This is a genomic window from Streptomyces sp. H39-C1 (genome assembly GCF_027158125.1).
GTDB classification, from domain to species: domain Bacteria; phylum Actinomycetota; class Actinomycetes; order Streptomycetales; family Streptomycetaceae; genus Actinacidiphila; species Actinacidiphila fildesensis.
This window is the reverse complement of record NZ_JAPVLS010000077.1, coordinates 1-47,710: the sequence shown is the minus strand read 5'-3', so window position 1 is coordinate 47,710 and position 47,710 is coordinate 1. Positions and strand designations below refer to the sequence as shown.

Below are 47,710 nucleotides of genomic sequence, written 5' to 3'. Positions count from 1 at the left end.
CGCCAGGTCGTCCGTTGCCCATGTCGGTACAGGAGGGGACGTCGGCGGTGTTGGCGGCGACTTCGCCGAAGGCGGTGACGACCTGGGCCCGGGAGTAGGTGCCCTTCCACAAGGAGCCGGGGAAGTACCCGAAGGGCTGGTTGTCGTAGTACACGTACCAGTTGCCGCTGTAGTTGATGATGCTGAAGTTGGCCGAAGTGCCGGAGCGGACGGTCATGCCGGCCCTGATGCTGCTGGAAGTGGGCACGAAGCCGCAGCCGTTGTAGCAGGACGTCTGGTTGTTCACCCAGTGGTAGACGAACAGGTGAGGCTGGTAGTCGCCGTTGGTGACCGGGTCGACCATCCAGCCGATCTCGACGACGGCGCTGCGGTCGTCGGTGCGCAGGGCCAATTCCTGCAGCGAGTGGCCGGCGGTGACCTGGGGGGTGGCCTGGGTCATGGTGACGGAGGCGCCGGTGGCGCTGACCTCCTGCTGGCCCGAGACGTAGCTGAAGCACGAGCCGTACCAGCAGGTGGAAGCATTCGCGCTCTGGGCGGGGAGCAGGAGTGCCATTGCCAGCACCAGTGCCACACCGAGCGCGGTGAGTATCTTTCTCCGAGACATCGTCCGACCTTTCTGTGGGGGGCTGCCCGGGGCCTGATGTCCCGGGAGATGGGGGGGGAGTGGGTGGCCGGACCCGGTGTCAGCCGTCGCCTCGGGCGGCGGTGAGCAGCATGTCCAGCACGACGGTGCCGCTTGCGGCCAGACCGTCGTGCTCGTGGTCGCCCGTGACGACGGTGCGGGTGCTGCCGATGGCTGCCGCGGTGCGCAGCGAATCGCCCGCGTCGACGTACAGGTCGTCCTGGTAGACGACTGCGCAGGTGGGCACCTGATTGGCGGCCAGCAGCGCCTTGTCGTACAGCGGTGTCCACGACGTGTCCTCGGCCAGCAGTTGGGCCGTGTCGCGCAGCGGCCGCAGCGCGGGGTCGATGCGGAAGTGCCAGGGGTGGATGGTTTCGCCGGTGAACAGCAGCCGGGCGTGCGGGTCTTCGAGAGCGGCGCCGGCGTCGAACTGCGGGAACTCCGCGCGGACGCGTTCGGCCGCCCACGCGGTCGGCTGTCCGTCCTGGGCGTAGGCGGCCTCGTGCAGCACCGCGTACAGCGGTCGGGTCGCGAAGGACAGCAGGGACTGCACCTGGTGCTGGAAGGCGTCGGACAGTTCGGGGCCCCGGGTTCCGGACAGGAAGGCGCCTTCGAGGAGGTAGTGCAGGCGGGCCGCGCCGTCGATGGTTCCCAGCAGGATGCCCAGACTCTGGAATGCCTCGGCGGTCAGCAGCAGGCCGCCGGGCAGCACGACCTCGTGCTCCCTGAGGTGCCGGGCGATGCTACGGGCCCGTTCCTCGTCCTCGGGATAGCGGGCGTAGTAAGCGACGTTCTTGCGTTCCATGCGGGGGTAGGCCGCGCGATAGACGGTTTCGGCATCCGAGTCCAGCCCGGGCAGGCCGCCGACGATGAACGCCTCACGCAGTCCTTCGGGCGCCAGGCAGAGATAGGTGACCGCACAGAATCCGCCGAAGCTCTGCCCGAGCACGCTCCACGGCCTTCCGCCGGTCAGTTGGCGGCGGATCATCTCGGCGTCGCGGACGATGGAGTCGGCCCGGAAGAAGGGCAGATGCTCCGCCTGGTGACGGGCAGTGCCGCGCAGCGGGAGGGTCTGCCGGTTCAGGGGAGCGGAGCGTCCGGTACCGCGCTGGTCCATCAGGAGCACGCGGTAGTCGCGGGCGGCGCGGGCGAGCCAGCCGCCGGCCGTCTGGGTGTCCAGCGGCCGCGGGGCGGCGCAGCCGGGGCCGCCTTCGAGGTAGAGCAGCCAAGGCCGCCCATCCGAGTCGGCCCCCGGGGCGGTGACTTCGCGGGCGAAGACCTCGATGTGCTCGCCGTCGGGACGGTGGTGATCCAGTGGCACCGTGAAGACGTGCTCGGTCAGCCGAAGCCCGGCCTGCCGGTAGGCGGGCGGCTGCTCGGTCGTGGGTTTCTCGGCGGGCGGTCGGTGCGCGGTCATCGAAGCCTCATGGATATCGGGGGCAGGCGGCTGGGTCAGGCGGTGGTGCGGAAGCGGGGGACCGCGGCGAGAAGGCTGCGCGTGTACGGGTGCTGGGGAGTCTCGAAGATCTCCTCGCGGGTGCCGGTCTCGACGATCCGGCCGGCTCGCATGACGGCGATGCGGTCGCAGAAGTGCCGCACGACGGCCAGGTCGTGGGAGACGAACAGGTAGGAGATGCCGAGTTCGTCACGGAGATCGGACAGCAGGTTGAGCACCTGGGCCTGCACCGAGACGTCCAGGGCGGACACCGGTTCGTCGGCGATCAGGAGTTCCGGCCCCAGGGCCAGCGCGCGGGCGATGCCGATGCGCTGGCGCTGCCCGCCGGAGAATTCGTGCGGATAGCGATCCAGGTGCAGGCGTTCGAGTCCGACCTGTTCCAGCAGTTCGGCGGCCCGCTCGCGGCGTGCGTCGGCATCCAGGCCGGTGTGGACGCGCAGCGGTGCTGTGATGATCTGCGCGACGCTGCGCCGGGGGTTGAGGGAGGCGTAGGGGTCCTGGAAAATGATCTGGACGCGCTGGGCAAGCTCCGTGCGGACCGGTCCTGAGGCCGCCGTCACATCGGTGCCGCGGAACGCGACCGTGCCGGCGGTGGGCCGTATCAGGCCCATGACGACCTGCGCGGTGGTGCTCTTTCCACAGCCCGACTCGCCGACCAGGCCGAAGCTTTCGCCGGCGCCGATGGTGAAGCTCACGTCGTGCACGGCGTACGACCGGGGTGTCCTGTGCCACCGCAGCAGCGAACGAGGGGCGTAGTCGACGGTCAGTTCCTGGACGGACAGGATGTCGGCCCCGGTTGCGGCGGGCGCGGCAGCCCGGTTGCTGAGTGACACCGGTGTGGGGGCCGGCGGGGCAGGTGGCGTGGTCGCGGCGGACACCGTCGCCAGCCGAATGCCGGGCGGGGTGTCCATGGTGGGCACGGCGGCCACCAGCGCGCGGGTGTAGGGGTGCTGGGGGGCGGCCAGGAGCGCGTCGGTGGGACCTTCCTCGACCTTCTCGCCCCGGTACATCACCAGTGTGCGGTCCGTGGTCTCCGCGACCACGCCGAAGTCGTGGGTGATGAGGACCAGGGACAGGGACAGGTCGCGTCGCAGGTCGTTGAGGAGCGCCAGCACCTGTGCCTGGAGGGTGACGTCCAAGGCGGTGGTGGGCTCATCGGCGATGACGATCTCGGGCTCGTTCATCAGGGCCATGGCGATGCAGACGCGTTGACGCATGCCGCCGGAGAACTGGTGCGGGTACTGGCGGGATCTGCGGTCGGGCTCGGGGATGCCGACCCGGTCGAGCATGTCCACGGCTCGGGTCCTGGTCCGGGTCCGGCCGGCCCGCGGGTGGTGGAGCCGGTACATCTCCTCCAGTTGGGCACCGACGCGGTGGAAGGGACTGAGGGCGGCCAGCGCGTCCTGGAAGATCATGGCGATGCGGTTTCCGCGCACGTGGCGCATCACCGTCTCGGGCGCGTCGACCAGTTCCTCCCCGGCCAGTAGCGCACTGCCCGAAATGTGGGTGGTCGCCCGGGGCTGCAGTCCCATGAGGGCGAGCAGCGCCGCGGTCTTGCCCGAACCCGACTCTCCGACGATGCCCAGGGCCTCGCCGCGCTGAAGGTCGAAGGACAGATCCCGCACTGCGTGCACTCGGTTGCCGCGCGCCGCGAAGGTGACGTCCAGGCCGCGGACACGCAGTGCGGGTGGCGCCGCGACGGCCGGCGGAGCCTGAAGCGATGGCAGAGACATGGCGAACTCCCTGGTGGGCGCACGGAAGGAAGCGGAACGGCGGCGGGCATGGGCTGGGGCGGTGGGACGGCCCGGCTGGGAATCACGACAGGCGGATACGCGGGTCGAGCAGCGCGATCAGGCAGTCGGTGAGGGCGACGAAGACCACCACGAACAGCGCGGCGAGCAGTACCGTGCCGACGACGGTCGGCAGGTCGTTCTGGGTGATGGCGGTCAGGGCGAGCTTGCCGACTCCGTTGAGGCCGAAGACCGTCTCGGCGATCACCGACCCGCCCAGCAGCCAGCCGATCTCCAGGCCGATGAGCTGGACCAGCGGTGCCGCGCTGCCACGCGCGGTGTACTTCAGATGGGCCTGCCACCAGCCCATCCCCTTGCTGCGGGCGGTGCGGATGTACTCCTCGCCCATCGTGTCGAGCATCTGGGTGCGGGCGAGGCGGGCGTAGACCGCGGCACTGACCCAGCCAAGCATCAGCCAGGGAACCAGCATCCCGCGGAACCAGCCGGCGGGATCGTGCCAGGGCGAGGTGTAGCCGGGCTGCGGCAGCAGATGCGCCTGGTAGACCAGGTAGTACTGGACGGCGTAGCCGATGAAGATGAGCTGGACGCTGGCGCCGACCAAGGTGAAGGTGTTCAGAGCCCGGTCCAGCCAACTGCGCGGGAAGAGCGCCGAAAGGAACCCGGTGCCGCCACCGATGACGGCGAGCACGAGGACCGCGCCGAGCGTGAGGGACAGCGTGACCGGGAACGCCTGGCCGATCGCGGTCACCACGGGCTCGTGCAGGAAGTAGGAGTACCCCAGGCACGGTGCCGGGCAGGCCACCGGGGTGCCGTTGATGTCCTGCAGGGTGCGGCCGGCGACCAGCCCGCTGAGGTAGTGCCAGTACTGCGCCGGCACCGCCTGGTCCAGGCCCATTCCGTGCCGGATCGAGGCCACGGCGGCGGCGTCGCACTTGGCGCCGCAGGCGCTGCGTGCGGCGTCCTGCGGGCCGGCGTAGAACAGCGCGAACGTCACGGCACTGATGGCCACGAGGACCGCGAGGACTTGGGCGGTGCGCCGCACTGCGAAGGCGAGCATCTGTCGACTCCGTTCAGGCCACGTGGGCGCCGTTGAGGGGATTGCCGTTCGCCGCCCGGGGCAGCCGCAGGTTCACCCCGTGGATCTGGTAGCCCTGCGAGTACAGGTAGGGGATGACCGGGACGCCGGCCATGATCTTCTTCTCCAGGGCGATGTACGCGGCGGCCTTGGCGGAGGAATCGCTCAGGGCCGCGATGCGGTCGAACTCCGCGGTGTCGGCGGAGCTGTCGAACCGGGAGGAGTCGTACCAGGGGCCCTGCCGGGCGTCGAAGACGTTGGGCAGTACCGTCGACGGGGAGGGCCAGTCCGCTCCCCAGCCGGTCAGGAACATGTCGTACGGTGCGCCCTTGGCACCGATGGTGTCGTAGTACGTCGTCGCGTCGAGCGGTTTGGCCACGACATGGATACCGATCTTGGCGTAGGCCGAGGCCAGCACCTGCACCTGCTGCTGTCCGGCCCCGTCCCCGCTGCGGTAGGCATACACCAAGGTGCTGAGTTTCTGCGCCGAGCGGGCCAGGTACTTCTGGGCGGTGGCCACGTCACCGCGCGCCGGAGCGTGGAAGGTGTCGTAGTCGCGGTAGCCCAGCAGATCAGGGGTGGTGACGGTGGTGCCGTACTGACCTGCGAACGCACCGCCCTGCAGCTGCCTGAGTTGCTCCTTGGGGAAGGCGTACAGCAGGGCCGTGCGCAGATTCACGTCGGTGATGCGGGCTGTGTTGATGGCGAACCAGTAGCCGAAGATCCCCTGCGGCTGGTAGGCGATCGACCCACGGTCCGCGCGGTTGTTGACCGTGTCGTTCAGAGAGGGTGCGATGGCGTTGCTGAGGCTCATGGTGGTGGGGCCGTTGCCGGCGGTGGACAGCATCTGCTGGTCGATGTTGACCAGTTCCTTGCCGAAACCGAACTCGTAGGCGTCGGCGTACTGGTAGCGGATCGGGTCGGTGTCGGCCTTCCAGTGCGGGTTGGGGACGAGCTTCATCGACACGTTCTGGGTGTGCGCGGCGATCTGGTAGGGCCCGCAGGAGTACGGACTGAGGTCGTAGGCGCTGCCGGTGTCCTTGTCCTTGCGGACCGGGCTGGCGGTTCCCAGCGCGGCGGCGAACGGCACGTCGGACTGCGGCTTGGGGAAGTGGAACACGATGGTGGATGCGTCCGGGGTGACGATGGCGGGCATGTCCCCCGTGGCGGGCCCGGCGTACTTCTTCTGGGCGTCGGTGATCGTGCTGGTGCCGGTCAGCCACTCCTGCCAGTACACCGGGCCGTTCTCGAAACCCTTCTGGAAGGAGCGCTCGATGCCGTACCTGACCTGCTGGGCGGTGACGGCTCGGCCGTCCTGCCAGGTCGCACCGGACTTGAGGTGGAACGTCCAGGTCCTGCCCTCGTCCGATGCCTCACCGGTGTTCGTGGCCAGGTCACCGACCAGGACCCGCTGCCCGTTGATCACGGTATAGCCGGTGAGCTGCCGGTCCACCATGTTCAGTACGTCATAGCCCTGGGAGACGTACACCTTCTGTGGGTCGAGGTGGTCGTAGTCGGCGGTGTCCAACACGGTGACGGTCCCGCCCCGTCCCGCACCGGAGATGACCGGCGCCGGGCCATGGCTCTCGGCCTCGGTACCCATCCGCACCGCACTCTGGCCGGCTTTGATGGCGGGCGCTTTGCCGTGCTGGGTACCGGTGTTGCCGCCGGCGGAGCTGCAGGCCGAGAGCACGGCGAGGGAGGTGGAAGCGGCGATCGCTGCGCACAGGGCGCGGGACATGGTTCTCATCGCGGGAGTTCCTTGGAGGGTTCGGTTCACGCGGACTTGGGGTCGAGTGCGTCACGGACGCTGTCGCCGAGCAGGTTGAAGGCCAGAACGAAGATCAACATTGCTCCGCCGGGGAAGAGCATGTAGGTGGGGTCGGAGTAGAAGACCTGCCCGGCGTGGCCGATCATTCGGCCCCAGTCCGGGACGGGCTCGTTGATGCCCTGTCCCAGGAAGGACAGGGCCGCCTCGAAAGCGACGTAGGCGGGGACCGCGACGGTGATGTGCACGATCACCGGGCCCCACAGGTTGGGCAGCAGTTCGGTGAGCACGATCCGACGCCGGCTCATCCCCAGCGCCCGCGCGGCCTTGACGAACTCCCGTTCACGCAGGGACCGCACCACCGACCGCAGCACCATCGCCTGGGTGATCCACCCGAACAGCGACAGCACCAGGATCACTGAGGTGAACTGCATCCAGGCCGGCTCGTTCTGGTCCGGTGCGACCAGCCGGGAATTGATCACCGGGGTGAGGGCGATCAGCAGCAGCAGTGAGGGGAAGGCGAGCATCACGTTCGCGACGAACTCGAAGCCCTTCTCCACCACCCCGCCCAGATAGCCCACCGCGATACCGACCACCGCGCCGATGAGGCTGGTGATCAGCACGCAGGACACCGCGATCAGCAGTGAAGTGCGGATGCCGTACAGCAGTTGGGTGAACACGTCCCGCCCGAGCCCGGGTTCCAGGCCGAACCAGAAGCGAGCGCCGATCCCGCCGTTGGCGCCCGCGGGGTACCCGCTGTCGGTGAGCAGGCCGGCATCGTCCTGCCCGTAGTGCTCGGCGGGACTCTTGCCGTAGACCCACGCGATCACCGGGGCCAGCGCCCCGATCACGACCACGCCGAGGACCACACCCAGGCACACCATCCCGACGCGGTCCCTGCGGAACCGGGCCCAGGCCAGCCGGGCCGGGGACTGCCCCGGCCGCTCGTCGGCGTTGTCGGTCCCGTCAGGCGGAGCCGTCGCCGCCCGGGGTATTACGGCTTGCTGCGGATCGGACATGACGCCTCAATCACCAGGGTCAACACGGAAACTGCATGTAAGTGAGCGGATAATCTCACTTACATGTGGAGTTAAGTTAGGGCTCGTGGTCGGGGTCCGCAAGGCCTACCGACGGGTTGCTCGGCCTCGGTTGGGTCACGACGGTCCGGCCGGGCGCCGGAGCGATCCCGTGCCCGATGCGGCCACGGGGGAGGACTCGGGCGCGGCCGGGCCGGACCGGGAGGAGACGGAGTGTGCCCTCGGCCCGCTGGTCCAGTGGGTCCCGCTACCATGCAAATAGCCGTATTAATGGAGATATGTTCCCGGTCGCTGGGGACGCTCCGCGCACGCCAAGGGCTCCGGGGCAGTCACATCGCGTTCATGCGACCGAGAGCCGGTCGGCTCGTGGACGGCTCAAGCAGGTGCCCGTGCCGGGGGGCGTGATAGGACTTGTGCCGAGGGCGTCCGCCCGCGCGAAGCCAGGAAGGTGCGCATGCCCATCGGTGGTACGGACGACGGCGCGCCCGGCGACGCCAAGGGGATCGGGGAACGCGTTCAGTCCCTGCGGACCGGCCTGCGGCTCACTCAGCGCCAGTTGGCCGAACCCAAATACACTCCGGCGTACGTTTCCACCGTCGAAGCCGGAAAAGTCAGGGCGTCCGAGACAGCGCTGCGTTACTTCGCCGGCAAACTCGGGACCACTTATGAGCAGTTGGCGACCGGGGTCCCGGCCGAACTGCGGGCCGAACTGCGGGAGGGCCTCGCGCAGGCGAGCGGTCTGATGGACAGCGGCTCCAGCACGGATGCCGAATCGCTGCTGATCGGCCTCATCGAGCAGGCGCAAGCGCACCAACTCCACGACCTTGAATCACAGCTGCGGGTCTCACTCGGGCATTGCATGTTGCGGCGCGGCGCGCTGGCAGAGGGGCGCTCACAGTTCGAGCGGGCCGAAAGCCTGATGGCGGACGAGCCGCTTCCCTCGCGGGTCCGCGCGGTGCGCGGCCTGGCCACCGCCCACCAGTTGGAAGGCGACGTGCGCTACGCCTGCTACCTGCTGGAGAAGACCATCAACGAACTGAACGCCGAGGGCCTGCCGGACCCCGAGGCGTTGCTTCTGCTGTACGTCACCGTCATCACCCCGTACATGGACCTCGGGGCCTACGAGCGCGCCGCCAAGGCCGCCGGCCTTGCCCTCGACCTCGCTCCCCAGGTGAAAGACCCTGTCGCGATTGCCGGCCTCCACCGGTCCGTCGCCCGAACCCTGGCCGCCCAGGGACGCTACGAGGACGCGGAGAACTACCTGGTGAAAGCCCAGGAGCTCTACCAGCGGCGCGAAATCCGCTCGGAACTGGCGCTGTGCCACTGGATGCACGGCTATCTGCACACCCAGCACGGCCGCCTGGCCGAAGCGGAAGACGAACTGCGCACGGCGCGCGAGATGCTACGGGAGACCGGAGGAACGTTCTACGCCGTGCAGGTCGAGGTCGAACTCGCCGATGTCCGCCGCCGCCGCGGCCACGACACCGACGCCGAGCAACTCCTGCTCGACCTCCTCAAGGGGCTCGGACCAGGCCGGGGTGCCGTGCACGCGGCTGCCGCCCACCGGCTGCTCGGGCTGATCCACGAAGAACGAGGCGACACCGGGGGGGCCGAGCAGCAATACCTGGCCGCCATCCCCCTGCAGGAAGAAGCCGACGTCATCGGCGACCTGGCCGACACCTGCCGCCTCCTCGGAGATCTGCTCAACCGGCAGGGCCGCACCCAGGAAGCCATTGCCGTCTACCGCCGCGGCCTGACCCGTCTCGCCCGCCCGGGCACCGTGACCCTCGGTCCGGTTCCCGCCTTCCCGCCTCTGCGGACCCTCGGTGCCGACTCGATGTAAGCGGAGGCTCGTCCAGCGCATCGCCGACGCCTTCGCACTCACATCAACGACCTGCGCCACTCGGCGTCACCACCGAATGTGAGACAGAGCCGTTAAATTGACACACCCGTACGCCCTGCTGTGAGGGCCGCAGATGCGGGAGGGCAGGCGCTGCCACGCGCCTTGCTCGGCGGAGTGCCGGCGGTCGCGCGGCGCACTCCGCACGGAGCGCTGTGCGACGCGTCCGGCCAGGCCCGCCGACGGACTCCTGGCGCGCTGGTGCGCGGCGACCGGGGTGGTGAGGGGCTGCGCGAGCTCTCCTCTGTGCGTGCCCAATCTGATGAAATGAGCTTATTGAGGGCGTTAGGGGCAGGCGCTTCCGGGCACGCGAAGGGTGAAGCGAGTCGTATCGCCCCGGCATGCACCACTCATCAGCATGCACCCTTCGTCATACCCCAGGAGCTGTCCGTGTCTCCAGATCAGTTCTCTCCACGTCACCCCGCAGAGCAGTACCCGCAGCCGGAATTCGAGGAGCAGGATCAAACCCATCCGGGGCTGAGCGGAGCCATGGATCCGGAGCCTGACTACGGCGAGGACACCTATCGCGGCTCCGGCCGGTTGCAGGACAGAAAGGCTCTGATCACCGGAGGGGATTCCGGGATCGGTCGTGCCGTTGCGCTCGCCTTCGCTCGTGAGGGCGCGGACGTGGCAATCTCCTACTTGCCGAGCGAGGAGGAGGACGCACAGGAGACCGTCCGGCTGATCGAGCACGCGGGACGGCGGGCGCTTGCCGTGCCGGGCGACGTGCGGCAGGAGGACTACTGCGGCGCTGTAGTGCGCCGCGCGGTGGACCAGCTCGGTGGCCTGGACGTCCTGGTCAACAACGCGGCCTACCAGATGTCTCAGCCCGATGGCCTGTCAGCCATCGATACCGAGCAGTTCGACCGCGTCATGAAGACCAATCTCTACGCGATGTTCTGGCTGAGCAAAGCTGCCCTTCCCCATCTGGCTCCGGGGTCGTCCATTATCAACACCGCCTCCGTCCAGGCCTACCAGCCCAGCCCGCACTTGCTGGACTACGCCATGACCAAGGGTGCCATCGTCACCTTCACACAGGGTCTGGCTCAGCAACTCGCAACCGAGGGGATCCGGGTCAACGCGGTCGCCCCCGGTCCGGTGTGGACTCCTCTCATCCCCGCCACGATGTCCCCCCAGAAGGTCGCCGAGTTCGGCAAGCAATTGCCCCTTCAGCGGCCGGCGCAGCCGGCTGAGATGGCTCCCGCCTATGTCTTCCTCGCCTCTCAGGAAGCCGGCTACATCACCGGGGAGATTCTGAACGCCACCGGCGGCACCCCACTGCCCTGACGGGCAGCAGGTCGTTCTCGCCCGGTTGTGCCGGGTCCCGTGAGCGGTGTCGTGAGGCCCGTGACGGGGGTGATGTGTGGGAAGGGGAAGCCGGGGCACGCGGGATTTGTGTGGGTTGGCCCGCTGAAAGGTCGAACGGTGCTGAATTCAGGAAGAGAAGGCCGTGACGCCGGCTGGCGGTCTTCGGCTGTGGAATGGCGGAGCGGTACGGCCCCGGAAAGGTCGCGGCGCGGCTCGGACGGGCGGAGCCTGGCACAGGAGCCGTCCGGCGGTGGCGGTGGTGTGATGACCCGAGAGGCTGCGGTGAGCGTCACCAGCGAGTTGTCTCCGTGGGCGGGCAGGATCCTGCGATTGCCTGGCGTGTACAGCCCACAGGCCGACAGTTCGCTTTTGGCAGCTGCCATGGGGCGGGAGGGTGTCGGTGCGGGGATGGACGTCCTGGACGTGTGCACCGGCAGTGGGGCGTTGGCTCTGCATGCTGCTCGGCTGGGCGCCAGGGTGACGGCGGTGGACATCAGCCGTCGGGCCGTGGCATCGGCGCGGTTGAACGCATCGCTTGCCCGTCTGCCGGTCCGCGTCCTGCGCGGGGATCTGCTGTCGGTAGTGCCGGGCCGTTCGTTCGACGTGCTGGTCTCCAACCCGCCGTACGTACCCTCGGCCAGTGCGCAACTGCCGCGACGTGGTGCCCGCCGCGCATGGGACGCAGGTGTCGACGGGCGGGCCTTGGTGGACCGGATCTGTGAAGCCGCTCCTACCGCGCTGCGTCCGGGCGGCGTGTTGCTCATGGTCCATTCGGGGTTCAGCGGCCCGGAGGAAACGGTGAGCCGACTTGTCCGGGCAGGGCTGAGCGCTTCGGTCAGTGAGCGGGTGGCGATCCCCTTCGGACCGGTGATGCGCGGGCGACTGTCATGGCTCCGGGAGCGTGGTGTGGTGCCGGCCGGCACCGACAGGGAAGAACTGGTGATCATCCGTGCACACAAGGACTGAACAACCGCGCCGCGTGACCGTGGTGGACGGCGGCCCGATCCTCGTGGAGGGTCCCGTCGAAGTGATGACGGACGACGGGAAGCTGGTGGTCTCCGATCGGGTCGTCGTCGCGCTCTGCACCTGTCGGCGCAGCCGCATCCACCCCTGGTGTGACACCAGCCATCGCCGTCGGGAGCACATTCCCGCCGCGGCCGACACCGTCCGAGCCCCGGCGTGCGGAGCCGGAGCGACTTCCGGACGTGGAGTCGAAGGGACGGACGGAAGGCAGGACAAGGAGGGAGCACCGTGACCACTCGTCAGACGGAACACCTTGGCCGTATCACTTCGGAACCGAGCCTGCCTCCAGCACGCGGACCTCTCTCCGGCAGCGTTCTTGCCGCCCTGAGCGGCCGGCGTACGCCGTTGCCCTCCGAGGGCGAGATCCGTCAAGCCGATCCCTACGGCGATGATCTCCAGCTTCTTCTGTACGTCCTGTACGAACTGCATTACCGCGGTTTCGAGGCGGTCGACGAGGGCCTGGAATGGGACCCCGCTCTGCTGCGCGTGCGTGCAGCCGCCGAGGGCATCTTTCTGAGCGCCCTTCGCGCGCACACCTCAGGCGGCAGCGACGTGCGACAGACGGTGGACGCGCTGCTGGTGGAGCCGGTGGAGGACAACGGCCACAGCGTGAGCCACCACCTGCAACGCGAGGGGGAGCGCTGGCAGATTCGGGAGTATGCGGCTCTGCGCTCGCTCTACCACCTCAAGGAGGCGGACCCCCACCTGTGGGTGGTGCCGAGGCTGCGGGGGCGAGCGAAGGCGGCCATGGTGGCCATCGAGTTCGACGAGTTCGGTGCCGGCAGGGCGGAGAACATCCACGCGCAGCTGTTCGCCGACCTGATGGCCGACCTAGATCTCGACACCGCCTACGGGCGCTACCTCGAGGAGGGGCCCGCTCAAGCGCTGGCCACGGTCAACCTGATGTCCCTGTTCGGACTCCACCGATCCCTGCGAGGTGCGCTGGTCGGTCATTTCGCCGCAGTGGAAGTGACCTCGTCCCCGGGATCCCGCAGGATGGCGAAGGCGATGAGACGCGTCGGAGCAGGTGCCGCCGCGCAACGGTTCTACGACGAGCATGTGGAAGCCGACGCGGTCCATGAACAACTGGTCCGCCGCGATGTGATCGGCGGACTTCTCGAGGACGAGCCGTACCTCGCACCGGACATCGTTCTGGGTATCGAGGCCACCGGGCACCTGGAGTACCTCCTCGCCGACCATCTTCTGTCCGCCTGGCGGGACGGAAGTACCGCCCTGCGCACACCGCTCGGCGGAGCAACGCGGCCTGTGCCGGACGGAGCCCCGCCACCGGAAGTCGCGCCTCAGCACTGAGCCCGACCGGAAAGTGCGCCCGCCGGCAGGGCACCCATGATTCACCGTAGTGAACGAGGAGTTGGCCATGCTGCCACCCCGCCCACGCGACAGACCGTTGGTCATTCTGGCGAACTTCGCCTCCGACACAGCCATAGACCTTGAACAGAGCGCGATACTCCGGCAGTGGTCGCTCCAGGCTCCCCGTGAAATCTGGCTTGCGCGCCCAGGGGATGTGCTGCTCACCCCGGTCCCGCTGTCGCCGGCATTCATCCGCTACGCCTGCTCCGTGCTGGACATGCCGATCGACGCGATCAGCATCCTCACCGTTCCGGATGTCGCGGGGGCGGCGATGGCCGACACCGTGCGGTCCACCCGCGCGCTCACATCGCTGCGCGACCTCGTTGCACAGCGGCCCGGATACCGCCTCTTGCCCACTGCTCTGGACAGCGCGACGGTGGCACTCGCGGCGGAGCTCGACATCCCGATCTCGCCCTACGATCTCAGCACTCGGGCGGCGGGCCCGGACGCTGTTGCTGTCACCGCGCTCCTCAACACCAAAGCGGGTTTCCGGACCGCAGCACAGGATCTGGGGATGCGGCTGCCCGACGGACAGCTCTGCGATGGCTCGCGGCTCCCGGCCGTGGCCCGCGAACTCATCGGCGCCTACCAGGACATCGTCGTGAAACCGGACCGCTCCGCAGGTGGCCACGGTCTGCGGTTCATCAGTGGCAGAGATCTGCCCCTGGCCGCGGAACCCGCCGCCGGCCAATGGGTGGTCGAGGAATACCTCGCCCACTGCAGATCGGTCAGCGCCCAGTTCCATACCGGGGAACAAGAGCCCCGCATGCTGTTCAGTGGAGAGATGAGCACCCGCGACGGTGCCTTCACCGGCTACCGCTCACCACTGGCCGACGTGCCCGAATACACCGTGAAGAAGCTGGAGCGGTGGGGCCTCGATCTGGGCGACTACCTCGCCGCGCGAGGCTACCGAGGCCCCTACAGCATTGATGCCTTGGTCACCCGGCAGGGTGGGCTGTACGCCACCGAGGCGAACGTGCGGCGCACGGCGACCACGACCCCGCACGCCATGATCACCCGGCTGCTTCCGTCCTCCCCGACGCCCGCTTGGCTGATGGGGACTCGTCGCGCCGACCGCGTGTACACGTTCCCCGAGGCTGTAGATCTCCTGGCGGCAGCGGGCCTGGCCTACGATCCCGGCACCGGTGCAGGTGTGCTGCTGTACGCGGACGACCCCGCTGACGGTATGAGCTGGCGCTATGCGATCACTGCGCCAGACCCCGACTGTGTCCGCCAACTCGACCGTCAGTTCGCCCTGCTCTTCGCCCCATCCCGTGAGGACGGGGATCAGTGAGCCGATCCGGCTCAGGTCCCGAGCATGACGGAATGGGTCCTGGCCGGCCAGCGGTTTGGGCTCTGCGGCGGATCGCACTCCGGTGGACGTCCAGGTGGCACCTCCAGCCTCCGCTCCAGGAACCTCAACCGCAGGCTCGTCAGCTGCCATCGCTGTATCCCACGTCGGACCGGCTGACGACTGCCAGAAGGTCGACGTCGAGGTTCCCCTGGGACTGGTACCGGCACGGTCCCCATGTCGCTGCGCCACCCCGAATGGCGTCACCCAGGATGCCGGGCTCATCGACGGACGCGACGATCGGCGGGGACCGCCGGACAGAACCGAGCGGCTCCAACCACTCGCGATATCAGGAGGCAGACATGCCGCAAGGTTCCACCGCCAAGGGGAAACGGCAGAACGAGCGCATCAAGGCCGGCTCGACCAAGCGGGGCGTGAGCGCACCACGCACCAAGAAGGTCACCACCCGCGCGGTGAGCAAGGATCGCGCTCCGGTGAGTGCGGCGCGCACCATCGCTCGCACCTCGCACAAGAACACCCCCGCGGCGCGGCGCAGCGGCCTGAGCTCCCACACCGGGCCGGCCAGCCGCACTTACGACCAGCTGTACGCAGAAGCCCGGCGTCGCCGCATCGAGGGTCGTTCCTCCATGCGCAAGGCCGAACTCATAAAGGCCCTCGGCCGCTGATCGCAGCGTCGTCAGAGCACCGTCGCTCCTGACGGTCATCGCGGGCTGCTCTGAGGAGGTGGGCGGGTCCGGGCTTCGCCGCCCGGGCCCGCCCACCTCACCTCTCTATCAGCTCGTGATGATCCATAGGGGGATTCCGGGCGCCCGCCCCGCCGCTGGCCCGGGATTCGGCGGCGTTCACATCTCAGCGACGTCTCGGCGTGTGGTGCATGACTGGAGGCACGTTCTCATGTTGAAGGCCATCGCAGATGCCCTGCGAAGCATCGGTTCAGCCATCGCCACTGTGGTCTCGCTGCCCTTCCGCCTGATCGCCAGGCTTTTCGGCGGCGCCTCGGACAGCGCACACGGCCGCCATTGACGTCGCCTTCCGCAGATTCAGCCCCTGCGATCCGAGAGCGGCTGGGGTGGCCTGGTGACCCCAGGACCATCCGTCTCCCGGTCACCGCACCGGAGCTTCCTTTGGCGGACCCTTGTGAGGTGGTGGGCTGGGGCTGGTCGTAGCCTGCTGCTATGACTGAGGCCCCGATCCTGACTCCCTCCGAAGCCTTCGAGCTGCTGCTGGCCGGCAACCAGCGTTTTGTTGCCGGCGAGCTGCAACACCCCAACCAGGACGCCGCGCGCCGCGCTGAGACCGCGGCCGGCCAGCGTCCGTTCGCCGTGCTGTTCGGCTGCTCCGACTCCCGTCTGGCCGCAGAGATCATCTTCGATCGGGGCCTGGGTGACCTCTTCGTGGTCCGTACTGCCGGCCATGTGGCGGGGCCGGAGGTGTTGGGGAGCATCGAGTACGGGGTGAGTGTGCTGGACTGCCCGCTGGTCGTGGTGCTGGGCCACGACTCGTGCGGTGCGGTCGCGGCCACCCGTGCCGCCCTCGTCGACGGCCTGGGGACCACGGGGTATGTGCGTGACGTCATAGAGCGCGTCACGCCGAGCGTCCTGGCCGCCCGCGCCGCCGGGCTCACCGGGGACGACGACTTCATCGCCGAGCACGTACGGCAGACCGTGGATCTCCTCCTGGACCGCTCGCGGGTGCTCGCAGACGGTGTCGCCACCGGACGGACCGCCGTGGTGGGGCTGTCCTACCGGTTGGCCGACGGCAGTGCTCGACGCCTCGCAGCCCGCGGCCTGCCGACGGAAGCGATTGCCACGGGGCCAGGCGCCTGAACGAGCACCATCACCGGCACGTCGTGTGCGTCCGGCGGCCCCACAGCCGCCGGACGGCCCGGTCCCCGACGCCGACCCGGAAGCGGCCACACAGGACCGCTTGATCTGCGCGATCGGGGTAGGCGCGTGGTGTGCTGAGGATGCTGTGGGTCGCGTTGCTGGGTTGTCTTGCTGTCGCCGGTGCCGCTTTGGCGCTGGTGGCCTCGCCGTGGTGGTGGTTTGCCGGGGGACCGCTGACGGCTTTGCTGGTGCTTGCGGTGTGGGATCTGGTGCAGCGAAGGCATTCGGTGCTGCGGAACTATCCGGTGCTGGGTCATCTGCGGTTCGCCCTGGAGGGCATCCGCCCTGAGATGCAGCAGTACTTCGTGGAACGCAACGTCGACGGCAGGCCGTTCGACCGGGACACCCGCAGCATCGTCTACGAGCGTGCCAAGGGAACCGACGCCGAGGAGCCCTTCGGCACGGAGCAGGACCTGTACGCGACGGGAAGCGAGTTCCTGGTCCCATCGATGGCCCCGCACCCGGTGCGTACGGATGTGCCGCGGGTGCGGGTCGGCGGCCCGGGCTGCAAGCAGCCCTACGACATGGCGTTGCTGAACGTTTCCGCGATGAGTTTCGGCTCCCTGTCCTCGAACGCGATCCTCGCGTTGAACACCGGTGCCGCGTTGGGCGGTTTCGCCCACGACACCGGTGAGGGTGGCCTGTCGGAGTACCACCTGCGGCCGGGCGGGGACCTGGTCTGGGAGATCGGTACCGGGTATTTCGGCTGCCGTACCGATCAGGGCGGCTTCGACCCCGCGATGTTCGCCGACAAGGCCGCGCACGAGCAGGTCCGGTGCGTGTCTCTCAAGCTGAGTCAGGGGGCCAAGCCCGGAATCGGCGGGGTGCTGCCCGGCACCAAGGTCAACGCGGAGATAGCCCAGGTCCGAGGCGTCCCGCAAGGCAGGACCATCATCTCCCCGCCTTACCACCAGGTCTTCTCCACCCCGCGCGAACTGGTTGCCTTCGTGGCCCGGATGCGGGAGCTGTCCGGCGGCAAGCCGACCGGGTTCAAACTGTGCCTCGGCTCCCGAAGCCAGTTCCTGGCGGTGTGCAAGGCGATGCTGGACGAGGGCGTCACACCCGACTTCATCATCGTCGATGGTGCCGAGGGCGGGACCGGGGCCGCGCCCCTGGAGTTCGCCGACAATCTGGGCATGCCCCTGACGGACGGCCTGACCACGGTCCACCAGGCCCTGGTCGGTACGGGCCTGCGGGACCGGATCAAGATCGGGGCCAGTGGCAAGGTCGCCACCGGCAGTGACCTGGTCAAGCGTCTCCTTCAGGGGGCCGACTACACCAACGCCGCCCGGGCGATGATGTTCGCGGTGGGCTGCATCCAGGCCCAGCGGTGCCACACCAACACCTGCCCGACCGGGGTGACCACCCAGGACCCGCGCCGGGCACGCGCCCTGGACGTCGGCGACAAGTCCCGGCGGGTCCAGCGCTTCCAGGAAGCGACCGTCAAGAGCGCCCTGCAGATCATGGCGTCGATGGGCGTGGACGAACCCTCAGGCCTGGCCCCGCACATGCTGCGCCGCCGCATCGACTCCGTCATCGTCCGCTCGTACGCCGAGCTGTACCCGCCCCTGGCGCCGGGCGAGCTGATCCACCAGGCGCCGGAATTCTGGGCGGCGGACTGGAAGGCCGCGGACCCCGACCGCTTCACCGTCTGACCCGGCTGGCCCTGCCGGCCCGTTTCCCTGCTCGACCGCCTGACGAACCGGAGGATTATTCCGTGGCACGCACTGTGGCCCGTGTGATCATCGACGCCCTGCAGGAACTGGAGGTCGGTCACGTCTTCGGCGTGGTCGGCGACGCGTTGAACCCGCTGACCGACGCCATCCGCACCACCGATGGTCTGGAGTGGGTGGGGTGCCGCCATGAGGAGGCCGCCGCGTTCGCCGCGAGCGCGCAGTCCCAGCTTTCCGGGACTCTGGGTGTGTGCATGGGCACCGTCGGGCCGGGCGCGATCCACCTGCTCAACGGCCTTTACGACGCCGCGAAGAGCCGCACTCCCGTGCTGGCCATCGCCGGACAGGTACCGCTGGCCGAAATGGGCAGCGACTACTTCCAGGAGGTCGACAACGACCTGCTGTTCCGCGACGTCGCCGTCTACCGCGCCACCGTCACCTCACCCGACCAGATGCCCCGTCTCCTGGAGGCGGCTGTGCGCGCCGCGGTCGGCCACGGCGGGGTTGCGGTCCTGACAGTGCCCGGCGACCTGGGCGACCAGGAGCTGACGCAGGACCGTCCCGCCCGCTTCCCCCGCACCCGCCAGCTCACCCGCCCCGATGAGCCCGGCATCCTGCAGGCGGCCGAGATCATCAACGCCGCGTCCAAGGTGACCCTGCTGGTGGGACGCGGTGCCCGCGACGCCCGCGAGGAAGTCCTGGCACTGGCCGAGCACATTGGCGCGCCCATGGTGCTCACCCTCAAGGCCAAGGAGGGCTTCGAGGGCGACAACCCCTACCAGGTCGGCCAGACCGGCTTGATCGGCAATCCCGCCGCGGCCGGCGCACTCGACGAGTGCGACACCCTGCTCATGCTCGGCACCGACTTCCCCTACCGCGACTGGTACCCCACCGGCTGCCGCGTCGTCCAGATCGACACCCAGGAACAGAACCTCGGGCGGCGTGTACCCATCGACGCAGGACTGGCCGGCGACACCGGCGCCACCCTGCGCGCCCTGCTACCTCACCTGGACGCCAAGCCCGACCGCGCGCACCTCGATACCGCGCGCAAGCACTTCGCCACCTGGCACGATGGCCAGCAGCGCCTGGCCGAACCCGCGCACGACACCAAGCGCTGGACCGGACGGCTGCGCAGCGCACTGGACAACCCCGACCACGACATCCGGCCCGAAGCTCTGGCCGCCGCGGTCGACGCGTGCGCCGACGACGACGCGATCTTCACCTCCGACACCGGTATGGCCACCGTGTGGCTGTCCCGCTTCGTGACGATGCATGGTGACCGCCGTCTGATCGGGTCCTACAACCTCGGCTCCATGGCCAATGCCATGCCCCAGGCGCTGGGCGCACAGCTGTGGGCACCGGGCCGCCAGGTCGTCGCGTTCTGCGGCGACGGCGGACTGAGCATGCTGCTCGGCGACTTGATGACCATCAAGACGTATCAGTTGCCGGTGAAGCTGGTCGTCTTCGACAACCGCCGTCTGGGCATGGTCAAACTCGAACAGGAACAGGCCGGACTGGCCGAGTTCGGCACCGAGCTCGACAACCCCGATTTCGCCGCGGTCGCCACCGCCCTCGGCCTGACCGGCATCCGCGTCACCGACCCCGGCACCCTCACCGACAGCGTCCGCCGCGCCTTCGCCACCCCGGGGCCGGTCCTCCTCGACGTACTGACCAACCCGCAAGAAGTCGCCGTCCCCGGCAAGCCCACCGTCCAGCAGGGCTGGGGCTTCGCCATCGCCAAGGTCAAGGAACTCCTCCAGAGCCACGAGGGCTGACCACCAGGAGCACGGTAACGGGGTCCCTGCAGCCCTCTCTTCGGCCACCAGCAGACGCTTTCTGCAATGAACCCGGTGCGGCTTTCGTCCGTGCGCGACACGCGCCGAAATGCATCTCGGAACAGATGTTCGGCGTGCGGCGGGAATGGCTGGGGTGATACCGGGTATCCGCAGCTTCAGCACGCCAGGCAGCCACCACACTCCGGGAGTCAACTCATGGCCACTGCATCCGCAGCGATAGCCTCCCCGGCCACTCACGTTGCGACGGTGGCAGATCTGCCTTGGGTGGAGGATGCCGGGAAGGTCGCTCCGAAGGACGCCTGCACGTTCTCAAGCCGCTCATGGCGCAGCTGGGTGAGCGCGACCTGCGCATCCTGCAGATGCGTTTCGGCGACGAGATGACCCAGGCGCAGATCGGCGTCGAGCTCGGCATCTCTCAGATGCACGTCAGCAGACTCCTGACCAAGGTCCTGGACCGCTTGCGGCAAGGAATGCTCGCAGAGGCCACCACCTGATTCCGCTCCCGTAGCCGCGAGATCACGCAGGCCCGCCCCGCATCGCGCGAGGCGGGCCTTTCGCTGCACGTCTGGAAGGGTGCCGAGGGGGAAGTCGACCGGTTGGCCGTGATGTCTTCGCGGTGGGTGTGTGGCAGGCCGCCGGGATCGCTCTGCAGTGATGACGATGCCCCGCGGGTCGCAGAAAGCAGAGGGCAGATCATGTCGTCGATATCCGGGCCCGCGCAGGACCCGGTCGAGATACCACCAGCACAAGGCCTGTCGGGGCCGGCGGCGCTGAATGTGCGGGGCATGCGGCGCAGGTCCTGGTTCGTCGCCGGATTCACCTTCACCCTGGGGGCCTTCCTGGCGTGGCAGGTCGCGCAGGCGGTGCTCCGGGCCAGTCAGGTGCTGCTGCTGGTAGTGCTGGCGTTCTTGCTGGCGGTCAGCCTGGAACCCTTGGTCGGGTGGCTGGTGGCGCGGGGGCACCGGCGCGGGCGCGCGGTGCTGATCGTGTGCGCCGTGTTGCTCCTGATCGTGGCGGGCCTGCTCGCCGTGGTCGTCCCCCCGGTGGTCACCGAAGTGGAAGCGCTCATCCACGCGGTGCCGGGCTGGCTGCAGCAATTGCACGACCACCAGTCGACCCTGGGCCGCTTGGAGGACCGCTACCACCTCACGGACAAGGCCAAGACCCAGATCGGCTCCGGCGGCGGATCCAGCATCTTCGGCGGCCTGTTGGGCGCCGGCCTGTATGTCGTCAGCGCCCTCACCGCGACTGCCGTGGTCGTGACCCTGACGGTGTACTTCATGGCCGGCATGCCTGCCATCAAGCGCTTCTTCTACCAGTTGGTCCCTGGCAGCCGCCGCGCCCGCACCCAGGAGATCACCGAGGAGATCCTGGTGCGCATCGGCAGGTTCATGCTCGGCAACGTGGCCACGTCCGCGATTGCCGGAGTGGCCACGTTCGCGTGGTGCGCTCCGATGAGCGTCCCGTACGCGGCGGCACTGGGAGTGTTCACCGCGGTGATGGACATGATCCCGATGGTCGGCTCAACGATCGCGGGTGTGGTCGTGAGCCTGGTGGCGCTGTCGGTGTCCTGGCCGGTCGCGGTCGCCACCGCGGGTTTCTACATCGCCTTCCGCCTGCTGGAGGACTACCTGATCATGCCCCGGGCGATGCGCTACGCGGTCGACGTCCACCCCCTCGTCACCGTGGTCGCGGTCCTCGCGGGAGGAGCCCTGCTCGGGATCGTCGGAGCACTGGTCGCCGTCCCGGTCGCCGTGGCCATCAACCTGGTCCTGGACGAAGTCGTCTTCCCCGAACTCGACGCCGCCTGAGCGCAGCAGCCCCACCCTGCACGAGGTTGCCTCAACCGGTCACCCCCGCGGGGCCACAGACAGGCGGAGTACTTCGGTGATCCTGCCGTCCTGCTCGGCGCCGCCGGCGCCGCCGGCGCCGAGAGGGGCCGGCGGCCGGCCGACCCGATCGTCGGTCTCCTGATCACCGCCGCGATCCTCATGGTCCTCAAGGACGCCGCCCGGGAGGTCTTCCGCCGCCTGATGGACGCTGTCGCCCCCGCCCTGATCGAGACCGCCGCAAGCGCCCTGCGGGCCGTGGACGGCGTGCGCGACGTCGGGCAGCTGCGGATGCGGTGGATCGGCCACGCCCTGCGCGGCGAGGCCGACATCGTCGTCGACCCGCACCTGACCGTGGTGCAGGCACACACCCTGGCGGTCGCCGCCGAGCATGCCCTGATCCACGCCGTTCCCCGGCTGACCGCCGCCACCGTGCGCACTGACCACACCCCGGGCAGTGGCGACCCGCACGCTGTCCTGGCCCACCACGCGCGATAGCGCTCGACGGTCCCGGCTCTGGCGGCCGGAGTGTGATACCCCGACACTGAGTACCCGCCCGGGGTATGGTCAGAACGTGGCGCCCCTCGGTAGCGCCCATGGTCTGAGAAGGGAACCGGCAGTGGCAGGCATCGGACGGGCGCGCAGGCGGGGCATCGCCCGGCTGCTGACGCTGTGTGCGGTGCTGCTCGGCCTGTTCCTCATGCACGGCGCACCGGCCACCGCGGCCGAAGGCTGCCACGGAGCGATGACCGCCACCTCCCCGACACCGCACCGCCATGCCACCGCCGCGATGACGTCCACGGTTCCGGCAACTATGACGACGGTGACGACGCCTCCAGCGATGGCACATCCCGACGTACCGCAGGCGTCGAGCGGCGCGATGTGCGTCTCGACTCCCGCTCGGGACCGGAACCCGCTGCCGATGGGCGGGGCCCTGATGGCTGTCGTCGCGGTGCTGGTGGCCGGCTTCCTCTCGAACCGTCCGGTGTCCCTGGGCGGGTCGCGGCGGCGCGGACCCCCGCCACCGGGCGGGCGAAGTCTGCTCCTGACGGTGTGTATCGCGCGGACCTGACAGGACCGTGCCGGAATCCGGATCTTCGACCGGGCCCGGCGAGGTGGCCTGCTCACTCCCGCGCGCCCGCCCGGCGTGGTGCGCCCACTCGGAAAGACCACCGCAATGACTGCTTCCTCCCGTACCACCGCGCGCCGACGTGCCCTCGCGGCCGCCGGCACCGCAGCCGCCCTCGCGCTGACCCTGGCCGCCTGCGGGTCCTCCAACGACTCCTCGATGCCCGGCATGGACCACGGCGCCAAGCCCTCCGCGTCATCCTCAACGCAGGCCACACCCCCGATGAGCACCATGCCCGGCATGGGCACCAAGGCCGACGGCGACGGCCTGTCCGACACGAAGGACGGCTACCGCCTCACCAGCCAGGACACCACCCTCCCGGCAGGTCAGCAGGCCGCGTACCGGTTCACTGTCACCGGTCCGGACGGCAGGCCCGTCACCGACTTCGCCGTCGAGCAGACCAAACGGATGCACTTCTACGCCATCCGCTCGGACCTGACCGGCTTCCAGCACCTCCACCCGACGATGGCCGCTGACGGCACCTGGACGGCCGACCTGGCCACCCTCGCGCCCGGCACCTGGCACCTGTTCACCTCCTTCACCCCCAGCACCGGAACAGGCAAGGGCACAGCGTTCGTCCTCAGCCGCACCGCCACCGTCCCCGGGGCGGCGACGAAGACCTCGCTGCCGGCGGCAACCACCTCCGCCGAAGTCGACGGCTACACCATCACCGTCAAGGGCTCCCCGATGGCCGGCATGGAACACCCGCTGACCGTCAACATCACCCGGGGTGGCAAGCCCGTCACCGACCTCCAGCCCTACCTGGACACCTACGCACACCTCACCGCCTTCCACGAGGGCGACACCGCCTTCGCCCACCTCCACCCGACGACCAAGGTCAACGGCGACCACGGGGGACCGGAACTGTCCTTCCACGCCGAACTGCCCACGCCCGGCAACTGGCGGCTGTTCCTGCAGTTCCAGACCGGCGGAAAACTCCACACCGCCGCCCTGACCCTGAACGTCGGCTGAACCCTTGCGGGGCGCCGCCACACGGCGGCGCCCCGCGCTCACCCACCCGCTGCGCGACCGCGGAGGCGGAGCGTGTCGGTGGGCCCCAGGCCGTACTCCTGTCGGAAGGCTTCAGGAATGGTCCACGCCGTACTGCACGCACGGTCGATCGCCGGTTCGATGACCTGGGAGATCACCTGGGCTCTGATCCTGGGCTTCGCTCTGTCCGCCGTGGTCCAGGCGGTCGTCCGCAAATCCACCGTCGTCTCACTCCTCGGCGACGACCGCCCCCGCACCCTGGCCATCGCCGCCGGCCTCGGCGCCGCCTCCTCCTCGGGCTCCTACGCCGCCGCAGCAGGGGGGCCAGGGTGCCGAACTCGTGTGCGGGGGCGGCGATGCTCAGTACGGCGCCGGTCATGCCGGTGAGGGTGCGCAGCAGGCTGTGGACGCCTTTGAGCGAGGGGTGACGTCGTGGGCGGCGATCGAGTGTGCGTCCGTTGTCGGAGCCGAGGCGCCGGGCGATCTTCCATGGCTCCGAGAACACCCACTTCAGCAGCAGCGGCGCTCCCCGCGCGATTGTCAGACCCTGCGTCTAGCGTGGGAACGGAGTCGGGTCACGTCGTCCACGACACAGGAGTCGATCGATCATGGCTGAGTTCCCCGAAGGCGCACCCTGCTGGGTGGACGCGATGTTCTCCGATCTGGAGGGCGCGAAGAGCTTCTACGCCGACGTACTGGGCTGGACCTTCGCCGAGTCCAGCAGCGAGTACGGCAACTACACGCAGGCCTACTCCGACGGCAAGGCTGTCGCGGCCGTCGTGCCGCCGATGCCGGGGCAGGAGGGCCAGTCGCAGTGGTGTCTCTACCTGTCCTCGCCCGACGCGGCGGCTACCGCGGAGAAGATCAAGGCAGCGGGTGGTGAGCTGTTGATGGAGCCGATGCAGGTGGGCTCCTTCGGCACGATGGCTATCGCGAAGGAGCCGAGCGGCGCGGTGTTCGGTGTCTGGCAGCCGGGTGATCACAAGGGCTTCGAGAAGCTCGGCGAGCCGGGCTCGTACTGCTGGGCCGAGTTCTTCTCGCGCGACGTGGCCAAGGCGGACGCGTTCCTTCCGCGGGTCTTCCCGTACGGGACCCAGCAGATGGACCTCGGCGATTCCCCGGAGGCGGCGGGGATGGACTTCAAGGTCTTCAGCCTTGGCGGTCCGGAGAACCCGGTGCTGGGCCGGATGAACATGGGTAGTGATTTCCCGCCGGAGATCCCCTCCTATGTCCAGGTCTATTTTGGCGTCCCGGACTGCGATGAGGCGGTCGCGAAGACGACCAAGCGCGGCGGCAAGCTCCTCTTCGGGCCGATGGACAGCCCCTTCGGCCGCTTCGCGGCGGTGTCGGACCCGCAGGGCGCGGCGTTCGCCGTGATTGACATGTCGAAGACGGTCGGCGAGATGCCGAAGTTCGCCTGACGGGAGCCCGACCGTCCGAGGGGCGGGGTCGCCGCAGGGCCGGTTGCTCGTCGACCGCGACGGCACTCTAAGCGCCAGCGGATCAACGGCCTACTGGTCGGGGTGGCCCGCTCCGCAAGGGCTGAATACGGTGCGTCGCTGAGGAGCGCAGTGCTCAGCGTTCTTCGCGCTGGACGAGTCGGTAACGGTTGCCTGGAGTGGTGCCCTTTTTGGCGGTTGCATGCTGCTGTCGATGCGTGGTGGAGGCGTTGACGAGGGCGTTGACCAGCGGGTTGCGTGAGCGCAGCCGTCTGAGTACGGCGGTGGAGTAGCCCACGAGTGCTGTGGCGGCCGCCAGGGTGGAGCCGGAGGCGACTTGGCTGAGAACCAGGCGTAGTTCGGGCGCCGAGAATCCTGGTTCGTCGCCATGGCGGCCGTGCGCCTGCGCCATTGCCTGGACGCTGGCCATGGCGGCGTGGAAGGACGGATCCTGTTCGCGCCAGTCACTGAGCAGGGCCTCGGAGATGCCTGCCGCTGCGGCACACGCCGCCGGGGGCAGACCGAGTGCTGCCGCTCGGATGGCATCGGCCCGGCGGAGGGCATTTTCCTCGGAGAGCACCGCCGTCCCGTGGAGGACCGAGACGAGCGTGTGGTCGATCGTCTCGGGGGGCGTGACGAGGCCGGCCACGACGGAGCGGGCCCACCCGTCATGGTTGCTTGACTCACCCTGTGGGTATGCGGCCAATTTCCTCGGTCCCCCTGTGGTTCTGTCCGTGCGATAGGTGTCCGTCCGGTTCAGGCCGCCACGACGGTTGTACGATCGTCGGTTCGAGCGGTGAGGGAGGCGGAGGATCAGCGCACGAGCAGGATAGCGGTGGTGGCGCGGTCGGTGAGTACCAAGCCTGCGGCCCACAGTCTCGAAGTGCAGGGGGTGGCGAGGATTCATGCTGGGGGAAGGCCGACGACCCAGGGCGCAGCACAGGACGCCGACGGCGCAGGCGGCGGCCACCGGCCGGTCCACCGGGGCGTCTGCGGCCAGTACCCGCGCCGACCACCGTCCCTCCGCGGCCACCTAAGGAACCTGGCCGACCAGGGTGAAGCCCAGCATGGCCAGCGCCGTCACCCAGGCGCCGGCGGCGCTGACCGCGGCCGAGGCCAGCGACCACGCAGCGGAACGGGGCGGCAGTCTGCGTCCCGTCCAGGGCGCCGCCAGCGCCAGGATCGCGCCGAACAGCAGCGGCAGGCCGATCCACACGGTCTATGCCTCCGGGTGTCCGCGCAGTAGTTGCTCCAGCAACTTCTCGTCCTCGGCCGGTAGTTCGGAGACGAACCGGGCCAGGACCGCCGCCCGGTCGCCGCCATGCTCCAGCAGATCGCGCATCCCCGCGGCGGCGTGCCCGGCCTCGTCGCGTACGGGTGCGTACAGATAGCCGCGGCCGGCCTTCTCGTGGGTGACCAGTCCCTTGTCGTGCGGCCGGGACAGGATGGTCAGCACGGTCGTGTACGCGGGGTCGCCGGTTACCTGCTCGCGCACGACTCCCGCGGCCACCGGCTCCCCGACCGCCCACAGGGTAGCCAGGACCTCGCCCTCGAGCTCGCCCGGCGCACGCCGCCCCGCCGCCGCGTTTCTCCGGTCGCCCACGGTGTCCGCTCCTTCGCCTGACAGCGGACGAGCACTTGGGAGTCTCACATTTTGCGCGAGCGAACCCGGTTCGACGGGGGGTGGGGCACGTTCGACTACACCCTTGTAGACGGATGGCTGATCAACCTCTATGGTTAGCCGAGCCTTGCCTAAGCATGAGGGCAGGTTCCTTCGCGTCCGCCCGTTGCCATGGAGTAGGTATGTCCAGTTCCCAGATTGCCTTGCTCGGCGCGGTTGCGGGGTTCACGATCTACCTCGGGCTTCCGCTGGGCAGGTTGCGCAACGCCGCGCCGCGCTTGAGGGCTGGACTGAATGCCGTTGCGATCGGTGTCCTGGTGTTCCTCGTCTGGGACATCCTGACCCATGCATGGGAGCCCACGGACGCGGCGCTGAGCGACAAGCACTGGGGTACCGCGCTCGTCGGCGGAACAGTGCTGGCGGCCGGGCTGGCGATCGGACTCGCCGGATTGGTGCACTACGACCGCTGGGCGGCGGCACGGCGAGCCAGGTCCGGGCTCCCGCACGGACCCGGCGCCGCGGATACCGCCGAACTCGCCCCCGCCAAGCGGTCGCAGGCCGGTGAGCTCGCTTTGATGATCGCTACCGGTATCGGTCTGCACAACTTCGCCGAGGGGCTGGCGATCGGCAACTCCGCGGCGCAGGGCGAGATTTCCCTGGCGGTGCTGCTGGTCATCGGCTTTGGCCTGCACAACGCCACCGAAGGGTTCGGCATCGTCGCTCCCCTGGCGGCTGAGGGTGAACGCCCGACGTGGTCGACGTTGCTCTGGCTGGGTCTGATCGGCGGTGGGCCGACGTTCCTGGGCACCCTTCTTGGCCAGCACCTGGTCAATGACACGTTGTCGATCGCGTTCCTCGGCCTGGCCGCCGGATCCATCCTCTATGTCGTCATCGAACTTCTCGCGGTGGCCCGCCGTGCGGCGGCGTCGAAGGAACTGACGACGTGGTGCATTCTGCTCGGCCTGCTCCTCGGATTCGCGACCGACGCCGTGGTCACCGCCGCCGGGGTATGACCCTTCGCTAAGCATCCGGGCCCGGTAGCAGGAGGGTGAATGCCGTGGGGTCGGTGGCACTGACGGTGAGCCGTCCGCCCGCCGCCTCGGCCAGCTCCCGCGCGACCGCCAGGCCGATACCGCTGCCGAACCCGGTGGTGGTGCCCCGTTCGAAGGCGGCCCGCGGGGCGATGCGCAGAGTCCCTTCGTCCGTGACATCCACGGCGATCGCCCCGGTCGCTTCGCGCACGGTGATCAGCACGGTGCCCCGGCCGTGTCGCAGTGCGTTGTCGAGCAGGACGTCGAGGACCTGGTCGGTGGTGCGGCCGGGGAGACGAAGGGGGCCGGCCCCGGAGTGGACCGCGACATCCAGGCGCCGCCCCGCGTCGGCGAACGCGCCGTGCCAGCGGCGTTCAGCCCGCGCGCTGAGTTCGGCGGCGGTTTCATCGGGCGTGGGGACCAGCTCGCCGGAAGGCGCGCCGGCCAGGCGAAGGACTTCGTCAACGGTTCGCTGAAGATGCTGCGATCGTTCCAGGGCGTCCTCGAGTGCCTGCCGCAGGTCCGTGTCGGGGGACCGGGTCGCGTCCAGGGCGGTTTCGAGTCCGAGCTGCAGTCCTGCCAGTGGGTTGCGCAACTGGTGAGAGGCGTTGGCGCTGAAGTGCCGTTCGCGCTGCAAGAGCGTGGTCAGCCGCGCGACCATGGTGTCCTGGGCCGTGGCCAGCTGATCGATCTCCACAATGCCGCAGCGCCCCGCGCGCGCGGTGAGATCACCGTCGGCGACGGCCCGCGCCGTGGTGGACAAGGACTCCAGCGGTCGGCTGAGTGCCCGTGCCTGGCGCCGGGCGACAGCGATCGCGGCGCACAGGGCGAGAAGCACCACGCCCAGGAGCGCCAGCCAGGTCAGCAGGATGCGGTGCCATACCTCCGAGGTCGGGGTCGTGGCGCGGACGACGCCGATGACCTGTTCCGAGGTCGAGACAGGCACGGCGACGACCAGGTCACCTCCGGAACTCCCGCGCACCACCACTCCACGGGCCGCGCGCCGCGTCACGTCATCGGCCTGCGCGGAACCCGAGCCCGAGCGCAGCCGCATCGTGAGGTCGTACACGCCCAGCTTGCCCTCCGTTTCCGGTGCGGGCAGTTCCACCTCGTCACCGGCCGCGAACTGCGGTCCGACGCGGACGGCGGCGGCCAGCGCTGTCCTCTCCAGTTCCCCGCGCTCGTCGTCGAAGAAGGACCGCTGGATCACTACCGCCAGGGGGACGGCGAGCAGGACGAGGGCCACCAGGACCGCGGCGACGGCCACCCGGACCACATGTGCTCTCATATGCCCATCATGGGCGCCGGTGGCTGCTGCGGCCCGGTTGTGCGGGGGCGGGGGCGAGGTTTTGCCGTCGTCTAACCCTCATTGCGCCGGGGTTTTGCCGCCTGGTCCCTAGCGTCGTGGTCATCGCAGTCATCCCCCTGTGGAGGCCATCATGACCTTGCGAGGCTCCCTCACCGTCACGGCTGCCCTGTTGGCTGCGGTGGCGATCGCCGGATGCGGCGGCTCCGGCGGCGCCAAGGGCACGACCAGCGTACCCACGACCGCCGGCCCTTCCACCGCCTCCAGCCCCGCCGCCCCAGGCGCTTCCTCCGGCAGCCAGACACCGGCTCCGGTGGAGTCCAATCCGCCCGGTGACATCCCCGACAACCAGGCGTACGTCGCCTACGCCCCGGCTGGAGGCGGCTTCCAGGTCAAGGTGCCCGAGGGCTGGGCCCGCACCCGGACCGGCACAGTGACGGTCTTCACCGACAAACTCAACCGCATCGAGGTGTCGCAGAGCGCCGCCCCGACCGCCCCCACAGTGCAGGCGGCCGAGTCGGCGGTCGTGCCCCAGCTGGCCCGGGAGGTCCCCGCGTTCGCCCGGGGATCGGCCTCGCTGGTCTCCCGGCAGGCCGGTCAGGCCGTGCTGCTCACCTATCAGGGCAACTCCGCTCCCGACCCGGTGACCGGCAAGGTCAGCCGGGACGCCTTCGAGCGGTACGCCTTCCACCAGGGCAGCCGCGAGATCGTCATCACGCTGTCCGGTCCCGTCAATGCCGACAACGTGGACCCGTGGCGTCTGGTCACCGATTCCTTGCGGTGGCAGTGATGAGCGGAACCGCGCCCGCCCCGGCCAAGGACGAGGACAAGGGAAAGGGCAAGGACGAGCCCCACGTCCTCGACGCACGGGACCTCTACCGGTTCTTCCGCTCCGGGGAGGAGGAGACCCTCGCCTTGCGCGGGGTCAGCCTGCACGTCGGCCGAGGGGAGACGGTCGCCGTCGTGGGCCCCTCCGGATCGGGAAAATCCACCCTCCTGGCATGCCTGGCAGGGCTGGACGAGCCCGCCGGCGGGGTGGTGCATGTCGGCGGTGAGCGCATCAGCCACCGTCCGGAAGCCGAGCGGGCCCGGGCGCGGCTCCGCCGCATCGGCGTGCTGCTGCAGTCCGGCAACCTCATCGCGCACCTCAGTGTCCGCGACAACATTCGCCTCGTCCATATGGCAGCGGGACGCAGCCGAGGTCCGGCGCCGGACGCCGACCGCCTCCTCGAGCAGGTGGGCCTCAGCAGCCGGGCACGGGCACTGCCGCACGAACTGGCCGGCGGTGAACTGGCGCGTGCGGGACTGGCGGTCGCCCTGGCCAACGACCCGGACATCCTGCTCGCCGACGAGCCCACCGGTGAACTCGACGGACAGACCGAACAGCGGGTACTGGCCCTGCTCAGGGACCGTGCGAAGGACGGACGCGGGGTCCTCGTGGTCACTCACAGCCCCGAGGTCGTCAGGATCGCCGACCGGGTCATCGGTCTGCGCGACGGAAGGATCGAGTCATGAACGCCCCGACCGTGGCCCAAGCCCCGGCCGCCACGGTACTGGTGAGCTGCCAGAACGTCGCCCGGACCTTCGGCAGGGGAGCGGGCGCCGTGGTCGCGGTGCACGGCACCTACTGCCTGGTGCGCGCGCACGACCGGATCGCTGTCATGGGCCCCTCCGGGTCCGGGAAGTCCACGCTGCTCCATCTGATGGCCGGCCTGGAACGGCCGACCGGCGGCACGGTGACCTGGCCCGGCCTCACCATGGACGGTGGACTGCGCGCACGGGACATCGGGGTCGTCTTCCAGAGCCCGAGTCTGATCAACAACCTGGACGTGGCCGAGAACGCCGGTCTCCCGCTGGTCCTGGCCGGCAGGCCCGAGGGCGAGGCCCGGCGGCGGGCACTCGAAGCCCTCGACCTCGTGGGAGCCGGCGATCTGATGGGCAAGCTTCCCCAGGAACTCTCCGGCGGCCAGGCCCAACGGGTCGCCATCGCCCGTGTGCTGGCGCTGCGGCCCCGACTGGTGCTGGCCGATGAACCCACCGGTCAGCTGGACCGCGTCACCGGCCGGCACATCGTCGACGTCCTGCTGGGCGTGGCCGACCGGATCGGCGCCGCACTGGTCGTCAGCACGCACGACCCCAGCGTCGGTGAGCGGTTCCCGGCGCGCTGGACCATGTCCGACGGCCGGCTGACCGTTCCCTTCGACTCCGGTCCGCCGACCGCGGGCGACACCGGCCGGGGAGGCACACCATGATCGTCACCTGGTCGGCCGGCCTGCTGCGGCGGCGTGGCGGCAGATTGCTGGTCACGGCGCTGGGCATCGCGCTGGCCGTGGCACTCATGTCCGCGCTGGGTTCGTTCCTCACCGCGTCGAAGTCGACCATGACGGCCCGCGCGGTCCACTCGGTCGCCGTCGACTGGCAGGTGGAGGTGCAGCCCGGTGCCGATCCCGCCACCGTACTCGGCACGGTCCGCGCCGCTGCGGGTGTACGGACCGCGCTGCCGGTCGGCTTCGCCCGCAGCACCGGCTTCCAGGCCACGGTCGCGGGTTCGGTACAGAGCACCGGCTCGGGGGTCCTGCTCGGTCTCCCGGAAGGCTACCGGTCCGCGTTCCCGCGCGAGATACGGCAGTTGACCGGAGCAGCCGACGGCGTGCTGCTGGCACAGCAGACGGCCGCGAACCTGCATGTGGCACCGGGCGACACGGTGCGCATCGGCCGGCCGGGCGCGAGCCCCGTGTCCGTCACGGTGGCCGGTGTCGTCGACCTGCCGCAGGCGGACTCGCTGTTCCAGAAGGTCGGTGCCCCGCCCCAGACGCAGCCCTCCGCGCCGCCCGACAACGTCATCCTGCTTCCGGCCGCCCTGTTCAGCACCCTGACGACCCCGGTGAAGGCCGTGGACCCGGCCGCTGTCACCACCCAGATCCATGTGTCCCGCGACGCGCGCCTGCCGCAGGACCCCGCCGCCGCGTACTCGGCGGTCACCAGTGCGGCGCACAACCTCGAAGCGCACCTGTCCGGCGGAGTACTCGTGGGCGACAACCTAGGCGCCTCCCTCGGCGCGGCCCGCCAGGACGCCGTCTACGCCCAGATCCTCTTCCTGTTCCTGGGCGCCCCCGGAGCCGTCCTGGCCGCCCTGCTGACCGCGGCACTGGCGGGTGCGGGAGCCGACCGCCGTCGCCGGGAGCAGGCACTGCTGCGCACCAGGGGGCTGCGCCCCCGCCAGGTGGCCAGGCTCGCCGCGGTGGAAGCGGGTGTGGTCGGTCTGGCCGGCGGCGCGGTTGGGATCGGAATTGCCGCGCTGACCGGGCGGCTGGCCTTCGGCACCGCGTCGTTCGGCGCCACCACCGCTTCGGCCGCCACATGGTCCGCCCTCGCCCTGATCCTGGGACTCGTCATCGCAGCGGGCGCCGTGCTGCTGCCCGCTCTGCGGGATCTGCGGGCCGGCACCGTGGCCGAGGCACGGCACACAGTCAGGCACGGCCGCAATGCACTGTGGATGCGGTGGGGTCTGGACGTCGTATTGCTGGTGGTCTCCCTCCTGATTTTCCGGGCGTCCAGCCGAAACAACTACGCGCTGGTACTGGCTCCGGAAGGCGTGGCCGCCATCTCGGTGTCCTACTGGGCCTTCCTGGGCCCGGCCCTGCTCTGGCTGGGCTCCTCGCTCCTGCTGTGGCGGCTGGCAACGATGGTTCTGGCCCACGGCCGCCGGCCGTTGGTCCGGCTGGTCAGGCCGCTGACGGGAACGCTGGCCGGGGCGGCCGCAGCGAGCATGTCGCGCCGGCACCGTCCGCTGGCGCGGTCCATGGTGCTGCTGGCGCTGGCGGTCTCGTTCGCAGCCTCCACCGCGACCTTCAACGCGACATACCGCCAGCAGTCGGAGATCGATGCCCAGCTGACCAACGGCGCGGACGTCACGGTCACACAGTCACCGGGTTCCACCACCGGACCCGGCGGCGCGAGCGCTCTGGCCTCGGTCGCCGGAGTGCGGCATGTGGAGCCGTTGCAGCACCGGTTCGCGTACATCGGATCCGATCTGCAGGACCTCTACGGAGTGCGGCCGTCCACGATCGCCTCTGCCACCTCCTTGCAGGACGCCTACTTCTCCGGCGGCAGTGCGCAGAGCTTGATGCAGCGGCTTGCCGCCCGGCCCGACTCCGTTCTGGTCAGCGACGAAACCGTGAAGGACTTCCAGCTCGCCCCCGGCGACCTGCTGAATCTGCGCCTGCAGGACAGTCGCACACAGCAGTTCCGCACCGTGGCGTTCCACTACGCGGGCATCGTGAAGGAATTCCCGACCGCCCCCCGCGACAGCTTCTTCGTCGCGAACGCCGACTACATCGCCAAGGCCACCGGCAGTGACGCGGTCGGCGCCTTCCTGGTCGACACCGGCGGCACCCACCAGAGGGACGTGGCCGCGAAGCTGCGCAGCGAACTCGGCACCAGGGCGAGCGTCACAGACGTCACCCAGGCACGGACCGCGGTCGGCTCCAGCCTCACCTCGGTCGACCTCGCCGGACTGACCCGGATCGAACTCGCCTTCGCGATCCTGCTGGCCGCGGCGGCAGGCGGCATCGTGCTGGCTCTGGGCCTGGCGGAACGCCGCCGCACCTTCGCCATCGCCACGGTGCTCGGGGCCTCCAGACGACAGCTGCGAGGGTTGGTGCTCAGCGAAGCCGCCGCCGTACTCACCGGCGGAGTGCTCGGTGGCGCCGTCATCGCCTGGGCGTTGTCGCAGATGCTCGTCAAGGTACTGACCGGGGTCTTCGACCCACCGCCCAGCACGGTGGCCGTGCCCTGGCAGTACCTGGGCCTGACCCTGCTGATCACCATGACCGCGCTGGCAGCCGCTGCCCTGGCCGCGGCCCGTGCCTCCCACCGGCCGGCTGTCGAGGAGCTGCGGGAACTCTGACGGCTCACCCGGCCGGCGGGGCAGGCGCCACGCTCTCCCTGGTGTCTGCCCTGCTCCTGCCTGCCCGACCCCTACGCTTCGGAGCATGCCCATGGCCACCGCATCCGACCGGCCCGCCGCTCTGGTGATCGAGGACGACGAGACCATCGGACGCCACCTGCACACCGGCCTGCTCGGTAACGGATACAGCGCCAGCTGGTGCCGCACCGGGACTTCCGGGCTGAGCGCAGCGCACAAGGCTCTCCCCGACGTCGTCCTCCTGGACCTCGGCCTGCCCGACATGGACGGCATCGATGTCGCCCGCAGCCTCCGCGCGGACCACCCCGATCTGCTCATCGTCATCCTGACCGCCCGCTCCGACGAGATCGATGTCATCGCCGGCCTGGACGCGGGCGCTGATGACTACCTCGTCAAGCCCTTCAGCCTGACCGTTCTGCTCGCCCGGCTCCGCGCACACCTGCGCCGACGCCCCACCACAGCGCCGGAGGGCCCGGAGTCCCTCGTGATCGGTCCTTTGACCCTGGACATCGCCGCACGGCGCTGCCTGCTCAACGGAGTGGAAATCGTGCTGCGCGCGAAGGAGTTCGAACTCCTGACCGTACTGGGCCGCAACCAGGGCGCGGCCGTGTCACGGGAGGACCTGATGGCGCAGGTGTGGGACGAGAACTGGTTCGGCCCCACGAAGACCCTGGACGTCACCATGGCCTCATTGCGACGTCGCCTGCACCATGCCGCTGCCACCGCCGCCGCCCCGACACGGCCGCTGGAGATCACCACGCTCCGAGGCCACGGCTACCGGCTCGAAAGACCGGAGGAGAGCCTGTAGCGCCCGGCCGACGGCGGCTGGGAAGGACAGTCAGGTTCTGTTCAGGTGCGTCGTGCCAGCCTCGCGCCATGACGATCACGACGGAATGGTCCGGGGCCGCGCCCACGCGCCGCCAGATGTTGAACAAGGTGCCGGAGGTCACGATCTACTTCTGGGTCATCAAAGTGCTCTGCACCACCGTGGGCGAAACGGCAGCGGACTTCCTGAACAGCAATCTCGACCTCGGCCTGACCAACACGACCTACATCATGGCCGGCCTGCTGATCATCACGCTGTTCTTCCAGTTCATGGCGAAGAAGTACCTGCCCGCGGTCTACTGGATGGCGGTCGTTCTGATCAGCGTGGTCGGCACGCTGGTCACCGACAACCTCACGGACAACTTCGGCGTTCCCCTCGCGACCACCGCCGTCCTGTTCGCTATCGCGCTGGCCGCCACCTTCGCGATCTGGTTCGCGAGTGAGAAGACGCTGTCCATCCACAGCATCGTCACGGTCCGGCGCGAGGCCTTCTACTGGGCGGCCATCCTGTTCACGTTCGCCCTGGGTACCGCCGCGGGCGATCTCACCGCGGAGCAGCTGGGCCTGGGCTACTGGGTGTCGACGGTCGTGTTCGGGGCGCTGATCGCTCTTGTCGCACTGGCGCACACCGGCATCAAGCTGAACGCTGTGGTGGCCTTCTGGATCGCCTATATCCTGACCCGCCCCCTCGGCGCCTCACTGGGCGACTACCTCTCGCAGCCCGGTGACGAGGGCGGCCTCGGCCTGGGGACGGTCGGGACCAGCGCGCTCTTCCTCGTGACGATCTCGGCTCTCGTCGCCTTCCTGTCCTTCACCCGTAAGGATCAGACGGATCCCGGAGCCGCCGAACCCGTCGCGCGCGACCTCGTCCGGGGTGCCTCCGAGGGCGGGTGATACTGACCCCGTGGCTGTTCACACCCCTTCCCACCGCGACGCGCCGTCCGAACGCCGGGCCGAGCCGGCCGAAGAACCCGGCGCGCGGTCCGGCCCGGCCGTGCGCAGGACGCGGCCCCTGGTGCTGGTCGTCGAGGACGATCACGCGCTGAGGGACGTGCTGGCCCGAGGCCTCCGCGAGGAGGACTTCGAAGTGGTGACCGCCGCCGACGGCCGCAGCGCACTGCGAACCCTTGCCGCCACCGGCCACGCGGACGCCGTGGTGCTGGATGTCGGCCTGCCGGACTCCGACGGACGCGACGTGTGCCAGGCCATGCGGGCCCGCGGCCTGGTCGCACCGGTGCTGTTCCTGACCGCGCGCGACGGACTGACCGACCGACTGTCGGGCTTCTCCGCGGGAGGCGACGACTACCTCTCCAAGCCGTTCCACATGAGCGAGCTCGCCGCGCGACTGCGGGCGGCCGTGCGGCGCACCGGAAGCGAACGCGTGGTGCACGGCGCCGGGGTCCGACTCGACCCGGCACGGCATCTGCTCGAGGTGCGCGACCGCACCGCATCCCTGACACCCACCGAATTCCGTCTCCTGGCCTGCCTGATGGCCGAGCCCGGCGCGGTGGTGCGACGGCGGACCCTGATCCGCACGGGATGGCCCGACGGCGCCAGCGTCAGCGACAACACGCTCGACCAGTTCCTGGCGCGGCTGCGCCGTAAATTGCGGGAAGTGGACGCGGTCGAGGGCATCGACACCGTCCGCGGAGTCGGATACCGGTTCGCATGAGACGCTTCACGCGCCGCCCGGCCACCTTGCGCGGCCGGCTCGCATTGCTTGCTCTGGCCAGCACCGCCATATGGGTGGCGCTGCTCACAGCCGCGTTCAATGTGGTGCTCGACGCGCGGCTGCGCGCGCAGGCCGATGATCTGCTGCGCACGCGTGCGGCCGCCGTCGCCGCCACCGTCGAAGTGCGGTCCAACGGCTCACTCACCGTCCATGAACCGTCCGACGACCATGTCCTGGACACCGGAATCTGGATCTACCAGGGCCGGCGCGTCGTGGAAGGACCGCCGCCGCCCGGCGGCCCGCAGGCCTGGGCCGACCGGCTCGCCGGCGGGGAAGGGTTCGCGGACGAGTCGTCCGGCTCCGCTCCGTTCCGACTGTACGCACTGCCGATCCGGGACCGGGGTCGCCAGGTGGGCACGGTTGTCGCAGCGGTGGAAGTCACTCCGTACCGGCATACGGCCGAGACCGCGCTCATTGGGTCGATCGGTCTGGCGGTGCTGCTACTCGGGGGTGTCTACCCGGTGACCCGTGCGGTCGTGGCCCGGGCACTACGCCCAGTCGGCGTCATGAGCCGGCAGGCGGCACGGTGGAGCGGGGAGGACGCCGGTCACCGCTTCGGAGCAGAGCGACGCCCGGCGGAACTGGCCGACCTGGCGGGGACACTCGACGCACTCCTGGACCGGCTGGCCGCGGTGCTCCGGCATGAGCAGCAGTTGACCGGTGAGATGTCACACGAGCTGCGCACCCCGCTGGCCGCTCTCACCGCCGAGGTCGAATGGCTGCAAGCCAGGCCGCGCGGCGTCGAGGAGCAGGAGACCGCGCACCGGGCCATCGCGTCCGGGGCAGCCCGCATGCACGGCATCGTCGAAACGCTGCTCACTGAAGCGCGCACCCGCGGCTCCGAGACATCCGGACGGTGTTCATTGCGGGAGACGATCGAGGAAGTTGCGCGCCACAGCGCCGAAGCCCACCCCCAGGATCCACCCGTGGTGGTACGAACCGGAATCGACGGGGAGCAGCCCACTGTGGGCGTCTCCGCTCCGCTCCTGGAACGGATCCTGGTGCCACTGCTGGACAACGCCCGCCGCTACGCGGTGCGGTGCGTAGCGATCGAGTATGCGGCCGTTCCCGGACGGAACGTGGAGGTCACGGTCTCCGACGACGGTCCCGGGATTCCGGCCGGCCTGTGGGGGGCCGTCTTCGAACCGGGATTCAGGGCCGATCCCGCCAGCAGGCACGATGGAGCCGGCTTGGGCCTGCCACTCGCACGCCGCCTGGCGCGAGCGGCAGGTGGTGAGATCACGGTGTCTCCTGCCGATACCGGCGCCCGCTTCGTGGTCTCACTTCCCGCCGGATAGCGTGCGGCTCGGGGCAGCCGAGGGGTGTCAGGGCACTGCCCCTCCTCATACTGGCGCCGGAGTCGACGACTGCGCCGAACCAGGGGGAAGGCCATCCTGGAGGCTTTCGCCCACCACTGCGTGATCAGGCCCGCGCGTGGCGGCACGTTGATCCTCTGTGCCCGATGATGGCTATGCGTGATCCTGTCCACCAGCCCTGCAGGCACGACGATTTCGGCCTGTTCTGGACAGTGTTCGTCCTGACCCGTCCGCTCGGTGCGACTGCGGGTGACTACCTGAGCGAGCTGGAATCCAAAGGCGGCCTCGGGTACGGCACGGTCGGCTCCTCCATCGTCCTTGCGTCGGTCCTATCGGGTTAGTACGGGGCGCAGCCGGCTGGTGCGGAGTCGTTCGACGACCGGGGCGCCGTAGCGGCGGCCGAGGAGGACGGTCGGGGCGGCAATGGCGGTGCCGACCAGGGCGGCGGTGATGACGTCGTGGGGGTAGTGGGCGCCGACGTAGACGCGGGAAGCGGCCATCAGCACGGCGAGGACGAGAGCCAGTGCGCCGAGGCGCCGGTGGATGAGCAGCAGCGCGGTGGCGGCGGCGAAGGCGACGGTGGTGTGGTTGCTGGGGAAGGCGTAGTCGTTCAGCGGTGGGCAGGCTTCGACGAGGAAGTCGTGCGGCAGGGCGCGGCAGGGGCGCGGTTCGACGAAGACTTCCTTGATGCCGGAGTTGACGACGTAGGCGAGGACGACGGCGATGCCGCCCGCCAGCGACGCGGCCATCGCGGCGGCATCGGCACGGCGGGCCATCCACCAACCGGCGAGCAGGGCCACGACGAACAGCGCCGCTCCGTAGCTGGTGAAGGCCAGCATCGGGGCGTTGAGCCAGTGGGTGTCGCGGGCGAAGTCGGTGACGGTGGTGTACCAGCCGCCGTCGATGGCTGCGCCGTCCAGGGCCTGGAACGAGGTTGCGGTCACGAGGATGCCTTTGCAGGGGGAGGCGGGCGCCGGGGCTGCTCGCCAGGCGCGGGAGGGCATGGCACACTCGGGGGCGCCAGCAGCTTCTACAGTCACGTAGACGTTCTACGCGACTGTAGATGATGAACGGAAGGTAGCCAAATCATGAATGACGACGGCGCGGCGACCCCGGCAGCCGGACGGCGCCCCAACGGCGCTCTGGAGGCCGAGGTGCTGGCGATCCTGCAGGCCGCCGAGGAGGCGCTGACCCCCGCGCAGGCGGCTGAGCGCCTCGGCGGCGGACTGTCGTACAGCACGGTGGTGACGATCCTCTCCCGGCTGCACGCCAAGGGCGTCCTGGAGCGCGCCCCTCGCGGCCGGGCCTACGCCTACGCCCCCGTGACCGATGCACCGGGCCTGGCCGCACGCCAGATGCACAAGGTCCTGGGGAGCAAACCGGATCGAGAGAAGGTCCTGACCCGGTTCGTCGACGATCTGTCCGCCGACGACGAGCAGTTGCTGCGCCGCTTGCTCGGCGCCGAACTCGACCCCGGCCAGTAGGGACCGCCCCCGGATGCGCCTCGCCGTCTATCTGCCGCTGCTCTTCCCTGCCTTGGCCGCACTCGCTGTCCGGCCGCTGACGGAGCGGCTGGAACCGCGACTGGCCACCTGGATCCTCGCCGTCGGAGCGGTCGTCCTGGCCCTCGGCAGCACCACGGTCCTCGGGCTGCTCGTACTGGCCGCAGTGGTCCGGATCCCGCCTGTCGCCGCCTTGGGCGGGTACTCGCTCCAGGTGATGCAACGCCACGATCCCACCACCCGGGCGGTTGGGCTGCTCGCCGCCGTACTCCTCGGCGCCGCGGCGACGGCTGCGACCCGCATGGTGTGGCGGCGCGTGCGGGCATTGTTCAACGCGGCCCTGGAAGCAGCCTGCTTTCCCGGCACGAACCGATTGGTCGTCCTCGACGAACCGGCCGCCGACGCCTTCGCCATGCCCGGGCTGCCCGGCCGCATCGTTGTTTCCACCGGCATGCTCACCGCCTTGGACGACGGCGAGCGCGCAGTCCTGCTCGCCCACGAATGCGCCCATCTACGCGGCCACCACTACCTGTTCACCGCCGCCGTTCAGTTGGCAGCCGCAGCCAATCCACTGCTGCGCCCGGCAGCCACGGCTGTGACCTACACGGTGGAGCGGTGGGCCGACGAACACGCCGCCAGGGTGATCGGCGACCGCCGTCGCGTCGCCCGCACCGTGGGTAAGGCAGCCCTGGCAGCCCGGAGCGGTGCGAGCCGCAGCCGCTTGCCGGGCGCGGCGCTGGGACTGCTCGGCCGGGACCGCAAGCGGACCGCCGCTGGACCGGTGCCCCGCCGCGTTGCCGCCCTGCTCGCCCCTGCCCCGCGCAATCGGGCTGTGGTGCTGCTGGGCGTTGTGGCGGTGCTGGCGGCAACGGCGTTGTGCACGCTGGAGGCGGCCCAGGATCTGCACGAATTGCTGGAACTGGCCAAGGGCGGTTGACCCGGGGCCGGGAATCCGGTCAACGGCATCAAGAACGCAGACCGCTCCGGTCCAGTGGATTGGGGCTGGTCTTCAGCGGCTTGTGGGCGGCCTGGCGGCGGGCCATGTGGATTCCTTGGAGGTCGTCGGTGTCCGGGGTTGTCGATGCCGGGTGTTCAGGAGGCGGGGTCGAGGAGGGAGTCGAAGGCGGTGGGGAGTGTCTTCCACGCCTCGGGTCCTGAGGCGTATTCGGCGTCGGTGAGCAGGCAGAACTCCAGGAGTTGTTCCAGGCCGTGCCGGTCGAGGCCGGGGGAGGTGAAGACGAGGTGCTGGCAGCAGTCACCGTGTTCCGGGTGCCAGTCGAGTGAGGCGGCCGCTCTGCGCATCGGCGGCACCATCTCCCAGGCGGCATCCGGGAGAGCGGCCAGCCAGGGTCCGACGCTTTCCACGGATAGTGCGCCGCCTGCGGCGTCCCAGGCCAGCAGGGTGTTCGGGCGGTCAGCGAGCCAGAAGCGGCCCCTGCTGCGGGCGGCGGCGCAGCAGAGGTCCTCCAGTGCCTGGTGGAGCCGTTCGGGGTGGAAGGGCCGGCGGCGGTGCCAGACGAAGGTGCTGACTCCTGCCTCCTCCGCTTCCTGGGGCAGTAGGGCGCAGGCGGGATGTTGGGCGGCGGCCGCGGTTTCCACGTCGAAGCCGGCGAAGGCCAGCTGGGCCAGTTCCCCGGATCCGGCGGGCACCTGGCGGGCGGTCGGATGGAGTTGGGCGAGGACGGCGCGGTCCTCGTCGTCTGCTGCTGCGCCGTCGACGAGGGCGAGGACGGGTGCGTACTCCAGCTGCCGTGCCCAGGTGTCTCCGACGGTCCGCTGGTCGGTCGGGGCCGCGGCCAGGCCCACCTCGGCCAGGTCGTCGCCGTTGACGAGGTAGGACAGCACGAGCGCGGGGTCGACCGCGGTGATCACGCCGGTGAGGTCGAGTACGTCACTGCCGTGTGCGACGACCTCGGCCATGGCCTGGGGCTCGACGGAGTCCCACAGCTCGACGATGGCCAGCCGGGTCATGCTGCTGTCGGCCAGCCGTTCCAGCTCGGGCAGCAGGTCTTCGCGCAGCGCGCAGCAGGCGCAGTCGTTGACCAGCGGGGTCTCGTCCCGGGACAGTTCGCCCGAAGCGTCACGCATCAGGCGCCGGACCGTGCCCGTGGCCGCTGTGGCCAGGTCGTGGTGGAGTGCGACGCTGCCCGGCACGGTGTGCAGCAGGCGGTCCACGACCTGCCTGCGGGCGTCGGCGTGGAGCCCTCCGACGATGACGACCGGCAGGGTCATGACGTCCTCCCGTAACGGCGCTCGAAGCGCTCGACGCGGCCGGCGGTGTCCAGGACGCGGGCGGTACCGGTGTAGAAGGGGTGACTCCGCGAGGAGATCTCGACGTCGACGACGGGATAGGTGTTGCCGTCCTCCCAGTCGACCGTCTTGTCCCTGGTGGCGGTGGAGCGGGTGGGGAAGGCGAAATTCGCGGCCTTGTCGCGGAAGACGACGGGGCCGTAGGCGGGGTGGATTCCGGGCTTCATGGAGGTGTCCTTCGAGCTGCGGTGGCGGTGGTGGGTCAGCGTTCTTCGCGGAAGTCGACGTGCCGGCGCACCACCGGATCGAACTTGCGCAGCACCAGGCGGTCCGGGTCGTTCCGGCGGTTCTTGCGGGTGACGTACGTGTAGCCGGTGTCGGCGGTGGAGCGGAGCTTGATGATCGGGCGTACCTCGTTGCGTGCCATGCCGCTACTATACGGGAATGGGAATCGTTTTCAATAAACGATTCGGTTCAGAGAGAGGCAGGTCGCACCTTGTCCGCCCACTGCCAACTGACCGGGGCCCAGCCGGGCTTCGGCAACACCATCTCCCACTCGCACCGGCGCACCTCCCGCCGCTTCGACCCCAACATCCAGCGCAAGCGATACTGGCTGCCCGGCGAGGGCCGGTATGTCCGCCTGACCTTGAGCGCGAGGGCGATCAAGACCGTCGACGTGATCGGCGTTGAGGCTGCCGTTGCCCGGATCCGCGCCCGAGGGGTGAAGGTCTGATGGCGAAGAAGAGCAAGATCGCACAGAACGAGAAGCGCAAGGCGATCGTCGAGCGGTACGCGGCCCGGCGTGCCGAGCTGAAGGAGGTCGTGCGGCGTCCGTCCTCCACACAGGCCGAGCGCCATGCCGCTTCGGCAGAGCTGCGCAACCAGCCCCCTAATGCCAGCGCGACCCGTGTACGGAACCGGGACAGCGTGGACGGCCGGCCGCGTGGGCATCTACGGAAGTTCGGGCTCTCCCGGATCCGCATGTGTGAGCAGGCGCACGATGGTCACCTCCCGGGAGTCACCAAGTCGTCCTGGTAGGGCCTGAATCCTTGGCGAGCGCGCGTGGCCCCACGTCCCCGGTGGGGCGTGGGGCCACGCGCGGTCCGGGCTTGCTGTACGCCTCGGATTGACCGCGACGAAAGCGACAAGGCGAAGGCCCGGCAGAGTGCCGGGCCGGGAAGGACGGATATCGATACCGGGCTGGGCAGTGCCGTGGCTGCGACCACTGCCCAGCCCGGAGTCTTCAGGTCTGCGGCACCGGCTCCAGGTGCTCGTCCTCGCAGGTCTCTTCAATACCGAAGGTGTCCCAGGCAGGGAACGGGTCGCCCGGCGGCAGCGTCTCTCCGTCGGCCATCAGGCAGTCGGCCACGGCTGCTTGCAGGGCTTCGACGCGCAGCCCGGTGCCGATGAAGACCAGCCCCTGGCCCTGGGTGGTCTCCGCGTCGCGGGCGCCGGAGCGCTCAAAGCGGGCCACTGACCCAGCCTGTGACCACGGGCCCGTCACGTGAGGGCGGGTGGCCAGCCAGAAGAAGCCCTTGGAGCGCAGGACCTATCCGTAGGTTCCGCTGTCTGCAGGAGCTCAGACGGCTCGGGCATCACAAAGAGGTCACCGTGCGGCGGGCCGGGCACTGGACGGCGGGCGGTACCGAGATGGGACGCCGCCCGCCGACGCGGCTCGTGGCCCCACCGCACCGCATGCGCCCGGAGCGGGCCGTTAGACAAACGGCCCGGCATCACCCAATCGTGTGGCGTCCCACGTGAGTTAAGGGCACGGTGGGGCCTATCGATGTGGCCGCACCGCATCGCGCGCGGCCACATCGTCAACTGCACCAGGGGTCTAGTAGTACATGCCCCAGTTCTGCGTGGCCGGCACGTTGCTGGCACAAGACCAAAGGGTCATGTACGTGCCGTTGGAAGTGCCATTGCCGTATCCGGTAATGCACTTGTTCCCGTAGGTGGTAAAAGTGTTCGTCCGCAGGTCGACCCTGTCACCAACGCTGAAGGTCTGAGCCGCGTTGCGGTAGCTGCCGCAATCCCACAAGGTCAGCACGGCACCATTCGTGGCATACGCATTGCCCCGGGGCGTCACGCACTTGCCGCTGGACAGGTTCCTGATGAACCCGTCCTCGACGTACCACTTCTGGATGTCGCTGCCCGTGCAGTCCCAGAACGTGAGAGCGGTTCCATTAGCGGTGCTATTGCCCTCTGGAGTGGCGCACTTGACACCGCCGCCTGGGTAGTTGATGAGATAGCCCGTGGCAGATATGTACGCTTGCGCAGAGGTCGCGTTGACCATCATGCATGCGAAAAGCATCGCGGCCAATGTCGCGAGAGTTTTGGTCGTGTTCTTCACTGAAAATCCTTCGAAGTCTTGATTTCTACAGAGGATGCAAGCGGAGAAGGCGCACTCAGGTAGGTAGCAGGCATACGAATGCAGGACAGGCGTGGGCCCGTCCTGGTCGCACCGACCTAACTCGCGTGACTCGGCACCGACGCTCCGAAGAGCCGCCTCCGGCTCCACCCCGAGCCGCTGAACACGGCAGAGACCGTGAAGCATTTCCCCGTTTGGTGACATCCCCCGATGTGCTGCCGCCCCATTGCATGAAGCGCCGGGCGGCTCTCGATTTGACAGAGGCTAGGGTGCCTGATCAAGGCCTACGCGTCAAATGATGGCTTGCCGTGGAGCGCCAGCAGTCCCACCCGCTAAGCGAGTTACCCGCTTCAAACACGGCGGCCACCCACTCCGCTTGGCCGACTTGACGGTATCGCTGGGAGCGCTGTGACAAGCCTGTGTCGATGTACCTGGAACCCCACTTTGCGAGGGTTCCAGGGTCCAAAAGGCGGATTTCGGGGTCGGGGCCGCCTCACGAGGGCCGATCGCGGCCGTCCAGTAGACGATCGACCCGGCCGGTGGCCCGCTGCGCCTCCTCGTCCGCCGCGCGACGCACCTCAACGGCCTGCTGAACGGCCGCGAGCCCGGCAGTAATTTCCACGGCCCCAACTGCCCTGGGCCTGGGCCTTGTCAACGTCACCAGACGCACCCCTTCCGCCCGCACTCGAGACGATTCGTGCGATGACCGCCAGCCTCAGGCACCGGCTTCGCCACGAAGCATCCAACGGTCACTGCGGTGGCTGCCCAGATGAGCGCAGTGTTCGATGCTGCCGACCACCCGACCGGCAACATGCACCTGCGAAAGAAGTAGCGAACCTTTCGTGATCGCTCTCAACGTTCCTGCCGCAACGGATCTCCGTTCAGCGCCGCGGTGGCGGCCTTCACCTGGGCCTGCAGGGCGGTCTTGATCTGTGCCATAGCGGCGGCGTTCTCGGCGATCGCCTGCTTCTGGTAGGCGAAGTCGACGATGTACCAGACGCCGACCAGGTTCGCCTTGTGCCGACACTTCGCGTCGGCCGTTGCCACCTGGATCTCATGCGGCGTGGGCATGGGGGTGTCCGACCACTTCTTGTCGCCCATCGCGGCCACGGGGTCCGGGTAGCTGAAGCCGCTTCCCTTCATGCACTGCGACCATTGAGCGAAAACCGTCCGGGTCCGGACGTCGTGCTGGGAGTTCAGCAGCGTGCCGAACTTGAGGTCCTCCGCGAGCTGCGCATCGCCCACTCTGCCGTCCACGGCGCCGGTCAGTTCCTTGACGGTCTCCCCGACGCAGCCGTGGTTCGGCACGGTCCGGCCGTTGATGACCTGCCCGCCGGGACCGAACTTCTGCGTCATGTCGGACGAACCCCGCAGAGCGGCCGTCATCTGCTGGCTGAGCTGCGGCCTGGGGGGCGCCGAGCTCGTGCCCACGTCGCCGCCCTCCAAGTGATAGCCCCACTTCGCCATCACGGTGGCGTTCTGCGGCCCGTAACGGCCGTCCCTTCGGGTGGTCGGGGCATCGCTACCGCGCCTCGGCTGAAGCGGTGCCGAGTGCGGGTAACTGAATCCGAAGCGTGCCATACACCTCGCGCCAAGCCGTGCCTGCGCCTTCTCGACCGTGAACATCTGCTCCGGATTGAACAGATAGGAGTCCAGGGGCAGCGGCAGATTGTTTGCCGAATCCAGCACGGGCGTGGCGGACACCGGGGGCGGAACCACGACCCGGGTCGGTGCGTCGGTGCCGCGCTCCGAGTCCGCGACGGCGCCCGTGCAGCCGACCAGCAGCAGCGGCAGGGCGACAAGGAGGACGGTGGAGCGACGCGGGCGGCTGAGCACAGGCGTGATCTCTCTCGGTTCGGCGAGACAGGCAGGTGTGGATGGCGGAAGCAGGTTGGGCTGCAGTGATCTCCGGCCAGTGCGAATGGTCGGAGATCACTGTCGCTTCTCAGACGGGGGCAGCTCCGGCTCAGCCGAAGAAGCCGGCCGCGTTGTTGTTCTTCATCTGCGCGTTGAGGTCCCTGAATCCGTAGTCCGGGATGGTCTGGCAGGCATAGCTGCAGTTGCGGTCGCCGCTGCTGTAATAAACGGTGAAGGCGCCGGCGTACCAGCTGTCGACCGACGCGGCGTGGTTCTTGACGGAGACGCCGGCACCATTGGTTCCGTAGGCGCTCTCGCCGAACTGGTAGCCCGCGTAGTTCGATATGTTCGACGACTGGTGGAAGACGGCCCCGTAGCCGTTGCTGCTGGAGTTGAAGTACAGGCAGACGTAAGGGCCCCCCTGGCAGTCGGCCAGGGTGGAGGCCGAGGCCATGCCGGTGGTCGCCAGGCCCGCGGTCAGAACGGTGCCGGCCAGGGCGGCGGCGGCGAGGATCTTCCGTATGCGCATTGTCGTGCCTTTCCTGACGCCGGCACATCCGGCGTCGTGGATCATGCTAGGGCGTATCGGGAGTTGTGATCGTCATCCTTCGACCGTGGACCGGCTAAGCCCCCTGACCGGTTCGCGAGTTGCGGTGTTGGGTGGTGGTGCCCGCATTCCCTTTGGGTCATGGGCTCATGGTCGGCCGCGGGGGCGACTTCGCGGTGTGCCGACACCATCCGTGGCAGGACCACGGCGTACGGGCCGTGGGGAGCCGGCTCCCCAGGAAAAGATCTTGCAAAATTCTGCAGCACGACTGTAGCTTGGCCCAGCTCACCCTCGCGTGCGGTTGCACGCGTCCCCTGCAGAGCCGGGGACGCGAAGCAGGGGAACACCATTCCAGTACCGGTGCAGCCGGGCCGGGCGTGCGGGGACAGACCGCAGGCACTGCCTTCCTGTGCCGGTTTCTCATGAACGAGGAACGTATGCGCAAGATTGCTTCGCTTCTGACCATAGCCCTGGCCCTGTGCGGTCTTTCCGCCCTTTCCGCCGCCCCCGCCAGTGCCTCCGTCAGCCACTGGGGCGTCGTTTCCAACGACTGGTCAGTCATCACCGACTGCATGACCCCGGAAGGCAACGGGACGTCCAACGGCACCAAGATCACCACCTGGGACTGCACGGGCAGCAACCTGCAGCAGTGGGGCTGGGACCGTAACCACTTGGTGCACAAGGTCAGTGGCAAGTGCCTCACCCCCTCGGGCAATGGAAGCGGTGTCAATGGTGCCGTCCTGACTCTGTGGACCTGCGACTACTCCTACGGATCTCCGCAGGAGTTCTCCTCCACCAAGGACCACACCTTCACCCTCTTCGGTGGCAAGTGCATCACCAACTACGGTGGCAACATGGCCAGCGGAACGTGGCTCACCCTGTGGTCCTGCGCCCCGGATCTGCCCCGCGAGCAGAACTGGAGCGGCTACTACATCTAGGGCGTGTGTGGGGTTGTGATCAAGGCTGTGATTCGAGGTGTCGGATCCAGAGGAGGCCGGCACATAATTCGAGTCCGGCCTGGTAGCTTTCGGGTTTTTTGTCGTAGCGGACGGCGAGGCCG

46 protein-coding genes and 5 pseudogenes are annotated in these 47,710 nt (G+C 69.2%); 33 read left to right on the top strand and 18 right to left on the bottom strand.

Features of this window, described 5'->3' with window-relative positions; translation table 11 throughout:
* From O3W51_RS36380 to O3W51_RS36355, 6 genes are all read right to left on the bottom strand, one after another.
* Positions 1-604: neprosin family prolyl endopeptidase (locus O3W51_RS36380; RefSeq protein ID WP_269288426.1), on the bottom strand; the 604-nt coding region annotated here is incomplete at its 3' end.
* Between the two features lie 79 nt (positions 605-683).
* Positions 684-2,039 (bottom strand): alpha/beta fold hydrolase, encoded by a 1,356-nt coding sequence (locus tag O3W51_RS36375; RefSeq protein WP_198358991.1) that lies wholly within the window; start codon positions 2,037-2,039, stop codon positions 684-686.
* A gap of 35 nt (positions 2,040-2,074) precedes the next feature.
* Positions 2,075-3,811 carry a dipeptide ABC transporter ATP-binding protein gene (locus O3W51_RS36370; RefSeq protein WP_138352744.1) on the bottom strand — a complete coding sequence of 579 codons (1,737 nt, stop codon included), beginning with the start codon at positions 3,809-3,811 and terminating at the stop codon, positions 2,075-2,077.
* Between the two features lie 82 nt (positions 3,812-3,893).
* Entirely contained in the window at positions 3,894-4,886 is a 993-nt protein-coding gene (locus O3W51_RS36365; RefSeq protein WP_138352745.1) for an ABC transporter permease, read from the bottom strand.
* A 13-nt stretch (positions 4,887-4,899) separates the two neighbouring features.
* A complete protein-coding gene (locus tag O3W51_RS36360; RefSeq protein WP_138352746.1) occupies positions 4,900-6,654 on the bottom strand; it encodes an ABC transporter substrate-binding protein in 1,755 nt (584 codons plus the stop codon).
* Positions 6,655-6,680: 26 nt separating this feature from the next.
* The gene (locus O3W51_RS36355; protein WP_138352747.1) at positions 6,681-7,691 is read right to left on the bottom strand and encodes an ABC transporter permease; all 1,011 of its coding nucleotides are present in this window, start codon (positions 7,689-7,691) and stop codon (positions 6,681-6,683) included.
* A gap of 472 nt (positions 7,692-8,163) precedes the next feature.
* On the opposite strand from O3W51_RS36355, the gene O3W51_RS36350 reads away from it, so the two are divergent.
* From O3W51_RS36350 to O3W51_RS36265, 18 genes and pseudogenes are all read left to right on the top strand, one after another.
* Positions 8,164-9,552, top strand: a complete 1,389-nt coding sequence (locus O3W51_RS36350; protein ID WP_138352748.1) for a helix-turn-helix domain-containing protein — start codon at positions 8,164-8,166, stop codon at positions 9,550-9,552.
* A gap of 447 nt (positions 9,553-9,999) precedes the next feature.
* Positions 10,000-10,896, top strand: coding sequence for an SDR family oxidoreductase (locus tag O3W51_RS36345; RefSeq protein WP_138352749.1), 897 nt, complete (start codon positions 10,000-10,002; stop codon positions 10,894-10,896).
* 285 nt (positions 10,897-11,181) lie between these two features.
* Positions 11,182-11,883, top strand: coding sequence for a HemK2/MTQ2 family protein methyltransferase (locus O3W51_RS36340; RefSeq protein ID WP_138352750.1), 702 nt, complete (start codon positions 11,182-11,184; stop codon positions 11,881-11,883).
* Positions 11,867-12,055: pseudogene (locus O3W51_RS49035) on the top strand (CDGSH iron-sulfur domain-containing protein); the annotation flags it as partial. The gene O3W51_RS36340 and the pseudogene O3W51_RS49035, both read left to right, overlap by 17 nt.
* A gap of 113 nt (positions 12,056-12,168) precedes the next feature.
* On the top strand, positions 12,169-13,251 hold the full coding sequence (locus tag O3W51_RS36330; RefSeq protein ID WP_138352752.1) for an iron-containing redox enzyme family protein: 1,083 nt from the start codon (positions 12,169-12,171) through the stop codon (positions 13,249-13,251).
* Positions 13,252-13,318: 67 nt separating this feature from the next.
* The gene (locus O3W51_RS36325) at positions 13,319-14,605 is read left to right on the top strand and encodes a peptide ligase PGM1-related protein (protein WP_232486025.1); all 1,287 of its coding nucleotides are present in this window, start codon (positions 13,319-13,321) and stop codon (positions 14,603-14,605) included.
* 359 nt (positions 14,606-14,964) lie between these two features.
* Positions 14,965-15,288, top strand: a complete 324-nt coding sequence (locus tag O3W51_RS36320; protein ID WP_138352754.1) for a plasmid stabilization protein — start codon at positions 14,965-14,967, stop codon at positions 15,286-15,288.
* 229 nt (positions 15,289-15,517) lie between these two features.
* Positions 15,518-15,646: an LPFR motif small protein gene (locus tag O3W51_RS36315; protein ID WP_269288419.1), complete on the top strand. Its 129-nt coding sequence runs from the start codon at positions 15,518-15,520 to the stop codon at positions 15,644-15,646.
* Between the two features lie 152 nt (positions 15,647-15,798).
* Positions 15,799-16,449: a carbonic anhydrase gene (locus O3W51_RS36310; RefSeq protein ID WP_198358990.1), complete on the top strand. Its 651-nt coding sequence runs from the start codon at positions 15,799-15,801 to the stop codon at positions 16,447-16,449.
* Between the two features lie 140 nt (positions 16,450-16,589).
* Positions 16,590-18,164 carry an FMN-binding glutamate synthase family protein gene (locus O3W51_RS36305; RefSeq protein ID WP_138352849.1) on the top strand — a complete coding sequence of 525 codons (1,575 nt, stop codon included), beginning with the start codon at positions 16,590-16,592 and terminating at the stop codon, positions 18,162-18,164.
* Between the two features lie 62 nt (positions 18,165-18,226).
* Entirely contained in the window at positions 18,227-19,957 is a 1,731-nt protein-coding gene (locus tag O3W51_RS36300; protein ID WP_138352756.1) for a thiamine pyrophosphate-dependent enzyme, read from the top strand.
* 320 nt (positions 19,958-20,277) lie between these two features.
* A pseudogene (locus O3W51_RS36295) lies at positions 20,278-20,472 on the top strand (sigma-70 family RNA polymerase sigma factor); the annotation flags it as partial.
* 201 nt (positions 20,473-20,673) lie between these two features.
* A complete protein-coding gene (locus tag O3W51_RS36290) occupies positions 20,674-21,789 on the top strand; it encodes an AI-2E family transporter (RefSeq protein WP_232486016.1) in 1,116 nt (371 codons plus the stop codon).
* A 78-nt stretch (positions 21,790-21,867) separates the two neighbouring features.
* Positions 21,868-22,305: pseudogene (locus O3W51_RS36285) on the top strand (cation transporter dimerization domain-containing protein); the annotation flags it as partial.
* A 121-nt stretch (positions 22,306-22,426) separates the two neighbouring features.
* Positions 22,427-22,879 carry a hypothetical protein gene (locus tag O3W51_RS36280; RefSeq protein WP_138352758.1) on the top strand — a complete coding sequence of 151 codons (453 nt, stop codon included), beginning with the start codon at positions 22,427-22,429 and terminating at the stop codon, positions 22,877-22,879.
* Positions 22,880-22,984: 105 nt separating this feature from the next.
* Positions 22,985-23,908 (top strand): hypothetical protein, encoded by a 924-nt coding sequence (locus tag O3W51_RS36275; RefSeq protein ID WP_138352759.1) that lies wholly within the window; start codon positions 22,985-22,987, stop codon positions 23,906-23,908.
* A gap of 117 nt (positions 23,909-24,025) precedes the next feature.
* Positions 24,026-24,244: pseudogene (locus tag O3W51_RS36270) on the top strand (permease); the annotation flags it as partial.
* Positions 24,245-24,534: 290 nt separating this feature from the next.
* Positions 24,535-25,347 carry a VOC family protein gene (locus O3W51_RS36265; protein WP_138352760.1) on the top strand — a complete coding sequence of 271 codons (813 nt, stop codon included), beginning with the start codon at positions 24,535-24,537 and terminating at the stop codon, positions 25,345-25,347.
* A 154-nt stretch (positions 25,348-25,501) separates the two neighbouring features.
* On the opposite strand, the gene O3W51_RS36260 is transcribed toward O3W51_RS36265, so the two are convergent.
* The 3 genes from O3W51_RS36260 to O3W51_RS36250 all read right to left on the bottom strand — a co-directional run bounded on the left by O3W51_RS36260 (position 25,502) and on the right by O3W51_RS36250 (position 26,968).
* On the bottom strand, positions 25,502-26,014 hold the full coding sequence (locus tag O3W51_RS36260) for a hypothetical protein (protein ID WP_138352761.1): 513 nt from the start codon (positions 26,012-26,014) through the stop codon (positions 25,502-25,504).
* 384 nt (positions 26,015-26,398) lie between these two features.
* A complete protein-coding gene (locus O3W51_RS36255) occupies positions 26,399-26,581 on the bottom strand; it encodes a hypothetical protein (RefSeq protein WP_138352762.1) in 183 nt (60 codons plus the stop codon).
* 3 nt (positions 26,582-26,584) lie between these two features.
* Positions 26,585-26,968 carry a BlaI/MecI/CopY family transcriptional regulator gene (locus O3W51_RS36250; RefSeq protein ID WP_138352763.1) on the bottom strand — a complete coding sequence of 128 codons (384 nt, stop codon included), beginning with the start codon at positions 26,966-26,968 and terminating at the stop codon, positions 26,585-26,587.
* 200 nt (positions 26,969-27,168) lie between these two features.
* Here O3W51_RS36250 and O3W51_RS36245 point away from each other — a divergent pair, with 200 nt between their 5' ends.
* Positions 27,169-27,999 (top strand): ZIP family metal transporter, encoded by an 831-nt coding sequence (locus O3W51_RS36245; protein ID WP_138352764.1) that lies wholly within the window; start codon positions 27,169-27,171, stop codon positions 27,997-27,999.
* Between the two features lie 7 nt (positions 28,000-28,006).
* On the opposite strand, the gene O3W51_RS36240 is transcribed toward O3W51_RS36245, so the two are convergent.
* Positions 28,007-29,305 (bottom strand): HAMP domain-containing sensor histidine kinase, encoded by a 1,299-nt coding sequence (locus O3W51_RS36240; protein WP_198358989.1) that lies wholly within the window; start codon positions 29,303-29,305, stop codon positions 28,007-28,009.
* 151 nt (positions 29,306-29,456) lie between these two features.
* Between O3W51_RS36240 and O3W51_RS36235 the strand changes: the two genes are divergently transcribed.
* The 9 genes from O3W51_RS36235 to O3W51_RS36195 all read left to right on the top strand — a co-directional run bounded on the left by O3W51_RS36235 (position 29,457) and on the right by O3W51_RS36195 (position 38,464).
* A complete protein-coding gene (locus tag O3W51_RS36235; protein WP_138352765.1) occupies positions 29,457-30,113 on the top strand; it encodes a hypothetical protein in 657 nt (218 codons plus the stop codon).
* Positions 30,113-30,838, top strand: coding sequence for an ABC transporter ATP-binding protein (locus tag O3W51_RS36230; protein ID WP_138352766.1), 726 nt, complete (start codon positions 30,113-30,115; stop codon positions 30,836-30,838). The genes O3W51_RS36235 and O3W51_RS36230 overlap by 1 nt, the downstream gene beginning before the upstream one ends.
* Positions 30,835-31,575: an ABC transporter ATP-binding protein gene (locus O3W51_RS36225; RefSeq protein ID WP_138352767.1), complete on the top strand. Its 741-nt coding sequence runs from the start codon at positions 30,835-30,837 to the stop codon at positions 31,573-31,575. The genes O3W51_RS36230 and O3W51_RS36225 overlap by 4 nt, the downstream gene beginning before the upstream one ends.
* Positions 31,572-34,232, top strand: a complete 2,661-nt coding sequence (locus tag O3W51_RS36220; protein WP_269288412.1) for an ABC transporter permease — start codon at positions 31,572-31,574, stop codon at positions 34,230-34,232. Before O3W51_RS36225 ends, O3W51_RS36220 begins: the two co-directional genes overlap by 4 nt.
* Before the next feature lie 85 nt (positions 34,233-34,317).
* On the top strand, positions 34,318-35,058 hold the full coding sequence (locus O3W51_RS36215) for a response regulator transcription factor (RefSeq protein WP_138352769.1): 741 nt from the start codon (positions 34,318-34,320) through the stop codon (positions 35,056-35,058).
* 68 nt (positions 35,059-35,126) lie between these two features.
* On the top strand, positions 35,127-35,969 hold the full coding sequence (locus O3W51_RS36210) for a COG4705 family protein (protein WP_198358988.1): 843 nt from the start codon (positions 35,127-35,129) through the stop codon (positions 35,967-35,969).
* A 100-nt stretch (positions 35,970-36,069) separates the two neighbouring features.
* On the top strand, positions 36,070-36,747 hold the full coding sequence (locus tag O3W51_RS36205) for a response regulator transcription factor (RefSeq protein WP_138352852.1): 678 nt from the start codon (positions 36,070-36,072) through the stop codon (positions 36,745-36,747).
* Positions 36,744-38,105, top strand: coding sequence for a sensor histidine kinase (locus tag O3W51_RS36200; protein WP_138352770.1), 1,362 nt, complete (start codon positions 36,744-36,746; stop codon positions 38,103-38,105). The genes O3W51_RS36205 and O3W51_RS36200 overlap by 4 nt, the downstream gene beginning before the upstream one ends.
* 164 nt (positions 38,106-38,269) lie before the next feature.
* The gene (locus tag O3W51_RS36195; protein ID WP_138352771.1) at positions 38,270-38,464 is read left to right on the top strand and encodes a hypothetical protein; all 195 of its coding nucleotides are present in this window, start codon (positions 38,270-38,272) and stop codon (positions 38,462-38,464) included.
* Here O3W51_RS36195 and O3W51_RS36190 read toward each other — a convergent pair.
* Positions 38,453-39,067, bottom strand: coding sequence for a phosphatase PAP2 family protein (locus O3W51_RS36190; RefSeq protein ID WP_307811579.1), 615 nt, complete (start codon positions 39,065-39,067; stop codon positions 38,453-38,455). The genes O3W51_RS36195 and O3W51_RS36190 overlap by 12 nt on opposite strands.
* Before the next feature lie 144 nt (positions 39,068-39,211).
* On the opposite strand from O3W51_RS36190, the gene O3W51_RS36185 reads away from it, so the two are divergent.
* Together O3W51_RS36185 and O3W51_RS36180 are read left to right on the top strand one after the other, a co-directional pair.
* On the top strand, positions 39,212-39,607 hold the full coding sequence (locus tag O3W51_RS36185) for a BlaI/MecI/CopY family transcriptional regulator (RefSeq protein ID WP_138352772.1): 396 nt from the start codon (positions 39,212-39,214) through the stop codon (positions 39,605-39,607).
* Positions 39,608-39,620: 13 nt separating this feature from the next.
* Positions 39,621-40,562, top strand: coding sequence for a M56 family metallopeptidase (locus tag O3W51_RS36180; RefSeq protein ID WP_138352773.1), 942 nt, complete (start codon positions 39,621-39,623; stop codon positions 40,560-40,562).
* A gap of 155 nt (positions 40,563-40,717) precedes the next feature.
* On the opposite strand, the gene O3W51_RS36175 is transcribed toward O3W51_RS36180, so the two are convergent.
* Genes O3W51_RS36175 through rpmG form a run of 3 tightly spaced genes read right to left on the bottom strand, consistent with a single transcriptional unit; the run spans position 40,718 to position 42,302 of the window.
* Positions 40,718-41,857 carry a CobW family GTP-binding protein gene (locus tag O3W51_RS36175; RefSeq protein WP_138352774.1) on the bottom strand — a complete coding sequence of 380 codons (1,140 nt, stop codon included), beginning with the start codon at positions 41,855-41,857 and terminating at the stop codon, positions 40,718-40,720.
* A complete protein-coding gene (locus tag O3W51_RS36170; protein WP_138352775.1) occupies positions 41,854-42,102 on the bottom strand; it encodes a type B 50S ribosomal protein L31 in 249 nt (82 codons plus the stop codon). Before O3W51_RS36170 ends, O3W51_RS36175 begins: the two co-directional genes overlap by 4 nt.
* Before the next feature lie 35 nt (positions 42,103-42,137).
* Entirely contained in the window at positions 42,138-42,302 is a 165-nt protein-coding gene (rpmG, locus tag O3W51_RS36165; RefSeq protein ID WP_138352776.1) for a 50S ribosomal protein L33, read from the bottom strand.
* Positions 42,303-42,371: 69 nt separating this feature from the next.
* Between rpmG and rpmB the strand changes: the two genes are divergently transcribed.
* Positions 42,372-42,608 (top strand): 50S ribosomal protein L28, encoded by a 237-nt coding sequence (gene rpmB / locus O3W51_RS36160; RefSeq protein ID WP_138352777.1) that lies wholly within the window; start codon positions 42,372-42,374, stop codon positions 42,606-42,608.
* Positions 42,608-42,913 carry a 30S ribosomal protein S14 gene (rpsN, locus tag O3W51_RS36155; RefSeq protein ID WP_138352778.1) on the top strand — a complete coding sequence of 102 codons (306 nt, stop codon included), beginning with the start codon at positions 42,608-42,610 and terminating at the stop codon, positions 42,911-42,913. The genes rpmB and rpsN overlap by 1 nt, the downstream gene beginning before the upstream one ends.
* Positions 42,914-43,118: 205 nt before the next feature.
* Here rpsN and O3W51_RS36150 read toward each other — a convergent pair.
* The 4 genes and pseudogenes from O3W51_RS36150 to O3W51_RS36135 form a co-directional block, all read right to left on the bottom strand.
* Positions 43,119-43,445, bottom strand: a pseudogene (locus O3W51_RS36150) (GTP-binding protein); the annotation flags it as partial.
* A gap of 267 nt (positions 43,446-43,712) precedes the next feature.
* Positions 43,713-44,228: an RICIN domain-containing protein gene (locus O3W51_RS36145; RefSeq protein ID WP_187145112.1), complete on the bottom strand. Its 516-nt coding sequence runs from the start codon at positions 44,226-44,228 to the stop codon at positions 43,713-43,715.
* A gap of 870 nt (positions 44,229-45,098) precedes the next feature.
* Positions 45,099-46,082: a hypothetical protein gene (locus tag O3W51_RS36140; RefSeq protein WP_138352781.1), complete on the bottom strand. Its 984-nt coding sequence runs from the start codon at positions 46,080-46,082 to the stop codon at positions 45,099-45,101.
* Positions 46,083-46,212: 130 nt separating this feature from the next.
* The gene (locus tag O3W51_RS36135) at positions 46,213-46,632 is read right to left on the bottom strand and encodes a hypothetical protein (protein ID WP_138352782.1); all 420 of its coding nucleotides are present in this window, start codon (positions 46,630-46,632) and stop codon (positions 46,213-46,215) included.
* A 455-nt stretch (positions 46,633-47,087) separates the two neighbouring features.
* Here O3W51_RS36135 and O3W51_RS36130 point away from each other — a divergent pair, with 455 nt between their 5' ends.
* On the top strand, positions 47,088-47,588 hold the full coding sequence (locus O3W51_RS36130; RefSeq protein WP_187145114.1) for an RICIN domain-containing protein: 501 nt from the start codon (positions 47,088-47,090) through the stop codon (positions 47,586-47,588).
* The last annotated feature ends 122 nt before the right edge of the window (positions 47,589-47,710 follow it).

Bases quoted from the DNA above. Each gene is read 5' to 3' on its own strand.
- O3W51_RS36230 (WP_138352766.1), top strand. From the start codon at position 30,113: ATGAGCGGAACCGCGCCCGCCCCGGCCAAGGACGAGGACAAGGGAAAG.
- O3W51_RS36240 (WP_198358989.1), bottom strand. From the start codon at position 29,305: ATGAGAGCACATGTGGTCCGGGTGGCCGTCGCCGCGGTCCTGGTGGCC.
- rpmG (WP_138352776.1), bottom strand. From the start codon at position 42,302: ATGGCACGCAACGAGGTACGCCCGATCATCAAGCTCCGCTCCACCGCC.
- O3W51_RS36340 (WP_138352750.1), top strand. From the start codon at position 11,182: ATGACCCGAGAGGCTGCGGTGAGCGTCACCAGCGAGTTGTCTCCGTGG.
- O3W51_RS36275 (WP_138352759.1), top strand. From the start codon at position 22,985: ATGACTGCTTCCTCCCGTACCACCGCGCGCCGACGTGCCCTCGCGGCC.
- O3W51_RS36215 (WP_138352769.1), top strand. From the start codon at position 34,318: ATGCCCATGGCCACCGCATCCGACCGGCCCGCCGCTCTGGTGATCGAG.
- O3W51_RS36320 (WP_138352754.1), top strand. From the start codon at position 14,965: ATGCCGCAAGGTTCCACCGCCAAGGGGAAACGGCAGAACGAGCGCATC.
- O3W51_RS36135 (WP_138352782.1), bottom strand. From the start codon at position 46,632: ATGCGCATACGGAAGATCCTCGCCGCCGCCGCCCTGGCCGGCACCGTT.
- rpsN (WP_138352778.1), top strand. From the start codon at position 42,608: ATGGCGAAGAAGAGCAAGATCGCACAGAACGAGAAGCGCAAGGCGATC.
- O3W51_RS36325 (WP_232486025.1), top strand. From the start codon at position 13,319: ATGCTGCCACCCCGCCCACGCGACAGACCGTTGGTCATTCTGGCGAAC.
- O3W51_RS36225 (WP_138352767.1), top strand. From the start codon at position 30,835: ATGAACGCCCCGACCGTGGCCCAAGCCCCGGCCGCCACGGTACTGGTG.
- O3W51_RS36130 (WP_187145114.1), top strand. From the start codon at position 47,088: ATGCGCAAGATTGCTTCGCTTCTGACCATAGCCCTGGCCCTGTGCGGT.
- O3W51_RS36290 (WP_232486016.1), top strand. From the start codon at position 20,674: ATGTCGTCGATATCCGGGCCCGCGCAGGACCCGGTCGAGATACCACCA.
- O3W51_RS36370 (WP_138352744.1), bottom strand. From the start codon at position 3,811: ATGTCTCTGCCATCGCTTCAGGCTCCGCCGGCCGTCGCGGCGCCACCC.
- O3W51_RS36245 (WP_138352764.1), top strand. From the start codon at position 27,169: ATGTCCAGTTCCCAGATTGCCTTGCTCGGCGCGGTTGCGGGGTTCACG.
- O3W51_RS36350 (WP_138352748.1), top strand. From the start codon at position 8,164: ATGCCCATCGGTGGTACGGACGACGGCGCGCCCGGCGACGCCAAGGGG.
- O3W51_RS36175 (WP_138352774.1), bottom strand. From the start codon at position 41,857: ATGACCCTGCCGGTCGTCATCGTCGGAGGGCTCCACGCCGACGCCCGC.
- O3W51_RS36185 (WP_138352772.1), top strand. From the start codon at position 39,212: ATGAATGACGACGGCGCGGCGACCCCGGCAGCCGGACGGCGCCCCAAC.
- O3W51_RS36210 (WP_198358988.1), top strand. From the start codon at position 35,127: ATGACGATCACGACGGAATGGTCCGGGGCCGCGCCCACGCGCCGCCAG.
- O3W51_RS36220 (WP_269288412.1), top strand. From the start codon at position 31,572: ATGATCGTCACCTGGTCGGCCGGCCTGCTGCGGCGGCGTGGCGGCAGA.
- O3W51_RS36180 (WP_138352773.1), top strand. From the start codon at position 39,621: ATGCGCCTCGCCGTCTATCTGCCGCTGCTCTTCCCTGCCTTGGCCGCA.
- O3W51_RS36195 (WP_138352771.1), top strand. From the start codon at position 38,270: ATGATGGCTATGCGTGATCCTGTCCACCAGCCCTGCAGGCACGACGAT.
- O3W51_RS36170 (WP_138352775.1), bottom strand. From the start codon at position 42,102: ATGAAGCCCGGAATCCACCCCGCCTACGGCCCCGTCGTCTTCCGCGAC.
- O3W51_RS36235 (WP_138352765.1), top strand. From the start codon at position 29,457: ATGACCTTGCGAGGCTCCCTCACCGTCACGGCTGCCCTGTTGGCTGCG.
- O3W51_RS36365 (WP_138352745.1), bottom strand. From the start codon at position 4,886: ATGCTCGCCTTCGCAGTGCGGCGCACCGCCCAAGTCCTCGCGGTCCTC.
- O3W51_RS36310 (WP_198358990.1), top strand. From the start codon at position 15,799: ATGACTGAGGCCCCGATCCTGACTCCCTCCGAAGCCTTCGAGCTGCTG.
- O3W51_RS36375 (WP_198358991.1), bottom strand. From the start codon at position 2,039: ATGACCGCGCACCGACCGCCCGCCGAGAAACCCACGACCGAGCAGCCG.
- O3W51_RS36265 (WP_138352760.1), top strand. From the start codon at position 24,535: ATGGCTGAGTTCCCCGAAGGCGCACCCTGCTGGGTGGACGCGATGTTC.
- O3W51_RS36360 (WP_138352746.1), bottom strand. From the start codon at position 6,654: ATGAGAACCATGTCCCGCGCCCTGTGCGCAGCGATCGCCGCTTCCACC.
- O3W51_RS36305 (WP_138352849.1), top strand. From the start codon at position 16,590: ATGCTGTGGGTCGCGTTGCTGGGTTGTCTTGCTGTCGCCGGTGCCGCT.
- O3W51_RS36200 (WP_138352770.1), top strand. From the start codon at position 36,744: ATGAGACGCTTCACGCGCCGCCCGGCCACCTTGCGCGGCCGGCTCGCA.
- O3W51_RS36315 (WP_269288419.1), top strand. From the start codon at position 15,518: ATGTTGAAGGCCATCGCAGATGCCCTGCGAAGCATCGGTTCAGCCATC.
- O3W51_RS36355 (WP_138352747.1), bottom strand. From the start codon at position 7,691: ATGTCCGATCCGCAGCAAGCCGTAATACCCCGGGCGGCGACGGCTCCG.